The sequence below is a fragment of the Streptomyces macrolidinus genome (genome assembly GCF_023887685.1).
In the GTDB taxonomy this organism is placed as follows: Bacteria; Actinomycetota; Actinomycetes; order Streptomycetales; family Streptomycetaceae; genus Streptomyces; species Streptomyces macrolidinus.
Window position 1 is genome coordinate 1 of record NZ_JAMWMR010000039.1, and the last position, 47978, is coordinate 47978.

Below are 47978 nucleotides of genomic sequence, written 5' to 3' on the forward strand. Positions count from 1 at the left end.
GGGCACGGCGTCTCTCAGAAGCCGTGCCGGGCGCCGCCGTCCACCGGCAGCATGACGCCCGTCAGGAACGACGCCGCGGGCGAGAGCAGGAACGCGGCGCTGCGGCCGAACTCCTCCGGGCTGCCGTAGCGGCGCAGCGGGATCCGCGCCTCGTGGCCCGCGCGGGTGGCCTCGGGGTCGGCGGAGAGCGCGTCCAGTTCGCGGACCCGGTCCGTGTCGATACGGCCCGGGAGCAGCCCGACCACACGGATGCCGCGCGGGCCCAGCTCGTTCGCGAGGGACTTGGCGAAGCCCGCGAGCCCGGGGCGCAGGCCGTTGGAGATGGTCAGCCCCGTGATCGGTTCGTACACGGAGCCGGACAGCACGAACCCGATGACACCGCCCTCGGTCAGCTCCTCGGCGGCGGCGCGGGCCAGTCGCACCGCGCCGAGGAACACCGACTCGAACGCGCTCGTCCACTGCTCGTCCGTGCTGTCGGCGACATGGCCGGGCGGCGGGCCGCCGACGCTGATCAGGATGCCGTCGAAGCCTCCGAAGCGCTCGCGCGCGGTGGCGATCAGCCGGGCGGGCGCGCCGGGGTCGGCGTTGTCGACCGCCACGCCGACCGCGTGCGCACCCAGTTCGGCCGCGGCCTCGGCGGCCCGCTTCTCGTCGCGGCCCGTGACGACCACCTTCGCTCCGTCGGCCACGAGTGCGCGCGCGGTGGCGTTGCCCAGTCCGCGGGTGGCGCCGGTGACGAGGTAGACACGGTCCTTCAGCCCAAGATCCATGCGCCCTATCCTGCCTGGTCCTCCTCGAACAGGGCGAGGGCGGTCCCCACCAGGCCGAGATGGCTGAAGGCCTGCGGGAAGTTGCCGAGCTGGCGGCAGGTGGCCGGGTCGTACTCCTCGGCGAGCAGCCCGACGTCGTTGCTGACGCCCACCAGCCGTTCGAACAGCTCGCGGGCCTCGTCGCCGCGGCCGATGAGGCGCAGGGCGTCCGCGAGCCAGAACGAGCAGACCAGGAAGGTGCCCTCCCTGCCGGGCAGCGGGTCCACGTCATTGCTCTCGGTGTCGTAGCGGCGCATGAAGCCGTCCGGGGCGAGCCGGGCGCGGACCGCCTCGACGGTGCCGATCACCCGTGGGTCGTCCGGCGGCAGGAAGCCGACCTGGGGGATCAGCAGCAGCGAGGCGTCGAGCGCGCGCGAGCCGTAGGACTGCGTGAACGTGTTCTGTCCGGGGTCGTAGCCGCGCTCGCACACCTCCCGGTGCACCGCGTCGCGCATCTCCCGCCAGCCTTCGAGATCGCCTTCGAGCTCGGGGTTCTCCTCGAGGGCGAGGACGGCGCGGTCGGCGGCGACCCAGGCCATCACCTTGGAGTGCACGAAGTGGCGGCGCCCGCCGCGCACTTCCCACAGGCCCTCGTCCGGCTCCCGCCAGACCGTGCGCAGGAACTCCATCAGCGCGCACTGCACCCGCCACATGTGCGGGCGGATCGGCAGGCCTGCGCGCCGCGCCACCGTCAGCGAGTCGACGACCTCGCCGTACACGTCCAACTGCAACTGCCGCACCGCGCCGTTGCCGACCCGGACCGGCGCGGAGCCCTGGAAGCCGGGCAGCCAGGGCAGTTCGTACTCGGGCAGCCGCCTCTCGCCCGACAGGCCGTACATGACCTGCAGATCGGCCGGGTCGCCCGCGACCGCGCGCAGCAGCCAGTCGCGCCAGGCCTCGGCCTCCTCGTGGTAGCCGGCGGTCAGCAGGGCCTCCAGGGTGAGCGTGGAGTCGCGCAGCCAGCTGTAGCGGTAGTCCCAGTTGCGGACGCCGCCCATCACTTCGGGCAGGGAGGTGGTGGGGGCGGCGACGATGCCGCCGGTCGGCGCGTAGGTGAGGGCCTTGAGGGTGATCAGGGAGCGGACCACCGCGTCCCGGTGGGGCCCGCGGTAGCGGCACTCGGCCGCCCAGTCGCGCCAGGTCGCGACGCTGGACTCCAGTGCCTCGAAGGGGTCGACGAGGGTGGGGCGCGGCTTGTGCGAGGGATGCCAGGTGAGGACGAAGGCGACCTTCTCCCCCTCCTCGACCGTGAACTCGGAGTGCGTGGCGAAGTCCTTGCCCCAGGTGTGCACCGGGGGATGGCTGCGCAGCCACACCGAGTCGGGTCCCGCGACGGCCACGCGATGGCCGTCGGCCCGGCGCATCCACGGCACGATCGAGCCGTAGTCGAAGCGCAGCCGCAGCGTGCCGCGTACGGTCACCTTGCCGCGCAGGCCTTCGACGATGCGGACGAGGTCGGGGGCGTGGTCACGTTGCGGCATGAAGTCGGTGAGGCGGACCGAGCCGTCCGGGGTGTCCCACTCCGAGTCGAGGACGAGGGTGTCGGCGCGGTAGGCGCGGCGGGTGCAGGGGCCGCTGTGCCGCGGGGCGATGTGCCAGTGCCCGTGGTCCTCGCTGCCGAGCAGCGCGGCGAAGCAGGCCGCCGAGTCGAAGCGGGGAAGGCAGAGCCAGTCGACCGAGCCGGTCCGGCTGACCAGGGCGGCGGTCTGCTGGTCGCCGATGAGGGCGTAGTCCTCGATGGTCCGCTGGGATCGCTGCACGGGTTCCGGTTTCCCGGCGGACTCACGGGACAATCCGGGGTACGGCCGGGCGGGGGACGATCCGCGGGAGATCCGCTACGCCGGTGCCGGTTCCGTCTCCGGGCTGCTCTGCTCGGCGCTCGCCGCGGCCCGTGCCTGGTCGCGGGCCTCGCGGCGGGCCAGGACCACCCAGCCGATCGGGACACCCGCGGAGAACAGCCACCACTGGATCGCGTACGCCATGTGGGGGCCGATGTCACTGTGTTCCGGGGCCGCGATCAGTTGCGGCGAGTTGTTCGTGGGGGCGGGGGAGACCAGCTCGACATAGCCCGCGAGGACCTGCTTGCCCAGGCTCTTGGCCTGCTGCTCGCTGTTGATCAGCATGATCTGGCGGTCCGGCAGTCCCTTGACGTCCTTGATGCCGCTCTCGGCGGTCGTCTGGTCCGGCATGAGCCGTCCGGTGACCGTGATCTCGCCGCTCGCAGGCGCCGGGACCTTCGGGAAGGCGGTCTGCGCGAGGTCGGCCTCGATCCAGCCCCGGTTGACCAGGAGCACCTTCCCGTCGTCCAGGACGAACGGGGTCAGGACGTGGTAGCCGACATCGCCGTCGTTGTTCGTACGGCGGCGCACCACGACCTCGTGGGCCGTGTCGAAGCGGCCCTTCGCGGACACCCGCCGGTACAGGTCGTCGTTCTTGACGGTGCCGCCGGGCGAGGTGAGCGTCTCCGCGGGCACCGGCTTCGCGGTCAGCGACTCACCGATCACCTTGTTCAGCGCGACCCGGTGCTCGTGGCGGTGCAACTGCCAGAAACCCAGCTCGATCATCGTCGGGATGAGCGCCAGCATCACGAGGGTGAGAATCACCCACTGCCGGGTCAACAGGAAGCGGTACACCCACTGACCGTACCTCGCATGCGGCGGCCTTCCACGGGTGGGTCCCCGTAGGGTGCGACGACGGCCCGGCCTTCCGGTCGTCACTCGCCCGAGGCCGGTGCCACATCCCTGAGCAGTTGCCCGAAGGCCGCCTCGTCGATCACCGGCGTGCCGTACTGCCGTGCCTTGACCGTCTTCGACGTGCCCGAGTCGGGGTCGTTGGTGACCAGCAGGCTGGTGAGCCGGGACAGGCTCGTCGCCACGTGCAGCCCCGCCTCGACGGCACGGTCCTCCAGGAGCTCGCGCTCCGTCGACGTGTCCCCGGAGAACGCCACCCGCATGCCCTGTTTGAGAGGCTTGCCCTCTTCGTACCGCCCCGGGTTGGGGTACGGACAGGCGGGGCGCTTGCGGGACGGGCGCCAGCTCGCGGCGCCGTAGGACCCGGAGGACTGCCGTCCGATCGTCGGGGAGGAGATCCACTCGGTCAGCGGGCGGCACTCCAGCAGCGGCAGCCGTACGCCACCCCGCGCGGCGGCGTGCAGGCTCGGCCGGAACGCCTCCGCCAGCACGCGCGCGTCGTCCAGCGCGTGGTGCGCCCGCTGCTGGACCACGCCGAAGTGCGCGGCCAGCGTCTCCAGCTTGTGGTTGGGCAGCGGCAGGCCCAGTTCCTTGGAGAGCGCGATCGTGCACAGCCGCTGACGGACCGGCGCCTCGCGCTCCGCGCGCGCGTACTCCCGCGCGATCATCGACCAGTCGAAGACGGCGTTGTGCGCGACGAGCACCCGGCCGTCGAGCCGGGCGGCGAACTCCTCGGCGACGTCCTGGAAGAGCGGCGCCCCCTGCAGCATCGTGCTCGTCAGGCCGTGGATCCACACCGGGCCGGGGTCGCGTTGCGGGTTGACCAGCGTGTACCAGTGGTCCTCGACCTCGCCGCGCCCGTCCAGCCGGTAGACGGCGGCCGAGATGATCCGGTCGTCCCGGCTCAGACCGGTGGTCTCCACGTCGACGACCGCGTACCCCTCGGGATACGCGGCCGGCCAGGGAGCCGGGGGTGCTGCGGTCGTACGGTCTTCGAGCATGGTCACCGAGGATACGGGCCGCCACCGACAGCTCCGCCCGCGGGCGTACGGCCGAGGCCGGAACTGACGGGTCGTCAGAAGGGGTGGGGAGGCGCTCCACGTGGGGCGGAGGCGGGGCGAAGGGCCGGGTCGGTGTGGCGGCGACAGAAGCGGAGTGTCATCCTCCCCATGTGACGCAACCCATGCATGACGAAACCCATGGCGGCGCGCTCGGCACGCGGCTGAACTGGCTGCGGGCCGCGGTCCTCGGCGCGAACGACGGCATCGTCTCCACCGCGGGCCTCGTGGTCGGCGTCGCGGGCGCGACGAGCGACCGCGGGGCGCTGCTGACGGCGGGCCTGGCCGGGCTGTTGGCCGGGTCCATGTCGATGGCGGTGGGCGAGTACGTGTCGGTGTCGACCCAGCGGGACTCCGAGCGGGCCGCGCTGGCCGTGGAGAAGCGGGAGCTGAGGGAGCAACCACAGGAGGAATTGGAGGAGTTGACGGGGCTCCTCCAGGCGCGCGGCCTGTCGCGGGAGGTGGCCCGGGAGGCGGCGCTGCAACTGACCGAACGGGACGCGCTGCGCGCTCACGCGAGCGTGGAACTCGGCATCAACCCGGACGAGTTGGCGAACCCCTGGCACGCGGCGTGGGCGAGCTTCCTGGCGTTCACGGTGGGCGCGCTGCTGCCGCTCCTGGCGATCGTGCTGCCGCCCGACGGCCTGCGGCTCCCGGTGACGGTCGGCTCCGTCCTGGCCGCGCTCTCCCTCACCGGCTGGGCCAGCGCGCGCCTGGGCGCCGCGCGACCGGGGCGCGCCCTGACGCGGAACATGCTGGGCGGGGCGCTGGCCATGGGCATCACCTATGCGGCGGGAGCCCTCCTGGGCGCGACCGCGACCTGATCCCAGTCGGCGGAGCCGTCCCCTTCGTTTGGAGGACATCGCCAAGAGAGGCACCCGTACCGCCGGTAATACTTGTGCGTAACAACGTCTATCCCCCGGCGAGCGGTGGCTCTACGGTTCACCCATGCCGAACCTTCCCGACGTCGTCGTCTGGTCGATACCAGCGTTCTTACTGCTCACGGTCATCGAGATCGTCAGCGTCCGGCTCCACCCGGACGAGGACGACGCCGGGTACGAGACGAAGGACGCGGCGACCAGCGTCGGTATGGGGCTCGGGAGCCTCTTCTTCGACTTCCTGTGGAAGTTCCCCATCGTCGCGATCTACACGGCCGTCTACGCGCTCACCCCGCTGCGGGTGCCCGTCCTGTGGTGGACCGTGCCGCTCATGCTGCTCGCGCAGGACTTCTTCTACTACTGGTCCCACCGCGGCCACCATGTCATCCGGATCCTGTGGGCCTGCCATGTCGTCCACCACTCCAGCCGGAAGTTCAACCTCACCACCGCGCTGCGCCAGCCCTGGACGTCGGTCACCGGCTGGCCCTTCTACGTGCCCATGGTCGCCGTCGGTGTGCACCCGGCCGTGGTGGCGTTCACGTCGTCCGTGAACCTCGTCTACCAGTTCTGGATCCACACCGAGCGCATCGACCGGATGCCCCGGTGGTTCGAGTTCGTCTTCAACACGCCGTCGCACCACCGGGTGCACCACGCCTCTCAAGGCGGCTATCTGGACCGTAACTTCGGCGGCATCCTCATCGTCTGGGACCGGCTGTTCAAGAGCTTCGTCCCGGAGACCGAGCGGCCCGTGTACGGGCTGACCAAGAACATCCAGACCTACAACCTGCTGAAGGTGGCCACGCACGAGTACGCGGCCATCGCCCGGGACGTGAAGGCCGCGGCCACCTGGGGCGAGCGCCTCGGCCGTGTCTTCCGCGGGCCCGGCTGGCAGCCCAGGACCCGTGCGGCGTCCGCGTCCGCGTCCCCGTCCGCCGTCGTCGAAGGGCCCGCCACATGACACTCGGTGCAGAGCGGCTCGTCGAAGGACGTGCGCCGCAGCGGTCCGAACGCCTCGCGCGGGTGTTCCTCGTCCTCTTCTGGTGCGCCGTCGTCGCCGACCTCGGCTGCCTCGCCGCCGACCTGTCGCTCGGCCACACCCTGGCCAAGCCCCTGCTGATGCCGCTGCTCGCCCTGCACGTCATCGTGCGCGGCGGGCCCCGGCTCCAGGTGGCGGCGCTGCTCTTCGGCTGCGGCGGCGACGTCCTGCTGCTGCTCGACGCCGACCCCGCCTTCCTCGCCGGGATGGCCTCCTTCGCGGCCGGACACGTCTGCTACCTCCTGCTCTTCCGGCAGCAGCGCGCTCCCCGCGCGCGTGCGGCCTGGACCGCCGGGGTCTACGGCGTCGTCCTCGTCGCCCTGGTCTTCCTCCTGTGGCCCGGCCTCCCGGCCGACCTGCGCATCCCCGTCGCGGGCTACAGCCTGCTGCTCACCGCGATGGCGTGCGGCTCCACCCGGCTCGGGCCCGTCGCGGGCGTCGGCGGCGCGCTGTTCCTGCTGTCCGACACGCTGATCGCGACCGGTATCGCCGACTGGCCGCAGCTCCCGAGGCCCGATCTGTGGATCATGCTCACCTACGATCTGGCGCAGTTCCTGCTGACCCTGGGCCTGCTCGACGCGCTACGGACACGGGCGGCGGCGACGGAGCCTCGCGAGGCGTCCACCGTCACCTCCTGAGCGCGGGGGCCGCTCACGACCAGCGGATCGGCAGCGGCAGCGCCGTCAGCAGCCCCGACACCGCGACGACCAGGCTCAGCGCCACCAGCTCCGCACGCGCGGGAGCGCAGGCGCCGAGCGGGTCGGCCGCGCGGCGCAGCCGCAGGCGCGCGAGCAGGGCCAGTACGGCGACGACGGCCACGAGGAGCACCTTGGCGAGCAGGGCACGGCCGTACGCGGTCTCGGTGAGCTGGTCGAGGATCGTCTCGCGCGGCATCCGGCGCAGCGAACTCACCAGACCCGTCGCGGTGAGCGCGGCGAGCAGAACGGCCGCCACGCGCGCGTAGAGCCCGAGCAGGGCGGCGCCCGCGGCCGGGACGGTACGCCAGTGCCGCAGCGTCCGCAGGGCGTAGAGCAGCCCGCCGACCCACAGGGACGCGCAGGTGAGGTGGACGAGCGTCAGACAGGAGCCCAGCAGCGGACCGTGCTCCGTGGTGGGGTGGGCCCGCAGCGCCTCGGCGACGATCACCGCGGCCGGTGGCCACAGACAGAAGGACGTTCGGCGCGAGAGGGCGCACAGCCCGGCCGCGAGGAAGGCGTCGACCTCCAGGAGCGCGAGGACGCCGTCCCGGCTCCGGTACAGCCCGCCGAGGTCGATCTCGCCGAGCGTGTGCGGGACGAGGTTGCCGGTGGCCACCACCGAGGCGAGCCCCAGCGCGGCGACGAAGCCCGCGCAGGCCGCGTAGGGCGCCCAGGTGCGCGGCAGTTCAGCCGGGGGCGCGCCCGGCACCTGGCGGGCCAGTCGGGTGACGAGGAGTTCGCCCGCGGGTATGCAGAGCGCCGCGAACAGCACGGTGCGCAGGAGCCCGGTGCCGCCCACTCCGGGCGCGGCGGCCTCACCCGTGCCACGCAGCGCGGCCGACGGGCCGAGCAGGGGTATGAGGGCACCGGCCGTGACGAGGACGAGTACCAGGACGGCTCTGGACGCGGCGGGCCGGGATGCGGCGCCGGTCCCGGAAGGCGCCTGTGCGTCACGGTCGTCGGAATCCGCGGTCGATCGTGGGGAGCCCATTCCTGGATCCTCATGACTCGTGACGGACCGGGCAACCCCGGCCGGTCGGCCAGGCAGGGCCGGCACGGCCGAAGGGGCCGGGCGAGCGACTCTGTTGGTCAATGGCAACAGAGTCGAGCGCCCGGCCCCTCACACGTGGAAGGCCCCTACTCCGTGACGGCCTTCAGCGCGTTCACGATCCCGTTCCCGTAGAACCCGTTGTTGTTCTTCGACCCCTTGCACACGGCGTCGATCGTGCCGTCGGAGTCGATGTCGTACGGGGTCGTGCACGGGGTGGCGTCGGCCTCGGAGGCCAGCAGGGCCTTCACCCGGCCGGGGGTGGCGTGCGGGTGCGTCGACTTGATGAGCGCGGCCACGCCCGCGACGTGCGGGGTCGCCATCGACGTGCCCGCCATGTAGCCCCACTTGCCACCGGGCAGGGTGCCGAGGATCAGACCGCTGGTGGCGGGCGCCGCCGGGGGCTGGTAGGCGGTGGAGTCGCCGCCGGGTGCGGCGACGTCGATGACGCCGTGACCGTAGTTGGAGAACGACGACTTGATGCCCTTCGCGCCGGTCGAGGACACGGTCACCACACCGGGCAACTGGGTCGGTATGTCGAAGCACTTGTGCGGGTCGATCACCCGGTCACCGGGCGTGCCGTCGTTGGGGGAGACGGGGTCGGTGATGGCGTGGGAGTCCAGGTCGTAGTTCTCGTTGCCCGCCGCCGCGACGTTGACCGTGCCCTTGCGCTCCGCGTACTGCGTGGCCCGCGAGATGGCGTCGACGAGCGCCCGCTGGTCCACGTCGTCGAGGCAGTTGAAGTTCCACGGGTCGGTGTAATAGCTGTTGTTGGTGATGTCCACGTGGTGCTCGGCCGCCCACACGAAGCCGCAGACCACGGCCTCGGTGTAGAAGTAGCCCGCCGGGGTGGACACCTTGATGCCGGCGACCTTCACGCCGGGCGCGACACCGGTCATGCCGCTGCCGTTCTTGGCCGCCGCGATCTCGCCCGCGACATGCGTGCCGTGGGGGCTCTCCTCCGCGCTCGGCCGCCAGGCCCCGTCGGTGGTGTCCGGCTTGCCCGACACGCAGTTGACGGACGCCGCGCGGTCGAAGTTCGGGGCGAGGTCGGGGTGGGTGTCGTCGACGCCCGTGTCGATGACGGCGACCGTGACATCACGGCTGCCGAGCGTCTTCTCGTGCGCCTTGTCCGCCCCGATGGCGGGCAGGTCCCACTGCAAGGGCTCCAACGGGTCCTGTCCGTCGGCCGCTTGGACGTTCGCGACCTCCTCGGCGGTGAGCACCTTGGGCGTGCCGACCTCGGTGGTCGACTGCGGGGAGAGGGGCGCGGTGCGGGTGGCACCGGCCGACTGCACGCCCGGGACCTTGCGGATGGTGCGGGCGAAGTCGGGGTTCGAGGAGTGGACGACGACCACGCCGATCTGGTCGTACGCGACCGTGATCGTGCCGCCCGCGGCGGCGATGGCCTTCTTCACCGACGCGGACGGGCCCTTCCCCGTGGCGGTGTTGACGATGTAGCTCAGCTCGGCCCCGTCGGTCGCCGAGGCCTTCGGGGCCTGTGGAGCCGACTCCACCGCCGAAGCGGTGGCGCCCGGAAGGAAGGCGAAGGCGGTCGCCATGGCCATCCCCAGCGGAAGGGCGACGAGACGACGGGAACGTGTGCGTGGCGCTGTCATGCGGGTCTCCAACTCATGTGCGGTACAGGCGGTACGAGTCGCAAGGAAGCTCAAGGGGCGGGAGGAGGACGGCTACTTGACCGCGCGCAGGGCGTTCACGACGCCGAAGCCGTAGAAGCCGTTCACGCGCTTGCCGCCCTCGCAGGTCGCGCCGTCGTAGGGCTCGGTCGGGCAACCCGGGTTGTCCGCCTGGGTCTTCAGCAGTGACAGGAGCTGGGCCGGAGTCGCCTTCGGGTGGGCGGACTTCAGCAGGGCGGCCACGCCCGAGACGTGCGGCGCCGCCATCGACGTGCCCTGGAGGTAGGCGTACGCGTTGTTCGGCATCGTGGAGAGGATGCGGCCGTCCTTGGACGGGGTGTCCGGGATCTGGTACTTGTCGCCGCCCGGCCCCGCGACGTCCACGACGTTCTTGCCGTAACTGGAGTAGTACGACTTGGCGTTGGTGACGCCGACGGCGCTGACCGTGACGACTCCCGGCAGTTGGGTCGGGATGTCGAGGCACTGGTGCGGGTCCACCGTGCGGTCCGCCGGGGTCGTGTCATTGGGGCTGGAGGGGTCGAGGATCGCGTGGGAGGCGAGGTCGTCGTTCGAGTTCCCCGCCGAGGCGACGCTCAGCGTGCCCTTGCGTTGGGCGTACGCCTGGGCGCGGCCGACCGCGTCGACGATGGCCCGCTGGTCCGGGTCGTCCATGCAGTTGTAGCGCCACGGGTCCACGTAGTAGCTGTTGTTGGTGATCTCGACGCCGTGATCGGCGGCGAACACGAACGCGCAGACCACGCTCTCGGAGTAGAGGAGCTGGGAGGCCGGGTCGGCCACCCTGATGGCGGAGACCTTGACGTTCGGGGCGACACCGGCGACGCCGACGCCGTTGCGGGCCGCCGCGATCTCACCCGCGACGTGCGTGCCGTGGTAGTGACCGGAGTTCGCGGGCCGCCAGGCGCCGAAGGAGGTGTCGGCCTTGCCGTCCACACAGCTCGCGGACTGCGCGGGGGAGAAGTTCGGGGCGAGATCGGGGTGGGTGTCGTCGACGCCCGTGTCGATGACGGCGACCGTGACATCACGGCTGCCCGGGTTGATCCGCGCGGCCTTGTCGGCGCCTATCGCGCGCAGATCCCACTGGTCGGCCTCCAGCGGCTCCTGGCCCGACGCCGTGCTCCCGGCGGTGACCTTCGCCGCCTCCGCCTTCGTCAGATACCGCGCGGAGCCCTCGTCCGTCGTGCCCGCGGCCGTCAGCGGCGCGGTGCGGGTCGCGCCCGCGGAGTCCACCCCACGGACCGCCCGGAGGGTCTTGGCGAAGTCCGGGTTCGCGGAGCGGGCGACGAACACACCGATCTTGTCGTACGCCGCCACGACGCTGCCGTCGGCCGCGGAGATCGCCCCCCGCACCGCCGTGAGCGCGTGACGGTCCGTCTTGCTGTTGACCACGTAGGTCAGTTCCGGGCCCGAGGCGGTCTGTGCCGTCGTGGTGCGCGGTGCCGCCGACGCCGCGCCCGGCAGGAAGCCCAGGGACGCGGTGAGGGACAGGGCGACGGGCACGGCGAGGGCGAGTCGGCGTCTCGAAAGCGGACGGGCCATGGGGTCTCCACATCATCCGGGTACGTGAACTGGCCGGAACACGGGCGTGTCCGGCAGGTACATGACGGTGTGCAGGGCGAAGCTATCCGGCATTCGAACTGGTCAGCAATGGCTTGAGACGAGGATCTGCTGAGGATCTGCGAAAGAAGCCGGGGGAGTTGAACCGGTTCGCGCGCGGGGCCGTGACCTTGGGCAGGAAGCACCGGTTGGGTTGACGCCCCTGTCGAATCGCGCGGGGAAGCGCTACCGTCGCACCCCGGCATGTGATCCACATCACACAGGGGTCAACTTCCGCATGCCCGTACCCGATCCGTCCCGGCGGCGCACCGCCCCACGCCACCGACCGCCGTCGTCACCGCACCCGCAACGCGAGGAGACAACCGTGGCCACCGACGCACCACCGCCCTCCCGGGCCGAACACGGCCTGCCGGCCGCCGACGAGTTCGTCGCGGTCCAGGAGAGCGCGGAGTTCCGTGAACTGCGCCGCTCCCACCGCTCGTTCGCCTTCCCCCTGACCGTGGCGTTCATCGTCTGGTACCTCGTCTACGTCCTGCTGTCGAACTACGCGGGCGAATTCATGGGCACCAAGCTCTTCGGCAGCATCAACGTCGCCCTGGTGCTCGGCCTCGCCCAGTTCCTCAGCACGTTCCTGATCGCCTGGTGGTACTCGCGGCACGCCGCCGCCCAGCTCGACCCCAAGGCCGAGGCCATCAAGTCCCGTATGGAGAGTGGCGCATGAGCCCCGCAGTGATCCTGGCCGCCGGTGAGGCGAGCGAGCATCGGACACTGATCATCACCCTGTTCGCGGTGTTCGTCCTGGCGACGCTCGTCATCACCATCTGGGCGGGCCGCCAGACCAGGAGTGCCGCCGACTTCTACGCGGGCGGCCGTCAGTTCACCGCCTTCCAGAACGGCCTCGCCGTCTCCGGCGACTACATGTCCGCCGCGTCCTTCCTCGGCATCGCGGGCGCGATCGCGCTGTTCGGATACGACGGCTTCCTGTACTCCATCGGCTTCCTGGTCGCCTGGCTGGTCGCGCTGCTCCTGGTCGCCGAGCCGCTGCGCAACTCCGGCCGCTACACCATGGGCGACGTTCTGGCGTACCGCATGCGCCAGCGCCCGGTCCGCACCGCGGCGGGCACGTCCACCATCGTCGTGTCGATCTTCTATCTGCTCGCCCAGATGGCGGGCGCGGGCGTCCTGGTCTCGCTGCTGCTCGGCATCACCAGTGACGGCGGCAAGATCGGCATCGTCGCCCTCGTCGGCGTCCTGATGATCGTCTACGTCACCATCGGCGGGATGAAGGGCACCACCTGGGTGCAGATGGTCAAGGCGGTCCTGCTGGTCATCGGCGCCCTGCTGCTGACCTTCCTGGTCCTGCTGAAGTTCGACTTCAACATCTCCGACCTGCTCGGCAAGGCCGCCGACAACAGCGGCAAGGGCGCGGCCTTCCTGGAGCCCGGACTGAAGTACGGCGCCACCGGCACGACCAAGCTGGACTTCCTCTCGCTCGGTATCGCCCTCGTCCTCGGCACCGCGGGCCTGCCGCACATCCTGATCCGCTTCTACACGGTGCCCACCGCCAAGGCCGCCCGGAAGTCCGTGAACTGGGCGATCGGCCTGATCGGCGCCTTCTATCTGATGACCCTCGCGCTCGGCTTCGGCGCCGCCGCGCTCATCAAGCCGGACGAGATCATCGCCTCCAACAAGGCGGGCAACACGGCAGCCCCGCTGCTTGCCCTGCACCTGGGCGGCATCGACTCGACCTGGGGCGCGATCCTGCTGGCCAGCATCTCGGCGGTCGCCTTCGCCACGATCCTCGCGGTCGTCGCCGGACTCACCCTGGCCTCGTCCTCCTCGTTCGCGCACGACATCTACGCGAACGTCATCAAGAAGGGCCAGGCCGACGAGAAGCAGGAGATGCGCGCGGCCCGCTGGGCCACGGTCGGCATCGGCGCCGTGTCCATCGTCCTCGGCGCCCTCGCCCGTGACCTGAACGTCGCCGGTCTGGTCGCCCTCGCCTTCGCGGTCGCCGCGTCCGCCAACCTGCCGACGATCCTCTACAGCCTGTTCTGGAAGCGGTTCACCACCACGGGCGCGCTGTGGTCGATCTACGGCGGCCTGGTCACCGCAGTCGGCCTGGTGCTGTTCTCCCCGGTGGTCTCCGGCAAGCCGACGTCGATGTTCCCGGACGTCGACTTCCACTGGTTCCCGCTGGAGAACCCGGGCCTCATCTCGATCCCGGTCGGCTTCCTGCTCGGCTGGCTCGGCACGCTGCTGTCCAAGGAGGAGCCGGACGCCCGCAAGTACGCGGAGCTGGAGGTACGGTCCCTCACCGGCGCCGGAGCCCACTGACGGTCCGGCACCGAGCACGCACCGACGGCCGCGTCGCGGGACCCCGCGACGCGGCCGAGGCTGTCGATGTCGGCGGGGTCACGTAGTCTCGCTAGTGCCGCGTCAGGCAACGTTCGCCCGTTGGGAGCGGCGTCCGGTGCGTGCTCTCTGGGGGTCCCCCCTGCTCGAAGAGCTTGGGGGAGTGCCGGGCGGAAGCCCTCGTACTGGACGTACATGGGCTTTCGTCCGGTGCAGCGAGTGGGGGTCCCCCCTGCTCGCAGAGCTTGGGGGAGCGTGCCGGGCGTCGCGACGGGGCGAACGTTGCCTGACGCGGCACTAGGGACGCGGACAGGACCGAGTGATCCGCGACGACGACGAGGCGACGTGGGAGGGGGCCGGGTGCTTATCGACACCTACGGCCGGGTGGCCACCGACCTGAGGGTTTCGCTGACCGACCGCTGCAATCTGCGGTGTACGTACTGCATGCCCGAGGAAGGGCTGAGCTGGCTCGCCAAGCCCGATCTGCTGACGGACGACGAGATCGTGCGTCTGATCGGTACGGCGGTCGGCTCCCTCGGGGTCACGGAGGTGCGCTTCACGGGCGGAGAGCCCTTGCTCCGCCGCGGCCTCGTCGACATCGTCGAGCGCGTCGCCGCCCTGCGGCCACGCCCCCGGATGTCCCTCACCACCAACGGCATCGGCCTCGCGCGTACGGCCGCGGCCCTGAAGGCGGCGGGCCTGGACCGGGTGAACGTCTCCCTGGACACGCTCCGCCCGGACGTCTTCAAGACCCTCACCCGCCGGGACCGCCACAAGGACGTCATCGAGGGCCTCGAAGCCGCTCGCGAGGCGGGCCTGGCCCCCGTCAAGGTCAACTCCGTCCTGATGCCGGGCCTGAACGACGACGAGGCCCCGGACCTGCTCGCGTGGGCGGTCGAGCACGGCTATGAGCTGCGCTTCATCGAGCAGATGCCGCTGGACGCCCAGCACGGCTGGAAGCGCGAGGGCATGATCACCGCGGAGGACATCCTGGCCTCCCTGCGCACGCGCTTCGCGCTGACCCCCGAAGGCGCCGATACGCGCGGCGCTGCTCCGGCCGAGCGCTGGATCGTGGACGGCGGCCCGCATCGCGTCGGCGTGATCGGCTCGGTCACGCGCCCGTTCTGCGCGGCCTGTGACCGTACGCGGCTCACGGCCGACGGACAGATCCGTACGTGTCTGTTCGCCACCGAGGAGACCGATCTGCGCGGGGCCCTGCGCTCCGGCGCCTCCGACGAGGAGATCGCCGCGGTCTGGCGGCGCGCGATGTGGGGCAAGAAGGCGGGCTCGGGCCTGGACGACCCGGCGTTCCTCCAGCCGGAGCGACCGATGTCGTCGATCGGCGGCTGACAGCTTCGGGCGACCCGGCTTCCGGGGCCTCGGCCTTCGGGATCGGCTACCGGCGGCTCAGCCTTCGGGGGACTCCCAGTCCGCCAGTGCGACGACGTCCTTCAGGAAGCCGCGTACGCCCAGGAACTTCGACAGATGCTCGCGGTGCTCCTCGCAGGCGAGCCAGGTCTTGCGGCGCTCGGGAGTGTGGATCTTCGGGTTGTTCCACGCGAGCACCCACACCGCGGCGGCACGGCAGCCCTTGGCGGAGCAGATCGGCGCATCATGATCAGGCACGGTCACGCCCCCGACCCTATCGCCTTGCCGTGGACACAAGGCGACGCCGAGCAGCCACGGGGGGAGCTGCCCGGCGTCGGTCTGTCGCCCCGACGGGGGATGCGGAGCGCGTAGGAAGTATGGCACGGGTCACCCGCGCCCCGGCACCGGAATGGCATATTTCCTCGACCCGTCCGACCAGCGGGCTTCCACCCGGCAGGCAGGCACCCGGCCGTCCCGGCGTCGAGGCCGCCGATTCCCCCGCGGTCAGGTCCGCTCGCGCGGCTCGCTCCGCGGTCCCGGCGCCGCCTCGGCCGGGGCGTCCTCCGGGGCGGATTCCGTGTCCCCGGCTCTGCCCCGGTCCTCGCTCGCACCGGAACGTGCGCCGGATCGCGCATCGGGATGCGTACCGGAGCCCTCCCCCTCGCGCATCGGCGCGATCATGGGGTGTACGGGGGTGGTGACGAACGTGGACGGAAGGTTCGGCGCGTTCTCGCGCCCGGCGTTGGCGATGACGACGGCGATATAGGGGAGGAAGGTCCCGAGGACCAGCGCGACGATCGCCACGGGTCGCTCGACGTTCCACAGGGTGGCCGCGAGGATCACCGCGACCGTGCGCACGCCCATCGAGATGACGTAGCGGCGCTGCCGACCTCGTACATCCGCCGCGAGACCCTGACGGGCCCCGGTGATCCGGAACACCGGAGCGCCACCACCGTGGTTCAGCTTCCGCATCACATTCCACCGCCCGCCTGCTTCGGACACTCCCCGGCCCGTAACCGGTCCGTGGCCCAGCGGGGAACCGGGCTCACACACCGACAACGTTACGCCGCGCCCCAGCCCCCATCGAGACCGGGGCGCCTTCTGCCCGAGCGAGCGGTCTGCGCACCCGCACGGAGGGCCGCATCCGACATGCGCCGTAGGGTCACCGCGCCGAAACTGGGTGTACGGCCCGCGCGGAGCCGTACCACGTGAGCGGCCACGTGGAGCCGTAGGCCGTACGAGGAGGCAGCCATGGGCTGGTTGTGGGCGCTCATCGTCGGATTCGTGCTCGGCATCCTCGCCAAGCTGATCCTTCCGGGCAAGCAGCACAGCCCGATCTGGCTGACCACTCTCATGGGCATGCTCGGCGGCATCATCGGCAACGCGGTCGCCCGTGCCATGGGCATCGCCGAAACCCGCGGCATCGACTGGGGCCGCCACGGCCTGCAGATCGCCTTCGCGGTCCTCCTGGTCTTCATCGGCGAATCGGTGTACCTGGCGATGGGGGGCAGGCGCCGCGGACGACGGGAGAGAGCGTAGGGAGGGTGACGGCATACGAAGGGGGCGGGCTCGTCGTGAGCCCGCCCCCTCCCGCGCGATACGCGCGGAACGCCTCAGGCGCCCATGACCTCCACCGCGGCCAGGTTCTTCTTGCCGCGGCGCAGCACCAGCCAGCGCCCGTGCAGCAGATCCTCGGCGGCCGGGACGGCGTCCTCGGCGGACACCTTGACGTTGTTCACGTAGGCGCCGCCCTCCTTCACCGTGCGCCGCGCGGCCGACTTGCTGGCCACCAGGCCCACCTCGGCGAACAGGTCGACCACCGGGGCGGGCGCGGAGACCTGGATGTGCGGCACCTCGGAGAGGGCCGCCGCCAGCGTCTTCTCGTCCAGCGCGGCGAGGTCGCCCTGACCGAAGAGAGCCTTCGACGCGGCGATCACGGCGGCCGTCTGGTCGGCGCCGTGCACCAGCGTGGTCAGCTCCTCGGCCAGCGCGCGCTGCGCGGCACGGGCCTGCGGACGCTCCTCGGTCTGCCGCTCCAACTCCTCCAGCTCCTCGCGGGACTTGAAGGACAGGATGCGCGAGTACCGCGAGATGTCCCGGTCGTCCACGTTCAGCCAGAACTGGTAGAACGCGTACGGCGTCGTCATCTCCGCGTCGAGCCAGACGGCGCCGCCCTCGGTCTTGCCGAACTTGGTGCCGTCCGCCTTCGTCATCAGCGGCGTCGCCAGCGCGTGCACCGTCGCGTCCGGCTCCAGCTTGTGGATCAGGTCCAGGCCCGCCGTGAGGTTGCCCCACTGGTCGCTGCCGCCCTGCTGGAGCGTGCAGCCGTAGCGGCGGTAGAGCTGGAGGAAGTCCATGCCCTGCAGGAGCTGGTAGCTGAACTCCGTGTAGCTGATGCCCTCGGAGGACTCAAGGCGTCGGGAGACCGAGTCCTTGGTCAGCATCTTGTTGACCCGGAAGTGCTTGCCGATGTCCCGCAGGAACTCGATCGCGGACAGGCCCTCGGTCCAGTCGAGGTTGTTGACCATGACCGCCGCGTTCTCGCCCTCGAAGGAGAGGAACGGCGCGATCTGGCCGCGCAGCCTGTCGACCCAGCCGGACACGGTCTGCGGGTCGTTCAGCGTGCGCTCCGCCGTCGGGCGCGGGTCACCGATCAGCCCCGTCGCGCCGCCCACCAGCGCCAGCGGCCGGTGCCCGGCCTGCTGGAGCCGGCGCACGGTGAGCACCTGCACCAGATGCCCCACGTGCAGGGACGGCGCGGTCGGGTCGAAGCCGCAATAGAACGTGACGGGACCGTCCGCGAGCGCCTTGCGCAGGGCCTCCTCATCAGTGGACAGGGCGAACAGCCCGCGCCACTTCAGCTCGTCGACGATGTCCGTCACTGTTCTCATGTCTCCTCAGGCGATCTTGCAGGCAGTCGGGTGACAGCCGCCTACGAGGTTATACGCCCTGGCTGACAGAACTCATGTTGAAATCCGGCACCCGCAGCGCGGGCATCGCGGCGCGCGTGAAATAGTCGCTCCACTCCCGGGGCAGCGTCTTCTCCGTACGGCCCGCCTCGACGGCCCGGCGCAGCACGTCGACGGGCGACTCGTTGAAGCGGAAGTTGTTGACCTCGCCGGTGACCTCGCCGTTCTCGACCAGGTAGACCCCGTCCCGGGTCAGGCCGGTCATCAGCAGGGTCGCCGGGTCCACCTCGCGGATGTACCACAGGCAGGTCAGCAGCAGCCCGCGCTCGGTGGACGCGACCATCTCCTCCAGGGATCGGTCGGAGCCGCCCTCCAGGATCAGGTTGTCGACCGGGGGTGCGACCGGGAGGCCGGTCAGGGCCGCGGTGTGCCGGGTGCTCGACAGATGCTTCAGCTCGCCGCCGCCGATCCAGTCGGTGGCCGCCACGGGCAGCCCGTTGTCGAACACCGACGCGGCGTCGCCGGAGGAGTGCGCGATGACGAAGGGCGCCGTCTCCAGGCCGGGCGCGTGCGGGTCGCTGCGCAGGGTCAGCGGCAGCCCGCAGAGCCGCTCGCCGATACGGGTGCCGCCGCCGGGCCTGCTGAAGACCGTACGGCCCTCGGCCGCGTCCCGGGCCGCCGACGACCACATCTGGTAGATCAACAGGTCCGCGACCGCGGACGGCGGCAGCAGCGTCTCGTACCGGCCCGCGGGCAGCTCGATCCTGCGCCGCGCCCACTCCAGCCGCTGGGCCAGCTCCGTGTCCAGCGCCGCCGGGTCGACGTCCTTGAAGTCCCGGGTGGAGCGGCCCGCCCACGCGGAGCGCGTACGGTCCGGCGACTTGGCGTTGACGTCCAGCGTGCCGCTGGGCTGGTCGTGGCGCAGACGCAGCCCTGTCGATGTGCCGACATAGGTCGTGACCAGCTCGTGGTAGGCGAAGCCGTACAGCTCCCGGCCGCCCGCACGCGCGCGTGCGAACGACTCCCCGAGCGCCGGGGCGAACTCCGTGAAGACGGCGGAGGAGGTCTCGGCGGGCGCGTCCGTGAAGTCCGGTGACTCCGCCACACCGGTCACCAGCGGCTGCGCGTCCTCGGCGGGCCCCGCGCCGCGCGCGGCGGCCTCCGCGGCCCGTACGAGCGGCTCCAGCTCGTCGGCGGTGACGGCCGAGCGGGAGACGACACCGGACGCCGTGCCCTCCTTGCCGTCGACGGTCGCGATCACGGTGAGCGTGCGCCCGCGCGTGACCCCGTTCGTGGTCAGCGCGTTGCCCGCCCAGCGCAGGTTGGCGCTGGAGCGCTCGTCGGCGATGACGACGCATCCGTCCGCGCGGGACAGCTCGAGAGCACGCTCGACGATCTCGTGCGGCTTGTTCGTACGCGCGCTCATCGACCGGCCTCCTGCGTGGTGTTGAGACTGTGCCTTTCCGGGGGACAACCCCCGGACCCCCGGCCGATTCCACGGCTGATGCTCATCGACCGGCCTCCTGCGTGGTGTTGAGGATGTTGACGCCCTTGAAGAGGGCCGACGGGCAGCCGTGGGAGACGGCCGCGATCTGGCCCGGCTGGGCCTTGCCGCAGTTGAAGGCGCCGCCGAGGACGTACGTCTGCGGGCCGCCGACGGCCGCCATGGAGCCCCAGAAGTCGGTGGTCGTCGCCTGGTAGGCGACATCGCGCAACTGCCCGGTGAGCCGCCCGTTCTCGATCCTGAAGAACCGCTGCCCGGTGAACTGGAAGTTGTACCTCTGCATGTCGATCGACCAGGACCGGTCGCCGACGACGTAGATCCCGCGGTCCACGCCCCCGATCAGGTCCTCGGTGGACGGACCGGCCGGGTCGGGGCGCAGCGACACGTTGGCCATGCGCTGTACGGGCACATGCGCGGGCGAGTCGGCGTACGCGCAGCCGTTGGACCGTTCGGAGCCGGTCAACTTCGCGATGCGCCGGTCCAGTTGATAGCCGACCAGGGTCCCGTCCCGGACGAGGTCCCAGGACTGGCCCGCGACCCCCTCGTCGTCGTACCCGATGGTCGCGAGGCCGTGCTCGGCGGTGCGGTCACCGGTGACGTTCATCAGCTCGGAGCCGTACTTGAGCTTGCCGAGCTGGTCGAAGGTGGCGAAGGACGTCCCCGCGTACGCGGCCTCGTAGCCGAGCGCCCGGTCCAGCTCGGTGGCGTGCCCGATGGACTCGTGGATGGTCAGCCACAGGTTGGACGGGTCGACGACCAGGTCGTACGTCCCCGCCTCGACGCTCGGCGCGCGCATCTTCTCGGCGAGCAGCTCCGGGATCTGCGCCAGTTCGGAGTCCCAGTCCCAGCCGGTGCCGGTCAGATACTCCCAGCCGCGGCCGACCGGCGGCGCGAGGGTGCGCATCGAGTCGAACTCGCCCGTCGAGGCGTCGACCGAGACCGCGGTGAGCTGCGGATGCAGCCGCACCCGCTGCTGGGTGGTCACGGTGCCTGCGGTGTCGGCGTAGAACTTGTTCTCGTGAACGGTCAGCAGCGAGGCGTCCACATGACTGACGCCGTCCGCCGCGAGCAGCCGGGCGCTCCAGTCCGCCAGCAGCCCCGTCTTCTCCTCGTCGGGCACGGTGAAGGGGTCGATGTCGTACGAGGACACCCAGGTCTTCTCGGCGTGCACCGGCTCGTCGGCCAGCTCCACGACCTCGTCGGACCCCGCCGCCTTGATCACCTGTGCGGACAGCCGCGCCATCGCCACGGCCTGCGAGGCGACCTTGGCGGCGGCGTCCGGCGTCAGATCGACACCCGAGGCGAACCCCCAGGTCCCGCCGTGCACGACCCGTACGGCGTACCCCAGGTCGGTGGTGTCCGACGACCCGGAGGGCTTGCCGTCACGCAGCCGCAAGGAGGCACTGCGCACCCGCTCGAACCGGAAGTCCGCGTGCTGGGCCCCGAGCGACCGCGCGCGTGCCAACGCGGCGTCGGCGAGGGGGCGTAGGGGGAGTGCCAGGAACGACTGATCGACTTCGTGGGGCACGGGTGGGGTCCCTTCGGGGTTCACTGCCTGCGAGGTCATCGCAAGCAGTGAACCACGTCCCCCTGACGGGGTCTCCCACGCGTGGATTCAGCCGTCCAGCGAAACGTCCGCAGCGAGTGCGGTGAAGGCGGCCCAGGCGGTGGGGGTGACGGTGAGGGGGCGGATCGCCTTGTCCTTGGAGTCGCGGATACGGACGGCTTCGGGGTGTACGGCGACCTCGACGCAGTTGTCGTTCTCGCTGCCGCTGTAGCTGCTCTTGAACCAGCTCAGCCCATCAGTGGTGCTCATAGCGCTCCTCGCGTCTGTTCCAGCAGCTTCACGGTAGCCCGGCAATCCAGGGCCTGTGAACGGAGCTTGCCATAGCGCTGAAGGAGCACGCTGATGTCTTTGGGAGCGGAGATCAGAGTGCTCGACCGCTGCCCCTCGGTGTAACCGATCCATTGGTGAGCGGATGTCTCGGCCAGGTACATCAGTCCGTCGATGCCGCAGTGGTCCTCCTGGACGGTGGGCATGATCTGGATCTCGACGTTGCGTCGAGTGCCCATCTCAAGGAGGTGGTTGATGACTTGTCTGGTGACTTCGCGCCCTCCCATGCGCCGTTCCAGGACACTCTGTTCGATGATGAAGCTGAAGGCTGTGTTCTGGTTGGTGGAGATGAGATGTTGCCGGTCCAGCCGAGAAGTGACCTCACGTTCGATCTGTTCCTCCGAGGCGGGCGGAAGCCGTCTCTCGAAGATCGCCCTGATGTACGGCTCCGGTTGCAACAGCCCCGGAACTGCCCGGCATTCATACGCATAGAGCGAGATCGCCTCTTCCTCGATCCCCGCCCAGTGCCGGAACCACGACGCCAGCACCGCGCGCCTCGTCAGGCTTCTCGCCGCCGCACTGAGTACTTTGAATGCGACTGGCCCCAGCACCTCCTCCGCCCGCCTGGGTAGATCGGTCGGCGGGAACCGCTTGCCCTGTTCGATCTTCGCGATGTACGCGACCGAATAGCGCACCCGCTCCGCGAACTCCTCTTGCGTAAGGCCGGAGTCCTCCCTTAATGCCTTCAGTACAGCACCGAACGTCTTGAGGCTGTCGGAGAGTTCGGGCTCAGTGTTCGCGCTTCCGCCTCTGCCATGGTCCGCCGTCATCGGCGCGTACCTCCCGTGCTTACGTTCTGCCGTGCCCGCTCAACCGGCCCAACGCAACCAGCGTCACGGCGAGTTACCCACCCAGTCCAGAGTGTGTACTGATACAGGCGCGGCTGTATGGGTTTCGTTCCTGTTGGCAGGGCGAGCGCATCCGGAACGTTGCCTTCATGCCCGTACCGAAGGCCCAAGAGGCCGTTACCGTAAGTGTGTTCGTACAGAGGTTCTCCGCCACCCGGCGCGGAGCGCGGCTCGCGCGTAGGCTGGCCGCGCATCAACTCGACCTGTGGGGGCTGTCGTACGACAGCCAGGCTTCCGAAGCGGTCGTCCTCGTCGTCGCCGAACTCGGGGCCAACGCGGTCCTGCACGGTCGCGTGCCCGGACGGGACTTCGAACTGCGGCTGCGCTGCGACCGTGCCGCCGGTCTCGTACGCGTCGAGGTGTCCGACACCCACCCGGCACGCCCGAAGCCCCCGGAGCCGATCCCGGACCCCGCGGACACCGAGGGCGGCAGGGGCCTGCTCCTCGTGGAAGCCCTCGCCGTACGGTGGGGCGTCGCCGAGCGCACGGGACCGGGCAAGACCGTGTGGGCCGAGTGCCCGCTGAACACAACCTGAGCCCGGCCGCAATACGGTGGTGGCATGTCCACCAGCGAACGGCGTGCCGCCGAGGAGTGCGAGCGGCTGGCCGCCCACCGTCCGCAGGACCGCGAGGAGCTGCTTCTGGAGGCCGCCGACGCGTGGCAGGAGGCGGGGCGGCCCGAGCGGGCGCTCGCGCTGTACGAGCGGCTCCTGGGGCCCGGCGGCGGGGGCGTCCAGGAGCCCGACCTGGTGGACGCCTTCCGGATCGGTGCGCTGTGGGACGCGGGGCGGGAAGGGGACGCCCGCGCGGCGGCCGAGGCGTTCCGCAAGCGGCATCCCCGGGACCCGGCCGCGTGGAACGTCGTCGCCGAGGCCTTCGAGGACGCGGGTGAGACGGCGACGGCCGCCGAGTGGTACACGGCGGGCGTCACGCACGGACTGGGCGCGGGCACCCCGGTGACGGCGGACGCGGTGGAGGCGGCGCGGGACGGCTTCGACCTGGAGACCCTGGTCCTCGGCCGCCATCGGGTACGGCGCCTGCTGGGCTTCCCGCACGACGACTGGGACGACACCGCCGACGAACTGCACGCGCGGCGCGAGTTGGCCTGGCTGGGCCACGCGCGCCCGCTCGACGAGGTCCATGACCCCGTCCGCCTCAAGCGGGCGAAGGACGGCGGCGCGGAGGCGTTGGACGCCGAGATCGCCGCGCTGACGGACACGCGTGACGACGCGTCCGCACCCGGCGCCCCGCGCACGACCTGTGTCCCGTACTGGCCGCCGGAGGAGTTCGCACGGCTCGCGGCACGGTGGCCGCGGACCGCCGCCGCGTACGGCGAGAACCACGCCGACCACCGGCGGCAGGTCGAACGGACCCTGACGGAGCTGTCCGAGGAGGGCGTCCCGCATCTCGCGGTCGGCCACGCCACCTCGGCCGGACTGGAGGCGCACGCGCAGACCGTCGACGCGCCTCCCGACACCCCGGACACCCTCTCCTCGTACGCCACCGAACTCGCCCGCACGGGACGGACGATCGCCTGGCCGCCCCCGCGCAACGGCCCCTGCTGGTGCGGCTCGGGCCGCAAGTACAAGAAGTGCTGCGGCAACCCGGCCCTGACGTGACCGGGCAGCGCGCGGCGCGCTACAAGAGAGGTCCGCCATGAGTACGCCCTGGCGAAGATTCCGTGTCCCGGCCCTGGAAGAGTTCCTGGACGTCGCAGACGACGAGTTGGACGCGGCCGTGGAGCAGTACGTCCAGCGGTTACGGCACTTCTACGACGCGCGAGCCCGCTGGCAGCGGCGAGGCTACCGGGCCAGCGGCCTCGTCGTGATCGTCGTCGGTGCGCTGCTCCCGCTGCTCGCGACCTCGGAGTTCCCCGGCAAGGAACTGGTCCTGTCCCTCGTCGGCGTGACCGTCTCCGTGGTCACGGCCCTGCGCTCGTTCTACCGGTTCGACCAGTCCTGGATCCTGCTGCGCAACACCGAGATCGCCATCAGCGACGCGTACTTGAAGTGGAAGCTCGCGCGCCGCCGCGCCGCGGCGGATCCGCACTCCGTCGAGGCCGAGGGCACGGAGGGCGACACACGGGCCCTGATCGACCGGATCATGCGCATCCGCCGCGACGAGGCCGAGTCGTTCTTCAACGAACTGCCGACGCCGCAACCCGTCCCGGACGGCCAGAGCCCCGTATCCCTGCCGACTCCACGCAGCCGGGCCTAGTGCCTCGTGCAGCCTGACCAGGGCGGAGCGACTGTAGGAACCCGACAGTAGGCAGGTGGCGCCACTGTCGGTGCCGGAATCCCCGCCCGGCGACCCGGACCGATAGGTTTTCGATGAAGGCGCCCGTCTTGCAGGGGTTCCAGAGTGCTATCGAAAGGGTGATCCGTTGAGCCGCTCGGTTCTCGTCACTGGAGGCAACCGGGGCATCGGCCTCGCCATCGCCCGCGCGTTCGCCGACGCGGGCGACAAGGTCGCGATCACATACCGCTCGGGTGAGCCCCCAACCGTCCTCAAGGAAATGGGCTGCCTCGCGGTCAAGTGCGACATCACCGACCCCGAGCAGGTGGAGCAGGCCTACAAGGAGATCGAGACCCAGCACGGTCCGGTCGAGATCCTCGTGGCCAACGCCGGCATCACCAAGGACCAGCTCCTGATGCGGATGTCCGAGGAGGACTTCACCTCGGTCATCGACACCAACCTCACCGGCACCTTCCGCGTCGTCAAGCGCGCCAACCGGGGCATGCTGCGCGCCAAGAAGGGCCGCGTGGTGCTCATCTCCTCGGTCGTGGGCCTCCTCGGCTCGGCCGGACAGGCGAACTACGCCGCCTCCAAGGCCGCCCTGGTCGGCTTCGCGCGCTCCCTCGCCCGTGAGCTGGGCTCGCGCAACATCACCTTCAACGTCGTCGCCCCCGGCTTCGTCGACACCGACATGACCCGGGCGCTCACCGACGAGCAGCGCGCGGGCATCATGGCGCAGGTGCCGCTCGGCCGGTACGCGCAGCCGGAGGAGATCGCCGCCGCGGTGCGGTTCCTCGCCTCGGACGACGCCTCGTACATCACTGGAGCCGTCATCCCTGTTGACGGCGGACTGGGAATGGGTCACTGATCACCATGAGCGGAATTCTCGAGGGCAAGCGCGTCCTGATCACCGGTGTGCTGCTGGAGTCCTCCATCGCCTTCCACGCGGCCAAGCTGGCCCAGGAGCAGGGCGCCGAGATCATCCTGACCGCCTTCCCGCGGCCCACCCTGACCGAGCGCATCGCCAAGAAGCTCCCCAAGCCCACCAAGGTCATCGAGCTGGACGTCACCAACGACGAGCACCTCGGGCGCCTTGCCGACGTCGTCGGCGAGGAGCTGGGCGGCCTCGACGGCGTCGTGCACTCCATCGGCTTCGCGCCGCAGGACGCCCTGGGCGGCAACTTCCTCAACACGCCGTTCGAGTCCGTCGCCACCGCCATGCACGTCTCGGCGTTCTCCCTGAAGTCGCTGACCATGGCCTGCCTGCCGCTGATGCAGAACGGCGGCTCGGTCGTCGGCCTGACCTTCGACGCCCAGTACGCCTGGCCGCAGTACGACTGGATGGGCCCCGCCAAGGCCGCCCTGGAGGCCACCAGCCGCTACATGGCGCGCGACCTGGGCAAGCAGAACATCCGCTGCAACCTCATCTCCGCGGGCCCCCTCGGCTCCATGGCCGCCAAGTCCATCCCCGGCTTCGGTGAGCTGGCCTCCGTGTGGGACCACCGCTCCCCGCTGGAGTGGGACCTCAAGGACCCCGAGCCGGCGGGCCGCGGCATCGTCGCGCTGCTCAGCGACTGGTTCCCGAAGACCACCGGCGAGATCATCCACGTGGACGGCGGTCTGCACGCCATCGGCGCCTGATCCGTACGGGTCGTACGAGGTCGTACGAGGCCGACGCCCCGCTCCCCTGCACCACGGGAGCGGGGCGTCGCCCGTTCGGCGTACCTGACCGGGCGTACGGAGAGCGGTGGCACGCACGCTGTGAGTACGCACGCTTGTGAGTACGCGCTTGTGAACGCACCGCCCCGCAGCCGTACGGCCGAGGAGGTCTGGTTGTGCGCCTGTTCCGCCGTATCGCCCCTTGGCTCGTCGCGGTGCCGCTGGTCATGTCCCTGCCCTACGAGGCTCTGCCGCAGGCACGCGTGCGGCCCGCGAGCACCCCGGCTCCTGAGCCCTTCGGCGCCGACTGCCGCGTGCGCGTGAGCGGCTCGGCAGTCGTCGCGTACTGCTTCAACCCGTATCCGCTGAGCGACCACGTCAGCCTGCACATCGACTGCGCCCGCTGGTGGGACATCGACACCGACACCGCCCCCGTCGAGGCGGCGCCCGCGACGACCGTACGGATGACCGGCCGCTGCTGGGACACGGTCCGCTCGGCCTGGGCGAACCATCAGCGATGAACCGCGGTCAGCGGCGGGGGCTCCTGGGGCGTCCCGAACGGCACAGGAACGGATAGCCCGCCGCCTCCGTGGCGGCCATCGCCGCGTCGCCCGCGCGGATCGCCTCCATGAGCCGGGTGTGGTCCATGTACGTCTCCGGCGTCAGCTCCTCGCCGACGTCGCCGCGCAGCCAGTCCCGCAGCACCTCGCCGAGGTCCGCGTACATCGCCGTCATCGCGTCGTTGTGGGAGGCGGCCACCACGGCCAGGTGGAACGTCGCGTCCGCGGTCACGAACGCCTCGGTGTCCCCGGACGTCCAGGCCTCCTCCCGGCGCGCGAGGAGCGCGTCGAGCTGCTTGAGGTCGCGCTCGGTACGGCGCTCGGCGGCCAGCTTCGCGGCGGCCGACTCCAGGGTGGAGCGCAGCTCGGCGATGTCGTTCGGATCCGCGTCCGCGAAGCGGCGGTGCATCACGCCCGCCAACTCGCTCGTCGCCACCACGTACGTCCCCGAGCCCTGGCGGATGTCCAGCAGACCGTTGTGCGCGAGCGCGCGGACGGCCTCCCGCACCGTGTTGCGGGCCACCCCGAGCTGCTCGACCAGCTCCGGCTCGGTGGGGATACGGGAGCCCACGGGCCACTCGCCCGAGGTGATCTGGGTCCGCAACGCCGCGATGACCTGCTCGGACAGCGCGGATCGACGAGGGTGGCTCAGCGACATGACGGTCCTTCGCGACGACGACACGGGTGACAAGGGTGACATGGACAGCCAATCATCCCATCATTCTATGATGGCACCATGACACGCGAGGAGACCGGGGCGACGACGTCCGCACCGATACGCAGTTCCGCACCGATACGCAGCTCCGCGGCGACGGCCGGAAGCGGCAGTGAGGGCACGGCGGCGATCGGCGTCGAGAGCACGGCGGCGACCGCGCGTACGTGGACGACACGGCTGATGGTCATCGGGATCGTCCTCGCCGCGCTCAATCTGCGCCCCGCCGTGACCAGCCTCGGCGCCCTCCTGGAGGAGGTACGCGACGGGCTCGGGATGAGCGGCAGCGTCGCGGGCCTGCTCACCTCCGTACCGTCGCTGTGCTTCGCCGTCTTCGGCGTCATGGCGCCGCGGCTCGCGCGTCGCTTCGGGCCGGGCGCGGTGGTCTGCGTGGGCATGGTCGCCATCACCGCCGGTCTGCTGATCCGCCCGTACGCCGGGAACACCGCCGGGTTCCTGGCCGCCACCGCGCTCGCCCTGATGGGCATCGCCGTCAGCAACGTACTGATGCCGGTGATCGTCAAGCGCTGGTTCCCGGACCGGGTGGGCTCGATGACGGGCCTGTACTCGATGGCGCTCGCCGTCGGCACCTCCTCCGCCGCGGCGGTCACCGTGCCCATGACCAACGCCCTGGGCGGGAACTGGCAGCCGGGGCTCGCCGTCTGGGCGGCGCTGGCGGCGGTGGCCGTGCTGCCGTGGCTTCCGTTCGTCCGCGCGCGGGGCGCGGACCCCGAAGGGAGCCCGGCCGCAGCGGCCGTCCCCGCCGAGCCCGACGGGCTGCGGATGGTGCGCAGCCGTACCGCGTGGGCGCTGGCCGCCTTCTTCGGGCTCCAGTCCACGGCCGCGTACATCACGATGGGCTGGATGGCCCAGATCTTCCGCGACGCCGGGGTCCCCGCCGGTACCGCCGGTCTGCTCCTGGCCGTCACGATGGTGATGGGCGTGCCCCTGGCCTTCGTCATCCCGCGGCTGGCGTCGCGGCTGCCGCGTCAGGGCCCGATCGTGGTCGTGCTCGGCGTGTGCGGCCTGGCCGGGTACGCGGGCCTGTACCTGGCCCCGGCGGGCGGCGCCTGGGCGTGGGCACTGCTGCTCGGCGTCTCCAACTGCGCGTTCCCGCTGGCGCTGACCATGGTGGGCATGCGGGCCCGTACGAGCGCGGGTGTGGCCAAGCTGTCCGCGTTCGCGCAGAGCACGGGGTACCTGCTGTCGATTCCGGGGCCGCTGCTGGTCGGCGTTCTCTATCAGCACAGCGGCGGCTGGGGCCTGCCGATCGCCCTCATGGCCGGGCTGATGGCCCCGCAGATCGTGGCGGGCGTGCTGGCGGGCCGCAACAGGACCGTGGAGGACGAGGCGGCGCGCTGAGCGGCACGGCGGCGGCTCCCCACCCCGCCGGAGCCGGGGTGGGGGAGGGGTGCGAAACTGGCGGCATGCCGGTCCTCGACCCGAACCCCCAGAACGGCCAGAAGAAGATGCTGCTCGTCTTCGGTGCCTTCATCGCCATCTTCGTGCTCATCGCGATCGTCGCGACGATCGCGGCACCCTGACCCAGCCACGCTTCTGAGCCTCTGAGACGCCTGCCGCGTCCTGGCGAGGGGTGCGCGCCCGCACCCCTGAGGGGACGGCCCGGGGTAGGGCTGTCCCCCCATCCCCTAGGGGGCGAGTGTCAGGGTCAAGTGGGTGGATCACCGGATGGGTCGAGGGCGTCGGAGTCCGTACCTTCGAGACAGGGCAGCAAAGCGCGGCCCAGGTACCACGTCGATGACGTACGGAGGCAGCCATGTCGGCCCGCACCCCTACCCGGCCTCACCCGGCGACCACGGGCGGCGTCGAGATCCGGCTCCCCTGGTGGGCCCTCGCCCTGCCCACGCTGGCCTTCGTCACCCTGCTGGCGCTGATACTCGACCCGGCGGACGCGAGCGCCGGGGGCACCCCCGCCGTCAGCCAGCTGCTGAACCACATCCAGCAGGCCCTGACGCAGTACGCGCCGTGAGGTACGCACCATGAGGTACGCGCCATGAGGCGACCTCCGCCAACTCCCCGCGTCCGGCGGCCCGTCTCGTGCGAAGCTGGGACGCATGAGCTCCGCAGAACCCCGCAGGATTGTCCTCTTCCGGCATGCGAAGGCCGACTGGCCGCAGGTGTCCGATCATGAGCGTCCCCTCGCCGACCGGGGCCGCATGGACGCCCCCGTCGCCGGACGCAAGCTGGCCGACACCGGTATCCCCTTCGACCTGGCCCTCTGCTCCACCGCGACCCGCACCCGTGAGACCTGGAAGCTGGCGGTCCAGGAGCTTCCGCAGCGGCCGAAGACCGTGTACGAGGAGCGGGTCTACGAGGCCTCGCCCGGCGAACTGATCGCCGTGCTCAACGAAACCCCCGACGACATCCGCGATGTGCTCCTCATCGGCCACAACCCCGGTGTCCAGGGCCTTGCCGAGGTCCTGTCCGGTGCGGCCGAGGGCGATGCCCGGGAGCGGATGAGCCGCCGCGGCTTCCCGGCCGCCGCCTTCGCCGTGCTCTCCTTCGACGGCTCCTGGAAGGGGCTGGAGCCGGGCGTGGCCACGCTGCTCGACTACTGGGCGCCGAGCGAGTAGCCCGCGGAGAAGGGACGGGGTCCGGCGCCACCAGGCATCGGACCCCGACCGCTGTTCAGCGGGCTTGCCGTTCCCTCAGTGGGCGTCGTCGTGGGTGTCCGCGGCCTCGACCTCTTCGCGGGTTATGCCGAGGAGATACAGGACGGTGTCCAGGAAGGGGACGTTCACGGCGGTGTGCGCGGCCTCGCGGACGACCGGCTTGGCGTTGAAGGCGACGCCGAGACCGGCCGCGTTCAGCATGTCCAGGTCGTTGGCGCCGTCCCCGATCGCGACGGTCTGCGCCAGCGGTACGCCCGCCTCGGCGGCGAACCGGCGCAGCAGCCGTGCCTTGCCCGCGCGGTCCACGATCTCGCCGATGACCTTGCCGGTCAGCTTCCCGTCGACTATCTCCAGGGTGTTGGCCTGGGCGAAGTCGAGCCCGAGCCGTTCCTTGAGATCGTCCGTGACCTGGGTGAACCCACCGGAGACGACCCCGACCTGGAAGCCGAGCCGCTTCAGCGTACGGATCAGGGTGCGCGCGCCCGGAGTGAGCCGGACCTCGGCGCGGACCTTGTCCACCACCGAGGCGTCGAGCCCCTTGAGCAGCGCCACGCGCGCGTGCAGCGACTGCTCGAAGTCCAGCTCACCGCGCATGGCCGCCGCCGTCACTTCGGCGACCTCGGCCTCGCAGCCCGCGTGCGCGGCGAAGAGTTCGATGACCTCGTCCTGGATGAGCGTCGAGTCCACGTCCATGACGACGAGGCGCTGGGCCCGCCGCTGCAGCCCGGCCGCGACGACCGCGACGTCGACACCGAGTGCCGCGGCGTCGGTGACCAGGGCGGTGCGCAGCGCGGAGGTCTCCACGCCGGACACCGCGAACTCCACTGCGGTGACGGGGTACTTGGCGAGCCGGAAGATACGGTCGATGTTGCCGCCCGCCGCTGTTATGCGCGAGGCGATCTCGGCGGTCGACTGAGCGGTGAGCGGGTGGCCGAGCACGGTGACATGGGAACGGCCCAGGCCGCGCGGACGGTTGTCGCCGAGGCCGGAGATGATCTCGGCCTGCATCTTCATGGACTCCGCCCAGCCGTGGACGGTGGCGCGCAGATCGCCTTCCTGCCCGGGCAGGGGCATGGTCACGAGTACGCAGAGGACCATACGGCCCCGGGTGACGACCTGCTCGATGTCGACCACGTCGACGTCGTAGCCGGCCAGAGTCTCGAACAGGCCGGCGGTCAGGCCGGGCCGGTCCTTGCCGAAGATCTTGACGAGGAGAGTGGGGGCGTCGGTGGTCTGCGAAGCGCTCATGGTGTTCCCACCGTATCCGGCACGGAGTGCCTCCCGCGCCTCCGGTCCGCCCAGCGGACAGACTCACCCACCTCCCCGAGCCGGGGGCGGCGGAGGAGGCGGAGGCGGCCCCTCGCCCCAGGAGGCCGACGCCCCGCGCCGCCGCCGCACGGGCGGCTCGATCGGCCCGACCATCGTGGGTGCACCGTGCACATCAGTGACCTCCGGCGGCCCACCACTCCCTGGCGGCGCACCCGCCCCTGGAGACCTATCGGGCCGTGGCGGCGTACCGGTTCCTGGTGGCCCACCGGCCTGTGGCGGCGCACCGGCTCCCGGCGACCCACCGGCCGCCCCCGAGGTCTCGCGCAACTCCTCCGGCAGCCGCAGATACGGGTTCGTGTCCGGGTTCGGCGGACGATGCGGGCGGCCCGGCCCGTAGGGGCCGGCCCCTGCTTGTCCGGGTGCCGACTGCCCTGGCCCCGACCACCCTGACGTCGCCTGCCCCCCGCCACCCCCGGCGAGCGGTGCCGCGCGGCTGCCCGCTGCCCCCATGGCGTATGCCAGCAGCGCCCCGGCAGCCCCCGCCGCCGCCCCCCACGCTGCTCCCAGCAGTACCGCCGTGCCGAGGTGGCCGTGCAGGTCGATTCCCGCGCCGAACGCGTCGAAGCCGAGCACCGACAGTGAGGCGTTCACCGAGACCTCGGTCAGCCAGGCCAGCAGCGGCAGCGCCGCCGCCGTCACGATCCCGAGTCGCAGCGCGCAGTGCCCCACGAAGCCTCGTACGACCGGCGTACGGGCCGCCGTCAGGACCCCCGCGCAGAGCATCGCCAGCACCGCGGCGAGCGCCAGCAGCCATACCCTGCCGTCCAGGTCCGCCAGGCGCCCCACCGTGAGCGGCTGGTCGGTGCCTGTGCGGAGCAGCCGGTCCAGGGGGTCCGGGAGCAGCTTCGCCAGTTCGCCCGTGGCGCGGCCGTCCCAGGGCACGAACAGGCCGAGCGGCACGCCCAGCCACACCCCGTTGGGCGCGCCGAGCAGTGCCGCTCCCGCGATCCGTGCCGGGTGGTCGTCGCGGAGCGCCGCGTACGCCGCCGCCGCGAGCCCGGCGGCCACCGCCACCAGCAACACCGCCACCAGCGCGGACACGGCCGGACGTACCACCCGGTGCAGCGCGTCCCAGCCGCTCGGAAGCGGTGTGCGCCGGGACGCGAGCAGCGCGATCACCAGGACACCGGCCGCCCACACGGCACCGCCCAGCAGCGTGGGCCCGGTGTCGACGGTGAAGCCGACCGCGGCCTCGGCGTGGACGAGGTCGCCGACATGGCCCGGCAGCAGCCCGCCGATGTCGCCGAGCCCGGGGAGATCGATGCCGCCACCCCCCTTGCCCGGCAGCCGGTCCAGCCCCAGCGACCCCCCGTCGAGCGTCACGGTGTCGTGTCCGGCCCAGGCGAGGAAGCCCAGGAGCGCGACGAACAGGGTGACCAACAGGCCCGCGCGCGCGAGGAGTTCACCGGGCGTGACCCCGACTCCCGCGGCACGAAGGGACCGTAGGAAGAACCAGCTCATCAGGAGCGCTCCCACCAGGCTCACGCCCAGTGGCGTGATCTGGAGGGCGGTCGTCGCCTCGGCCCCCTTCAGACCGAACGCCGAGACATCCCCGGACGGGGTGACCGACCCGCCCGCCCCCAGCGCCACCACCGCCGCGGTCATCGGTCCGAGCGAACCCGCCGTATCCGCCTGAAGCAGATGAAGACCGAGCGCGGCCGTGCCCGCCATGCCGATCAACGCCCAGCTCACAGAGGCGATCGCGGACAGCAGCACATCCGCCCAGGGCAGCCTCCTGCCCTGCTCCGCGGTTCCGATGCCCGTCATCGTCAGCCCCCGATCCGCGCGCGGCGTTCCCCCGGGGATGTCCTCCTCCGGGGGAATTCCCACTCTCCGGGCTGGTTTCACCGCAGTCAACGGCGCGTGCTCCGGTGCGCGTGAGCACCTCGTGACAGAGTCCGGACAAGGTCCGGACAAGGCCCGACTTTCGGTCAGCGGGCTGAGCCTGGAATAGTTCCCCACGATGTTCGACATCCCTAGACTCCCTGTGACGGGGGTAACTCGGGGGACAACTCAGTGGGGCATGGAGTGCCGGAACTCGTACTGGAATTGAACGGACGGACCTGGACGCTCGATGCGTCCAGGCCATACACCCTCGGACGTGATCCGCAGGGGGACATTGTGCTCGACGACGCCAGGGTGTCCTGGCGTCACGCCACGATCGCCTGGAACGGCCGCAGTTGGGCGATCGAGGACCACGGCAGTACCAACGGCACGTTCGTACAGGGCCGGCGGATCCAGCAGGAGGAGATCGGGCCGGGCTCGGCCGTGAACCTGGGCAACCCGACCGACGGACCGCGCGTGACCGTGTCCGGTGCCGCGGGTGCCGCGCCCCAGGCGCAGCCCCAACAGCCGTACGCGGCCCAGGGCGTGAACGGAGGATGGGCCCAGCAGCAAGCGGCTCCGCAGCAAGCGGCTCCGCAGCAGACGCCGCAACAGCAGGCGCCGCAGCAGAGTTGGCAGCAGCCGCAGCAACAGGCCGCTCCGCAGCAGCAGTCGCAGCAGCCCGCTCCGCAGCAGCAGCCCGCCGCGCAGATCCCGCAGCAGCAGGGCCCCGGTGGCGGCGCGGGGGCACCGCCGGTCTACGGCGACCGCAGCCCGACCACGTTCCACCAGTTCTCGCTCGGCCGGGTGATGCGCATCGGACGTGCGCTGGAGAACGAACTGGTCGTCTCCGACCTCCAGGTCTCCCGCCACCACGCCGAGTTCCACGCCACGCCCGACGGCCGGTTCGAGATCCGTGATCTCGGCTCGCACAACGGCACGTTCGTCAACGGTATGCCGATCGGCAAGAGCGGCTCGGCGCTGCTCGGCCCGCACGACATCGTCGGCGTCGGTCACTCGACGTTCCGTCTGGTCGGCGACCGCCTCGAGGAGTTCGTCGACACCGGTGAGGTCTCCTTCTCCGCCCGCCACCTCACGGTCACGGTCGACGGCGGCAAGCAGATCCTCAAGGACGTCTCCTTCGGCGTCCCCGAGAAGTCGCTGATAGCCGTCATCGGCCCCTCCGGCTCGGGCAAGTCGACCCTGCTGAAGGCGCTCACCGGCTACCGCCCCGCCAACCAGGGCGATGTCCTCTACGACAACCGGAACCTCTACAAGCAGTTCGCCGAACTGCGCCAGCGCATCGGCCTGGTCCCGCAGGACGACATCCTGCACAAGGAACTGACGGTCAAGAAGGCCCTCAAGTACGCGGCCAAGCTGCGCTTCCCCGCCGACACCACGGCCGCCGAGCGCGAGGCCCGGATCGACGAGGTGCTGCGCGAACTGAAGCTGGACGTCCACAAGGAGAAGAAGGTCACCTCCCTCTCCGGCGGCCAGCGCAAGCGTGTCTCGGTGGCCCTGGAGCTGCTCACCAAGCCGTCGCTGATCTTCCTGGACGAGCCGACCTCCGGTCTCGACCCGGGCATGGACCGCGATGTCATGCAGTTGCTGCGCGGTCTCGCCGACGACGGCCGTACGGTACTGGTCGTCACCCACTCCGTGGCGGAGCTGGCGCTGTGCGACAAGCTGCTGGTGATGGCGCCCGGCGGATCGGTCGCCTACTTCGGCCCGCCGGAGGAGGCGCTGAACTTCTTCGGCTACGACACCTGGGCCGACGTCTTCTCCGCCTTCGAGAACTACCGCGACTACGACTGGGCCGGTCGCTGGAAGGGCTCGCAGCACTACCAGATGTACGCCGCGGACATCGACGCGGTCGCCCCGCAGTCGATCGACGTGTCGCCGCCGCAGGCGATCAAGCCGCCCAAGCCCCAGGGCTGGTTCTCCCAGCTCGGCACGCTGATGCGGCGCTACCTCTCGGTCATCGCCTCCGACAAGGGCTTCCTGGCGCTGACGGTGATCCTTCCGGCGGTGCTCGGCGCGGTCAGCCTGCTGATCGACCCCGACAAGGGCCTGCTGGTCAACCCGGTCAATTCGAAGACCGGCCTGCCCATACCGAACGGCACGGCGACCACGGTCCTGCTGATCCTCGCGGTCGGCGCCTGCTTCGCGGGCGCCGCCAACTCCGTCCGCGAGCTGATCAAGGAACGGGTCATCTACGAGCGGGAGCGCGCCACCGGCCTGTCCCGTTCCGCCTATCTGATGTCGAAGGTGATCGTCCTCGGGGCCATCACCGTGCTCCAGGGCCTCATGGTCGGCCTGATCGGCTTCTCCAGCCGTGAGATCCCCGAGAAGGGCCTGATCCTCGGCAACGCCACCCTCTTCGAGCTGTGCCTGCCGATCATGGCGCTCGGCTTCACCTCGATGATGTTCGGCCTGGTCATCTCCGCCCTGGTGAAGACCTCCGAGAAGACCATGCCGCTGCTGGTGATGTTCGCGATCATCGAGGTCGTCTTCACCGGCTGTCTGTTCACCCTGCACGGCACGGTCGGTGTCAACGAGTTCTCGTATCTGATGCCGTCCCGCTGGGCGGTGGCCGCCGCCGGTACGACGCTGGACTTCAACAACATCGCCCCGAACACGGACGACCCGACCAGCACGGACCCGCTGTGGGACCACACGGTGTCGGCCTGGGGCATGGACATGATCGCCCTGCTCGCCCTCGGCGCGATCTGCGGCTTCCTGGTGGCCCGCTTCCTGCGCCGCCACGAGCCCGAGGTCATGCGGAAGTAACGGCCGACGGCTTCACGGCATGCGCGAAGGGCGGCACCCGCAGAGGGTGCCGCCCTTTAGGCGTGTACGACCAGAGGCCCGCGCCTGCCTCAGTACGCGCTGTTGACGTTGTCGATCGAACCGTACCGGTCGGCCGCGTAGTTGGCGGCGGCGGTGATGTTCGCGACCGGGTCGTAGATGTTCTTCGAGGTACCGCTCACGTGGTACGCGTCGAAGGTGGGCTGGATCACCTGCAGCAGACCCTTGGAGGGGATGCCGTTCTTGGCGTTGATGTCCCAGTTGTTGATGGCCATCGGGTTACCCGAGGACTCTCGCATGATGTTCTTGTGCAGGCCGTGGTAGGAGCCGGGGATGCCCTTCTCCTTCATGATGTCCAGCGACTGGCGGATCCAGCCGTCGACGTTGTTGCCGTAGGTCTTGGCGGAGACCGGCTTCAGGTCGACGCGCTCACCGGCGCGGCTCACCTTGAGGCTGTCGGCGGCCTTCTGGTCGGTGACAGCGGCCTTGACGTCCTTGATCTGCTTGTTGCTCAGCTTCGCGGGCGCCTCAGCGGCAGCCTGCGTGGTCTGCGCCGGGGTGGCCTGGCTCGGCACGGCGGTGAAGGCGATACCGGCGACGCTCAGGGCGGCGACACCAGAGACGGTCAGCTTCTGGGCCTTGTTCATCTTGCGAACACGGTCACGGACGTTGATCTTCTTCAGCATTACGGGATGGACCTCTCGGTTGCGCGGAGGCCGCTCTCGTACCGGCGGGGACATTTGATGTTCCAGCACAAGCGCCGCGGATGTTCACCACTGCGCCGAGCGACATGAGCCATTCTTAGCGACCGCAAAATGCCGATGCAAAGGTGTGACCTACGACCCTGGGTAGTGGAGACAGGAAGGGCGAAACGGGACAGATCGGAGCATCTGTCCCGTTCGTAAGGCCTCTTGTGTCTCCTATGCGACTTCGTACGTGACCTACGCCCTATGCGCGCCCTCACATCCGCGAGGCCCTGGTCTCACGTGGAGTTGCTGTAGCAACTCTCTGTGTGAGCAGCTTTCAGAGGGTGAAGCCAAGGAGTGGATCCCACGCGTCTCCGGGGGAGGCGGGAGACCTCCAGGCCTCTCACGGCAGCAGAAGGTGAAGGTCCCCGAACTCGTGCCACAGATAGCGCCGGGCCAGCGCCTCCTCGTACCCGCGCGCGACCGCCGCCCGTCCCGCGACCGCCTCCAGCATCAGCAGATGCGAGGCCTCCGGCTCGTGCAGCCCGGTCAGCAGCCCGTCGACCACCCGCACCCCGCGCTCGGGCGTCAGCACCAGATCGGTCCAGCCCTCCCGGGGCCGCACCGCGCCCTCCGCGTCCGCGGCCGACTCGACGGCCCGCACCGCCGTCGTACCCACCGCGATCACCCGCCCCGCACCGCGCCCCGCGCGACGATCGGCCCCGACCGCGTTGATCAGCCGCGCCGACGCCTCGGGCACGGCGAAGCGCTCCGGGTACGGCGGCTCGTGCGCCTCCGCCGACGCCACCCCCGTGTGCAGCGTGACCGGCGCGAACAGCACGCCCCGGCTCACCAGCTCCGCGACCAGGCGCGCGGTGAAGGGCCGCGCCGCGCTCGGCATCTCCGCACTGCCCATGCCCTCGGGCGACGGCAGGGCGAACACCGTCTGATACACCCCGAGCGGCTGGTCCCTCTCTGTATAGGAGTAGCGAATGGGCCGCCCGTACCGCCTCAGCAGCCCCACCACGTCCGGCTCCGAGGGGCGGGCCCACCACAGTCGGTCACTCCGCGCCGACAGAGGGTCCTCCAGGACGAGCCGTACGCCACCGGGGAGTCCCACCGCCGCCCCCGCGAGCGTGCCGCGCGCCACACGCGCGCGCGTGGTCCCCTTCCCGTCCGGCTCCCGCACCTCCACGGCCCACCGCCCGTCGTCCCCGCGCGTCGAGAAGTGCACCACCACGCGCGCGTGCCCGAGCCGCCCGTCCACCGCGGCCGGCAGCGTCGCCGACGTGTTGACGACGAGCAGATCCCCGGCCCGCAACAGCCGCGGCAACTCGACGAACGCATGAGAGGACACCTCGGCCCCACGCGAGACCAGCAGCCGCACCGCGTCCCGCCCCAGCCCCGCCCCGCGCTGCTCGACCGGAACGCGCGCGGACAGAGAGGACGGAACCTGCTCGATGACGGACCTCATCGCGGCTCCAGCAGCGAGGGGGCGGCGTAGCGGCCGGTCACCGGGCGCTCGTCGAGCAGTCTCAGGAACGCGGGCACCACGCTCTCCGGGGCCGGACGCTTGCCGTCGTCCACGGGTACCGCCGCCGCGTACAGGTCCGTGTCCATGTCCCCCGGGTCGACAGCCCACACCCGCAGACCGGGCTCCTCCGCGCCGAGCACCGCCGCGAGGTGATCGAGAGCCGCCTTCGACGCCCCGTACCCGCCCCATGTCACGTACGCCTCGGCCGCCGCGTCCGAGCTGAGCATGATCACCGTGCCCGCGGTCGAGGAGCGCAGCAGCGGCAGCGCCTCCTGGGTGAGGCCCAGCGCGGCCACCACGTTCACCTCCAGCGCCCTGCGCAGTCCCTCCAGCGTCTGGCCCTCCAGCCGCACCAGCGGCTCGGCGCCCAGCACGCTCGCGTTGTTCACCAGCAGATCGAGCCCGCCCAGCCGCCGGGCCGCCGCCACCAGCGCGGCCCGGTGCGCGGCGTCCGTCACGTCCCCGGGCAGGGCCTCCACCCGCGTCCCGTACGCGGACAGGGCCCCCGCGGTCTCGGCCAGGACCGGCGCGGTCCTCGCGTCCAGCACCAGATCCCAGCCCCGCTCCGCCAGGGCGGCCCCCAACGCCCGTCCCAGCCCCTTCGAAGCCCCCGTGATGATCGCAACCGGCATGACACCGCTCCCTCGTCCTCGTCCGCACCGTCCGTGACCGACGGCGATCTCACCGTAGGAACGCGCCCCCGTCACCCGCCTCGGGCGCGGGTCCCGGGCCGCCGGGGCTCTTCGGCCTAGGACGAAGGGCGCAGGCAGGGCCACCACCGGTCGGATACGCGCTGTCACACCTCGCCGGTACGGTGAGGTCATGAGTCATCGACCCCCGTCGGGCCTGTCCGCGGTGAGTTCCGCGCTGCTGGCCATGAGCAGGCATCTGGAGGTGCGCGACGTCCTCAAGACGATCGTCGCCTCGGCCCGCGAGCTGCTCGACGCGGAGTACGCGGCGCTGGGTGTCCCGGACGACCACGGAGGCTTCGCCCAGTTCGTCGTGGACGGCGTCAGCGACGCACAGTGGAAGGCCATCGGCCCGCTCCCGCGCCAGCACGGCATCCTCGCCGCGATGCTGCACGAGGCGAAGCCCGAGCGGCTCGCCGACGTTCGCGAGGACCCCCGCTTCGGAGGCTGGCCGGACGCCCACCCCGACATGTCCGACTTCCTCGGCGTGCCCGTCCGCGACGGCGACGAGATCATCGGCGCGCTCTACCTGGCGAACAAGCGCTGCCCGAAGCCCGACGGCGGCTGCGGCTTCACCGAGGAGGACGAGGACCTCCTCTCGATCCTCGCCCAGCACGCCGCGATAGCCCTCACCAACGCCCGCCTGTACGAGCGCAGTCGCGAGCTGACCATCTCCGAGGAGCGCTCCCGGCTCGCCCATGAACTGCACGACGCGGTCAGCCAGAAGCTCTTCTCCCTGCGCCTGACCGCGCAGGCGGCAGCAGCCCTGGTGGACCGTGACCCGGTGCGCGCCAAGGGCGAGTTGCAGCAGGTGGCCGCGCTCGCCGCGGAGGCCGCCGACGAACTGCGCACGGCCGTCGTGGAGTTGCGCCCCACCGCGCTCGACGAGGACGGACTGGTCGCCACGCTGCGCACCCAGGTCAAGGTCCTCGACCGCGCCCACAGCGCCGCGGTGACCTTCACCAGCCAGGGCGTACGCGCGCTGCCCGCCGCCCAGGAGGAGGCCCTGCTGCGCGTCGCCCAGGAGGCCCTGCACAACGCCCTGCGCCACTCCGGAGCGCGGCGGGTCGACGTGACCCTGGCCAAGCGCGGACCGGGCGCCGTCCTGCGGGTCACGGACGACGGCAGCGGCTTCGAACCCACGGCGGTCCGCCGCGCCGGACGCCATCTGGGGCTCGTCTCCATGCACGACCGCGCGAGCGGGGTCGGCGGCACCCTGGCCGTCATATCGGCGCCCGGGAAGGGCGCCACGATCGAGATGGAGGTCCCCGGTGGCTGACCCGATCAAGGTGCTGCTCGTCGACGACCATCAGGTGGTCCGCCGCGGTCTGCGTACGTTCCTGGAGGTACAGGACGACATCGAGGTCGTCGGCGAGGCCTCCGACGGCGCCGAAGGGGTCGCCCGCGCCGAGGAGTTGGCGCCCGACGTCGTCCTCATGGACGTCAAGATGCCGGGCATGGACGGGATCGACGCGCTGCGCAGACTCCGCGCACTCGACCACCCCGCGCGCGTACTGATCGTCACCAGCTTCACCGAGCAGCGCACGGTGGTCCCCGCCCTGCGCGCGGGCGCCGCCGGTTACCTCTACAAGGACGTGGACCCCGACGCGCTCGCCGGAGCCATCCGCTCGGTGCACGCGGGGCACGTCCTGCTGCAACCGGAGGTCGCCCAGGCCCTGTTGTCCCAGGAGGAGAGCAACACCAGCCAGGGGAGGGGGAGTTCGCTCACCGAGCGGGAGCGCGAGGTGCTGGGCCTGATCGCGGACGGCCGGTCGAACCGGGAGATCGCCCGGGCGCTGGTGCTGTCGGAGAAGACGGTCAAGACCCATGTGTCGAACATCCTGATGAAGCTCGACCTCGCGGACCGCACCCAGGCCGCGCTCTGGGCCGTACGCCACGGGATCGACGGCTGACCGCCGCGCGGAAGGTTCCCCTCCGGGATGAGATTCATACCGTCGTGTGTATGTCACCCGAATGGCGCATCCTCGGGGTGAGCCCCGCCGTTCTCCAGGGCGTGCTGCGGCGCCCGCCGCAGTGATCGCGAGGAGAGGCTCCGTAGTGAAGAACCTGAAGAAGGCCGCAGCCATCACGATGGTGGCCGGCGGGCTGGTCGCCGCCGGTGCCGGCCTTGCCTCCGCCACCGAGGGGTCGCACGCGGGCGGCCTGGCCGCGGGCTCCCCGGGCGTCGTCTCGGGCAACGCCGTCCAGGCCCCGGTCCACGTCCCCGTGAACGCCGTGGGCAACAGCGTGAACGTGATCGGGCTCCTGAACCCGGCCTTCGGCAACACCGGCCTCAACCACTGAGACCCCGGCGGCCACCGCCGACCGCCGACCACCGGCCTCCCGGACAACGACCCGGGAGGCCGAGCCGCGAGTCACCGCATCTCCCGCGCCTCCACGACGGAGTTGTACGCCGCGACCTGCGCCCGTCGCGCCGTCCGCTCCACGGGTCGCAGCGCATGCGCCCGCGCCGCCATCTCCGAGGCGCTGACCGCGCCCCCGTGCCCGTCCTTCGCCACCGACATCAGCAGCCCCACCCGCCGCGCCAGTTCCAACACCCGTACCGCCCGCGGCGGATACCCCGGCGCCAGCACCTCCTGGCCTGCCTCGGCCCGCGCCCGGTACGCGTCGATCGCGGCCTCCGCCACCGGCCCCGACGCCGCGACATCCAGCCGGGACAGCACCTCCGTCGCCTCGCGCAGCGCCTCCGCCAGCTCCCGCTCGGCCTCCCCGAGCGAGGGCACATCGGCGGGCGGCGCCTCCCGTACCGGCAGACAGCGCCAGACGACCTCGACATGCGCGTCACCGGCCGGCCCCGCCGAGCTGACCTCCGGCACCAGCCCGAACGCGGCTCCGTGACAGACCACCGCCTCCTCGGCCTCCAGCGCCCGCGCGTTGAACTCCGCCGGTCCGCTCAGCCCCAGCGGATGCCCCGGCGCGGGCAGCGCGAGGCGCAGACCGGTCACCCCCAGCCGCCGCAGCCGCCCGAGCGCCAGCGTGAGACCGACGGGCGCCGGCTCCTGTGGCAGTCCCTCGACCCGGTGCACCGCATCGTCACCGACGATGGACGATGCGGCGTCGTCGGGCGGGACAAGTCCGGCCAAAAGGGCATTTCCCCATGCGGTCAGTCGCCCTGAGCGTGGTTCCGTGAGCATGCCTCCACCCTAAGGACCTGACCTATGGATGGGAGGGGGCGACCGGTGGCGTAGATTTCATGGGGGCTGCGCTCACCGGCGTGGCGGACCGCGCCCACCGGCGTACGCGAGAGCCGACACTGGCCACACTGCAAGGGGAGACAACGCGCTCATGAGCGATGTTCTGGAACTGGAGGACGTAACCGTGGTCCGCGAGGGCCGCGCTCTGGTGGACCAGGTCTCCTGGTCGGTCAAGGAGGGCGAGCGCTGGGTCATCGTCGGACCCAACGGCGCCGGGAAGACCACGCTCCTGAACGTCGCGTCGAGCTACCTCTACCCCACCAAGGGCAAGGTCACCATCCTCGGCGAGACCCTGGGCAAGCCCGGCACCGACGTCTTCGAGCTGCGCCCGCGCATCGGCATGGCCGGCATCGCCATGACCGAGAAGCTCCCCAAGCGCCAGACCGTCCTGCAGACCGTGCTGACCGCCGCGTACGGCATGACCGCCGGATGGCACGAGGAGTACGAGGACATCGACGAGCAGCGTGCTCGCGCCTTCCTCGACCGCCTCGGCATGAACGAGTACCTCGACCGGAAGTTCGGCACCCTCTCCGAGGGCGAGCGCAAGCGCACCCTCATCGCCCGCGCCCTGATGGCCGACCCCGAGCTGCTGCTCCTCGACGAGCCCGCCGCCGGTCTCGACCTCGGCGGCCGTGAGGATCTCGTACGCCGCCTCGGCCGCCTCGCCCGCGACCCGATCGCCCCCTCCATGATCATGGTCACCCACCATGTCGAGGAGATCGCCCCCGGCTTCACCCACGTCCTGATGATCCGCCAGGGCAAGGTGCTCGCCGCGGGCCCGCTGGAGCTCGAACTCACCTCGCGCAACCTCTCCCTCTGCTTCGGCCTCCCGCTCGTCGTGGAACAGGCCGGCGACCGCTGGACCGCCCGAGGCCTGCCGCTGTCCTGACCCGCGCGGTCCCGAGCCGCGAAGTCCCCTGGAACGGCCGCCGGTGCCCTGTCCGTGAGCGCACCGGCGGCCCTACCATGACCATGTGAACATCGACGCGTGGGTGTGGTGGCTGATCGGGGCGGCGGGGCTCGGCATCGGGCTCGTGATCACCGCGCTGCCGGAACTGGGCATGCTCGCGGTGGGTGCCCTCGCGGCTGCCGCGGTCGACGGCCTCGGAGGAGGCGCCGTCCTGCAGGTGGTCGTCTTCGCCGTGGTCTCGGTCGCGCTCATCGCGGTCGTCCGGCCGATCGCGGCCCGGCACCGCAGCCAGCCCCAACTGTCCACGGGAATCGACGCGTTGAAGGGCAAGCAGGCCGTCGTCCTGGAACGCGTCGACGGCGCGGGCGGCCGGATCAAGCTCGCCGGGGAGATCTGGTCGGCTCGGTCGCTGGACACCGGGCGCGCCTACGAAGTCGGCGAAGAGGTGGACGTCGTGGACATCGAGGGGGCCACCGCTCTCGTGATGTGACCTCGCGGGACTCACTCGTCATGTGACCTCGCGGGACTCAACTGAACCGAACAGGCCACGGGCCCCCCGACGGTCTGTCAGACTCGAGCAGCAAGATCTTCAACAAGCATAAGATCGGCCACAGGCGTCAAGTCGGAGAAGGGGTACGGGGAAACGATGGCACCGATCATCATCGTCCTGGTCATTCTGGTGGTGTTGGTCTTCATCGCCCTGATCAAGACCATCCAGGTCATCCCACAGGCGAGCGCAGCCATCGTCGAACGGTTCGGCCGCTACACACGGACGCTGAACGCGGGCCTGAACATCGTGGTCCCGTTCATAGACTCGATCCGCAACCGCATCGACCTGCGTGAGCAGGTCGTGCCGTTCCCGCCGCAGCCGGTGATCACCCAGGACAACCTGGTCGTCAACATCGACACCGTCATCTACTACCAGGTGACCGACGCGCGTGCCGCGACCTACGAGGTCGCCAGCTACATCCAGGCCATCGAGCAGCTCACCGTCACCACGCTCCGCAACATCATCGGCGGCATGGACCTGGAGCGCACCCTCACCTCCCGCGAGGAGATCAACGCGGCCCTGCGCGGCGTCCTCGACGAGGCCACGGGCAAATGGGGCATCCGCGTCAACCGCGTCGAGCTGAAGGCCATCGAGCCGCCGACCTCCATCCAGGACTCGATGGAGAAGCAGATGCGCGCCGACCGTGACAAGCGCGCCGCGATCCTCACCGCCGAAGGTACGCGTCAGGCGGCCATCCTCACCGCCGAGGGTGAGAAGCAGTCCCAGATCCTGCGCGCCGAGGGTGAGGCCAAGGCCGCCGCCCTGCGCGCCGAGGGTGAGGCGCAGGCCGTCCGTACGGTCTTCGAGGCCATCCACGCCGGAGACCCCGACCAGAAGCTGCTCTCCTACCAGTACCTCCAGATGCTCCCGAAGATCGCCGAGGGTGACGCCAACAAGCTCTGGATCGTGCCCAGCGAGATCGGCGACGCCCTCAAGGGCCTGTCCGGCGCCATGGGCAACTTCAACCCGCTGGGCGGCGGTTCGGGCGCGGGCGGCGGTGGCTCCGCCGCCGCCAAGGCAGCCGCGGAGCGCCGCGAGCGCCCGTCGATCGACTGACGCACACCTCGTCGTACGACACTGGGGCCCCCTCCCGAAGGAGACGGGCCCCAGTGCTGTCACGCGTACGTGCTCATACATCTCGTACGTGCTCGTACATCCCGTACGTCTCAGGCGGCGGACTGCGCCAGCCACTCCGGCAGCGCTCCGAGGCCGTCGTCCCCGAGCGCCAGCAGCATCGCGTCCGCGGGCGTCGGCTCGAACGGCTGCCGCAGCAGCGGCATGCCCGCCTGCTCCGGCGTACGGTCCGCCTTGCGGTGGTTGTCCTCGGCGCAGGAGGCCACCGTGTTCAACCAGGTGTCGCCGCCGCCCCGCGACCGCGGCACCACGTGGTCCACGGTCGTCGCCCGCCGCCCGCAGTAGGCGCACCTGTGCCGGTCCCGTACCAGGACACCCCGCCTGGACCAGGGCGCCCTTCTTCGGAACGGCACCCGTACATACCTGCAGAGCCTGATCACCCGCGGCGCCGGCAGGTCCACATCGGAGCCTCGCATACGGAGTTCGGGATGCGACTGCTCGACAACGGCCTTGTCCTGCAGCACCAGAACGACAGCTCGGTTCAAGGACACCGTCGACAGCGGCTCGAAGCTCGCGTTCAGAACAAGCGTGTCACGCATCCAGCCCACCTCCCGTATGCACCCGCCCGCTCCCCGGCGGGCCTGGACCACACTCTGGACGGGCATGCCGAGATGGACAACGCAATAAATCTGCCCGCCTCCGGTCACTTCCATGACCAGAGGCGGGCAAACGTTCTGTGAACGTCGGGCTTCCGAGAGCGTTCGTCAGCCCGCGGCGGGGTTCTCGTACTCGCCGATGAGCTGGGCACGCGCCAGCGTGTGGAACCGCAGGTTGAAGCCGACCACCGCGGGAGAGGCGTCGGCGTCCGGACCGAGCTTGTCCTGGTCCACGGCGTACACCGTGAACACATACCGGTGCGGCCCGTCCCCGGGCGGCGGCGCGGCACCGCCGAAGTCCTTCGTCCCGTAGTCGTTGCGCGCGTGCACGGCGCCTGCGGGCAGCCCTTCGAACGCCCCGCCGCCGGCACCCGCGGGCAGCTCGGTGACCGAGGCCGGGATGTCGAACAGGACCCAGTGCCAGAACCCGCTGCCCGTCGGGGCGTCCGGGTCGTAGCAGGTCACGGCGAAGCTCTTGGTCCCGGGCGGGAAGCCCTCCCAGCGCAACTGCGGCGAGAGGTTCCCGCCCGCGTGCACCTGAGCGTCCTTGAGCGGGGCACCCGGCTCGACGTCCTCGCTCGTCACCGTGAACGACGGCACGGGCGGATGGAAGTCATGGGGCAGTGGCCGCCTCTTGAGCTCGGTCACCTCGGCACCTCCAAGTCAGTGGATCAGCGGGTCGAATCGTTGCAGAGCCTAGAACCAGCTTCGCTTGCTGCCGACTTCCGACAGCCACTGGTGGAGATAGGCGGCCCAGTCCGTGCCGTGGAAGTCGTGCAGACCCACCTGGAAGCAGCGGTAGGAGTCGCTGCCCTCGGTGAACAGACCGGACTTCTTGTCCATCTCCAGGACGACGTCCATCGCGCTCTCGTCCGCGACGAAGCTCAACTCGACCTCGTTCAGGCCGCGGTACTGCGACGGCGGGTAGAACTCGATCTCCTGGTAGAACGGCAGCCGCTGCCGCGTCCCCCGGATGTGACCGCGCTCCATGTCCGCGCCCTTGAAGCGGAAGCCGAGCTGGATGAACGCGTCCAGGATCGCCTTCTGCGCGGGCAGCGGGTGCACATTGATCGGGTCCAGGTCACCGGAGTCCACGGCCCGCGCGATCGCCAGCTCCGTCGTGACGCCGATGTGCATCCCCCGCAGCGACTGGCCGTCGATCATGGTGACCGGAGTCTCCCACGGGATCTCGAGCCCGAAGGGGACGACGTGCAGCGCGCCCGCCTGGAGCTCGAAGGCGCCGCCGAGGCTCACCTTCGTGAACTCGATGTTCTGGTGGTACTCCGAGTCGTCGTGCCCCTCGACCTCGACCCTGGCCTGGAGGCCGACGTTCAGCCCCTCGATCGACTGGCTCACGGAACCGCCCTGGATCCGCACCTCGCCCTGGACGACACCGCCCGGCACGACGTTCTCCTCGCCCAGCACCGTCTCGACCGAAGCCCCGCCGGCCCCCAGGCTCGCGAGCAGCCGCTTGAACCCCATGAATCTTCCCTCCCGGACGACGTCCGTGCCGTCGCCTTGCCGCTTGCGCGCGCTGTCGTACGTGGATCCTTGATCACTACAAACGCGTTCCGGCTCGGCCCGGTTCCGCCTGGACTACGCTCGTACGCCGTGATCGCGATCCCCGACCGTACCCCTCTGCCCAGGACGTTCTTCGACCGCCCGGTACTGGAGGTCGCCCCGGATCTCCTGGGGCGCCTGCTCGTCCGCACCACCCCGGACGGTCCGATCGCCCTGCGCCTCACAGAGGTCGAGGCCTACGACGGCGCGAACGACCCCGGCTCGCACGCGTACCGCGGGCGCACGGCCCGCAACGAGGTGATGTTCGGTCCACCGGGCCATGTATACGTCTACTTCACCTACGGCATGTGGCACTGCATGAACCTCGTGTGCGGCCCGGAGGGCAGGGCGAGCGGCGTACTGCTCCGCGCAGGCGAGATCGTCGAGGGCACCGAACTGGCCCGCAAGCGCCGGATCTCCGCCCGGAACGACAGGGAACTGGCCAAGGGCCCGGCCCGCCTGGCCACGGCGCTGGGCGTGGACCGCGCCTTCGACGGCACGGACGCGTGCGCCGCGGGCGAGACGCCGTTGCGGATCGCGACCGGTGCGCCGGTCTCCGCCGACCAGGTACGCAACGGCCCGCGCACCGGCGTCGCCGGGGACGGGGGCGTGCACCCCTGGCGCTACTGGATCGCGGACGACCCGACCGTGAGCCCCTACCGGGCTCATGCACCCAGGCGGCGGCGCCGAAGTTGACGGGCCCCCGGGGAGTGCGTAATGTACTCCGAGCCGCTTGAACCGGGTACGGCGTCACGCCAGCAGCCGGAAGCGGCCAACCCACTACTCACGACCTCCCTCACAGAGGGCGAATTCGTCATGCCCGCATGCGCGAATTCAAACTCTCGGAACCCGATTAGGGACTCCATCGAGAATCGGTTAAAGTAGTGAATGTCGAAAGGCCGCGAGGTAATTGCATCTCAGGCTCAAGACAAACCCCACTGACGGGGAATCAGGGCCGAAAGGATCTGATAGAGTCAGAACCGCCGGAAAGGGAAACGCGAGAGCGGGAACCTGGAAAGCACCGAGGAAATCGGATC

At 70.8% G+C, this 47978-nt stretch carries 49 protein-coding genes; 25 read left to right on the forward strand and 24 right to left on the reverse strand.

Features of this window, described 5'->3' with window-relative positions; translation table 11 throughout:
- Nucleotides 1–14: 14 nt before the first annotated feature.
- The 4 genes from NGF19_RS27915 to NGF19_RS27930 all read right to left on the reverse strand — a co-directional run bounded on the left by NGF19_RS27915 (nt 15) and on the right by NGF19_RS27930 (nt 4500).
- Complete coding sequence (locus NGF19_RS27915) at nt 15–770, reverse strand: SDR family oxidoreductase (RefSeq protein WP_252428348.1); 756 nt, start codon at nt 768–770, stop codon at nt 15–17.
- 5 nt (nt 771–775) lie between these two features.
- Complete coding sequence (locus tag NGF19_RS27920; RefSeq protein ID WP_252428349.1) at nt 776–2569, reverse strand: glycoside hydrolase family 15 protein; 1794 nt, start codon at nt 2567–2569, stop codon at nt 776–778.
- Nucleotides 2570–2644: 75 nt separating this feature from the next.
- A complete protein-coding gene (locus NGF19_RS27925) occupies nt 2645–3442 on the reverse strand; it encodes an SURF1 family cytochrome oxidase biogenesis protein (protein WP_252428350.1) in 798 nt (265 codons plus the stop codon).
- Between the two features lie 80 nt (nt 3443–3522).
- Entirely contained in the window at nt 3523–4500 is a 978-nt protein-coding gene (locus tag NGF19_RS27930) for a DEDDh family exonuclease (RefSeq protein ID WP_252428351.1), read from the reverse strand.
- A gap of 170 nt (nt 4501–4670) precedes the next feature.
- On the opposite strand from NGF19_RS27930, the gene NGF19_RS27935 reads away from it, so the two are divergent.
- From NGF19_RS27935 to NGF19_RS27945, 3 genes are all read left to right on the forward strand, one after another.
- Nucleotides 4671–5381: a VIT1/CCC1 transporter family protein gene (locus tag NGF19_RS27935; protein ID WP_252428352.1), complete on the forward strand. Its 711-nt coding sequence runs from the start codon at nt 4671–4673 to the stop codon at nt 5379–5381.
- Nucleotides 5382–5505: 124 nt separating this feature from the next.
- Nucleotides 5506–6393 carry a sterol desaturase family protein gene (locus NGF19_RS27940; protein ID WP_252428353.1) on the forward strand — a complete coding sequence of 296 codons (888 nt, stop codon included), beginning with the start codon at nt 5506–5508 and terminating at the stop codon, nt 6391–6393.
- A complete protein-coding gene (locus NGF19_RS27945; protein ID WP_252428354.1) occupies nt 6390–7109 on the forward strand; it encodes a lysoplasmalogenase in 720 nt (239 codons plus the stop codon). The genes NGF19_RS27940 and NGF19_RS27945 overlap by 4 nt, the downstream gene beginning before the upstream one ends.
- A gap of 13 nt (nt 7110–7122) precedes the next feature.
- Here NGF19_RS27945 and NGF19_RS27950 read toward each other — a convergent pair whose 3' ends face one another.
- The 3 genes from NGF19_RS27950 to NGF19_RS27960 all read right to left on the reverse strand — a co-directional run bounded on the left by NGF19_RS27950 (nt 7123) and on the right by NGF19_RS27960 (nt 11411).
- Entirely contained in the window at nt 7123–8160 is a 1038-nt protein-coding gene (locus NGF19_RS27950) for a CopD family protein (RefSeq protein ID WP_252428355.1), read from the reverse strand.
- 146 nt (nt 8161–8306) lie between these two features.
- Nucleotides 8307–9836 carry a S8 family peptidase gene (locus NGF19_RS27955; RefSeq protein WP_252428356.1) on the reverse strand — a complete coding sequence of 510 codons (1530 nt, stop codon included), beginning with the start codon at nt 9834–9836 and terminating at the stop codon, nt 8307–8309.
- A gap of 72 nt (nt 9837–9908) precedes the next feature.
- A complete protein-coding gene (locus NGF19_RS27960; RefSeq protein WP_252428357.1) occupies nt 9909–11411 on the reverse strand; it encodes a S8 family serine peptidase in 1503 nt (500 codons plus the stop codon).
- Between the two features lie 382 nt (nt 11412–11793).
- Between NGF19_RS27960 and NGF19_RS27965 the strand changes: the two genes are divergently transcribed.
- The 3 genes from NGF19_RS27965 (at nt 11794) to moaA (ending at nt 15134) form a co-directional block, all read left to right on the forward strand.
- Nucleotides 11794–12150 (forward strand): DUF485 domain-containing protein, encoded by a 357-nt coding sequence (locus NGF19_RS27965; RefSeq protein ID WP_252428358.1) that lies wholly within the window; start codon nt 11794–11796, stop codon nt 12148–12150.
- Entirely contained in the window at nt 12147–13766 is a 1620-nt protein-coding gene (locus tag NGF19_RS27970) for a monocarboxylic acid transporter (protein WP_252428359.1), read from the forward strand. The genes NGF19_RS27965 and NGF19_RS27970 overlap by 4 nt, the downstream gene beginning before the upstream one ends.
- 378 nt (nt 13767–14144) lie before the next feature.
- Nucleotides 14145–15134: a GTP 3',8-cyclase MoaA gene (gene moaA, locus NGF19_RS27975; RefSeq protein WP_252428360.1), complete on the forward strand. Its 990-nt coding sequence runs from the start codon at nt 14145–14147 to the stop codon at nt 15132–15134.
- Between the two features lie 57 nt (nt 15135–15191).
- Here moaA and NGF19_RS27980 read toward each other — a convergent pair whose 3' ends face one another.
- Both NGF19_RS27980 and NGF19_RS27985 read right to left on the reverse strand, forming a co-directional pair.
- A complete protein-coding gene (locus NGF19_RS27980) occupies nt 15192–15410 on the reverse strand; it encodes a hypothetical protein (RefSeq protein ID WP_372505965.1) in 219 nt (72 codons plus the stop codon).
- 246 nt (nt 15411–15656) lie between these two features.
- Nucleotides 15657–16124, reverse strand: coding sequence for a DUF3099 domain-containing protein (locus NGF19_RS27985; RefSeq protein WP_252428362.1), 468 nt, complete (start codon nt 16122–16124; stop codon nt 15657–15659).
- A 279-nt stretch (nt 16125–16403) separates the two neighbouring features.
- Here NGF19_RS27985 and NGF19_RS27990 point away from each other — a divergent pair, with 279 nt between their 5' ends.
- Nucleotides 16404–16691 (forward strand): GlsB/YeaQ/YmgE family stress response membrane protein, encoded by a 288-nt coding sequence (locus tag NGF19_RS27990; protein WP_252428363.1) that lies wholly within the window; start codon nt 16404–16406, stop codon nt 16689–16691.
- Nucleotides 16692–16765: 74 nt separating this feature from the next.
- On the opposite strand, the gene tyrS is transcribed toward NGF19_RS27990, so the two are convergent.
- The 5 genes from tyrS to NGF19_RS28015 all read right to left on the reverse strand — a co-directional run bounded on the left by tyrS (nt 16766) and on the right by NGF19_RS28015 (nt 22229).
- The gene (gene tyrS / locus NGF19_RS27995) at nt 16766–18034 is read right to left on the reverse strand and encodes a tyrosine--tRNA ligase (RefSeq protein ID WP_252428396.1); all 1269 of its coding nucleotides are present in this window, start codon (nt 18032–18034) and stop codon (nt 16766–16768) included.
- Between the two features lie 58 nt (nt 18035–18092).
- Nucleotides 18093–19487: a TldD/PmbA family protein gene (locus NGF19_RS28000; RefSeq protein ID WP_252428364.1), complete on the reverse strand. Its 1395-nt coding sequence runs from the start codon at nt 19485–19487 to the stop codon at nt 18093–18095.
- 82 nt (nt 19488–19569) lie between these two features.
- The gene (locus NGF19_RS28005) at nt 19570–21093 is read right to left on the reverse strand and encodes a TldD/PmbA family protein (RefSeq protein WP_252428365.1); all 1524 of its coding nucleotides are present in this window, start codon (nt 21091–21093) and stop codon (nt 19570–19572) included.
- Between the two features lie 87 nt (nt 21094–21180).
- Nucleotides 21181–21381 (reverse strand): DUF397 domain-containing protein, encoded by a 201-nt coding sequence (locus NGF19_RS28010; protein WP_252428366.1) that lies wholly within the window; start codon nt 21379–21381, stop codon nt 21181–21183.
- Nucleotides 21378–22229: a helix-turn-helix domain-containing protein gene (locus NGF19_RS28015; protein ID WP_252428367.1), complete on the reverse strand. Its 852-nt coding sequence runs from the start codon at nt 22227–22229 to the stop codon at nt 21378–21380. Before NGF19_RS28015 ends, NGF19_RS28010 begins: the two co-directional genes overlap by 4 nt.
- A gap of 206 nt (nt 22230–22435) precedes the next feature.
- Here NGF19_RS28015 and NGF19_RS28020 point away from each other — a divergent pair, with 206 nt between their 5' ends.
- From NGF19_RS28020 to NGF19_RS28045, 6 genes are all read left to right on the forward strand, one after another.
- Nucleotides 22436–22843, forward strand: a complete 408-nt coding sequence (locus NGF19_RS28020; protein WP_252428368.1) for an ATP-binding protein — start codon at nt 22436–22438, stop codon at nt 22841–22843.
- A gap of 24 nt (nt 22844–22867) precedes the next feature.
- Nucleotides 22868–23926 (forward strand): SEC-C metal-binding domain-containing protein, encoded by a 1059-nt coding sequence (locus NGF19_RS28025; RefSeq protein WP_252428369.1) that lies wholly within the window; start codon nt 22868–22870, stop codon nt 23924–23926.
- A 37-nt stretch (nt 23927–23963) separates the two neighbouring features.
- Nucleotides 23964–24524 (forward strand): DUF4231 domain-containing protein, encoded by a 561-nt coding sequence (locus NGF19_RS28030; RefSeq protein WP_252428370.1) that lies wholly within the window; start codon nt 23964–23966, stop codon nt 24522–24524.
- Nucleotides 24525–24690: 166 nt separating this feature from the next.
- Nucleotides 24691–25410: a 3-oxoacyl-[acyl-carrier-protein] reductase gene (gene fabG, locus NGF19_RS28035; RefSeq protein WP_252428371.1), complete on the forward strand. Its 720-nt coding sequence runs from the start codon at nt 24691–24693 to the stop codon at nt 25408–25410.
- Nucleotides 25411–25415: 5 nt separating this feature from the next.
- Nucleotides 25416–26183 (forward strand): enoyl-ACP reductase FabI, encoded by a 768-nt coding sequence (gene fabI, locus NGF19_RS28040; RefSeq protein WP_252428372.1) that lies wholly within the window; start codon nt 25416–25418, stop codon nt 26181–26183.
- A 194-nt stretch (nt 26184–26377) separates the two neighbouring features.
- Nucleotides 26378–26722, forward strand: a complete 345-nt coding sequence (locus NGF19_RS28045; RefSeq protein WP_252428373.1) for a hypothetical protein — start codon at nt 26378–26380, stop codon at nt 26720–26722.
- 7 nt (nt 26723–26729) lie between these two features.
- Here the strand turns inward: NGF19_RS28045 and NGF19_RS28050 are convergent, their stop codons facing one another.
- The gene (locus tag NGF19_RS28050) at nt 26730–27419 is read right to left on the reverse strand and encodes a FadR/GntR family transcriptional regulator (protein WP_252428374.1); all 690 of its coding nucleotides are present in this window, start codon (nt 27417–27419) and stop codon (nt 26730–26732) included.
- Between the two features lie 78 nt (nt 27420–27497).
- Between NGF19_RS28050 and NGF19_RS28055 the strand changes: the two genes are divergently transcribed.
- From NGF19_RS28055 to NGF19_RS28070, 4 genes are all read left to right on the forward strand, one after another.
- On the forward strand, nt 27498–28835 hold the full coding sequence (locus tag NGF19_RS28055; protein ID WP_252428375.1) for a CynX/NimT family MFS transporter: 1338 nt from the start codon (nt 27498–27500) through the stop codon (nt 28833–28835).
- 65 nt (nt 28836–28900) lie between these two features.
- Nucleotides 28901–29017, forward strand: a complete 117-nt coding sequence (locus NGF19_RS28060) for an SGM_5486 family transporter-associated protein (RefSeq protein ID WP_252428376.1) — start codon at nt 28901–28903, stop codon at nt 29015–29017.
- Between the two features lie 233 nt (nt 29018–29250).
- Nucleotides 29251–29463 carry a hypothetical protein gene (locus tag NGF19_RS28065; RefSeq protein ID WP_252428377.1) on the forward strand — a complete coding sequence of 71 codons (213 nt, stop codon included), beginning with the start codon at nt 29251–29253 and terminating at the stop codon, nt 29461–29463.
- Between the two features lie 85 nt (nt 29464–29548).
- On the forward strand, nt 29549–30067 hold the full coding sequence (locus NGF19_RS28070; RefSeq protein WP_252428378.1) for a SixA phosphatase family protein: 519 nt from the start codon (nt 29549–29551) through the stop codon (nt 30065–30067).
- 75 nt (nt 30068–30142) lie between these two features.
- On the opposite strand, the gene serB is transcribed toward NGF19_RS28070, so the two are convergent.
- Together serB and NGF19_RS28080 are read right to left on the reverse strand one after the other, a co-directional pair.
- The gene (serB, locus tag NGF19_RS28075; RefSeq protein ID WP_252428379.1) at nt 30143–31354 is read right to left on the reverse strand and encodes a phosphoserine phosphatase SerB; all 1212 of its coding nucleotides are present in this window, start codon (nt 31352–31354) and stop codon (nt 30143–30145) included.
- 63 nt (nt 31355–31417) lie between these two features.
- Entirely contained in the window at nt 31418–33202 is a 1785-nt protein-coding gene (locus NGF19_RS28080) for a streptophobe family protein (protein ID WP_252428380.1), read from the reverse strand.
- Nucleotides 33203–33463: 261 nt separating this feature from the next.
- Here NGF19_RS28080 and NGF19_RS28085 point away from each other — a divergent pair, with 261 nt between their 5' ends.
- The gene (locus tag NGF19_RS28085) at nt 33464–36049 is read left to right on the forward strand and encodes an ABC transporter ATP-binding protein/permease (RefSeq protein WP_252428381.1); all 2586 of its coding nucleotides are present in this window, start codon (nt 33464–33466) and stop codon (nt 36047–36049) included.
- 89 nt (nt 36050–36138) lie between these two features.
- Here the strand turns inward: NGF19_RS28085 and NGF19_RS28090 are convergent, their stop codons facing one another.
- From NGF19_RS28090 to NGF19_RS28100, 3 genes are all read right to left on the reverse strand, one after another.
- Nucleotides 36139–36753: a transglycosylase SLT domain-containing protein gene (locus NGF19_RS28090; protein WP_252428382.1), complete on the reverse strand. Its 615-nt coding sequence runs from the start codon at nt 36751–36753 to the stop codon at nt 36139–36141.
- Between the two features lie 403 nt (nt 36754–37156).
- Complete coding sequence (locus NGF19_RS28095; RefSeq protein WP_252428383.1) at nt 37157–38227, reverse strand: S-adenosylmethionine:tRNA ribosyltransferase-isomerase; 1071 nt, start codon at nt 38225–38227, stop codon at nt 37157–37159.
- Complete coding sequence (locus tag NGF19_RS28100; protein ID WP_252428384.1) at nt 38224–38919, reverse strand: SDR family NAD(P)-dependent oxidoreductase; 696 nt, start codon at nt 38917–38919, stop codon at nt 38224–38226. Before NGF19_RS28100 ends, NGF19_RS28095 begins: the two co-directional genes overlap by 4 nt.
- Before the next feature lie 190 nt (nt 38920–39109).
- Between NGF19_RS28100 and NGF19_RS28105 the strand changes: the two genes are divergently transcribed.
- The 3 genes from NGF19_RS28105 to NGF19_RS28115 all read left to right on the forward strand — a co-directional run bounded on the left by NGF19_RS28105 (nt 39110) and on the right by NGF19_RS28115 (nt 41280).
- Complete coding sequence (locus NGF19_RS28105) at nt 39110–40255, forward strand: GAF domain-containing sensor histidine kinase (protein WP_252428385.1); 1146 nt, start codon at nt 39110–39112, stop codon at nt 40253–40255.
- A complete protein-coding gene (locus NGF19_RS28110; protein WP_252428386.1) occupies nt 40248–40889 on the forward strand; it encodes a response regulator in 642 nt (213 codons plus the stop codon). The genes NGF19_RS28105 and NGF19_RS28110 overlap by 8 nt, the downstream gene beginning before the upstream one ends.
- Nucleotides 40890–41034: 145 nt before the next feature.
- The gene (locus tag NGF19_RS28115) at nt 41035–41280 is read left to right on the forward strand and encodes a chaplin (protein ID WP_252428387.1); all 246 of its coding nucleotides are present in this window, start codon (nt 41035–41037) and stop codon (nt 41278–41280) included.
- Nucleotides 41281–41351: 71 nt separating this feature from the next.
- Here NGF19_RS28115 and NGF19_RS28120 read toward each other — a convergent pair whose 3' ends face one another.
- On the reverse strand, nt 41352–42131 hold the full coding sequence (locus NGF19_RS28120) for an Rv1486c family protein (RefSeq protein ID WP_252428388.1): 780 nt from the start codon (nt 42129–42131) through the stop codon (nt 41352–41354).
- A gap of 151 nt (nt 42132–42282) precedes the next feature.
- Here NGF19_RS28120 and NGF19_RS28125 point away from each other — a divergent pair, with 151 nt between their 5' ends.
- From NGF19_RS28125 to NGF19_RS28135, 3 genes are all read left to right on the forward strand, one after another.
- Nucleotides 42283–43080 carry an ABC transporter ATP-binding protein gene (locus tag NGF19_RS28125; protein WP_252428389.1) on the forward strand — a complete coding sequence of 266 codons (798 nt, stop codon included), beginning with the start codon at nt 42283–42285 and terminating at the stop codon, nt 43078–43080.
- An 85-nt stretch (nt 43081–43165) separates the two neighbouring features.
- Nucleotides 43166–43591: an NfeD family protein gene (locus tag NGF19_RS28130; protein WP_252428390.1), complete on the forward strand. Its 426-nt coding sequence runs from the start codon at nt 43166–43168 to the stop codon at nt 43589–43591.
- 156 nt (nt 43592–43747) lie between these two features.
- Nucleotides 43748–44707, forward strand: coding sequence for an SPFH domain-containing protein (locus NGF19_RS28135; protein ID WP_252428391.1), 960 nt, complete (start codon nt 43748–43750; stop codon nt 44705–44707).
- Nucleotides 44708–44817: 110 nt separating this feature from the next.
- Here the strand turns inward: NGF19_RS28135 and NGF19_RS28140 are convergent, their stop codons facing one another.
- The 3 genes from NGF19_RS28140 to NGF19_RS28150 all read right to left on the reverse strand — a co-directional run bounded on the left by NGF19_RS28140 (nt 44818) and on the right by NGF19_RS28150 (nt 46863).
- Nucleotides 44818–45324, reverse strand: coding sequence for an HNH endonuclease (locus tag NGF19_RS28140; protein WP_252428392.1), 507 nt, complete (start codon nt 45322–45324; stop codon nt 44818–44820).
- Between the two features lie 165 nt (nt 45325–45489).
- A complete protein-coding gene (locus NGF19_RS28145) occupies nt 45490–46029 on the reverse strand; it encodes a YbhB/YbcL family Raf kinase inhibitor-like protein (RefSeq protein ID WP_252428393.1) in 540 nt (179 codons plus the stop codon).
- A 48-nt stretch (nt 46030–46077) separates the two neighbouring features.
- Nucleotides 46078–46863 (reverse strand): sporulation protein, encoded by a 786-nt coding sequence (locus NGF19_RS28150; RefSeq protein ID WP_252428394.1) that lies wholly within the window; start codon nt 46861–46863, stop codon nt 46078–46080.
- Between the two features lie 129 nt (nt 46864–46992).
- Between NGF19_RS28150 and NGF19_RS28155 the strand changes: the two genes are divergently transcribed.
- The gene (locus NGF19_RS28155; RefSeq protein ID WP_252428395.1) at nt 46993–47637 is read left to right on the forward strand and encodes a DNA-3-methyladenine glycosylase; all 645 of its coding nucleotides are present in this window, start codon (nt 46993–46995) and stop codon (nt 47635–47637) included.
- Nucleotides 47638–47978 lie beyond the last annotated feature (341 nt).

Coding starts and splice junctions, on each gene's coding strand:
- NGF19_RS27915 (WP_252428348.1), bottom strand. CDS start 770: ATGGATCTTGGGCTGAAGGACCGTGTCTACCTCGTCACCGGCGCCACC.
- NGF19_RS27930 (WP_252428351.1), bottom strand. CDS start 4,500: ATGCTCGAAGACCGTACGACCGCAGCACCCCCGGCTCCCTGGCCGGCC.
- NGF19_RS27940 (WP_252428353.1), top strand. CDS start 5,506: ATGCCGAACCTTCCCGACGTCGTCGTCTGGTCGATACCAGCGTTCTTA.
- NGF19_RS27945 (WP_252428354.1), top strand. CDS start 6,390: ATGACACTCGGTGCAGAGCGGCTCGTCGAAGGACGTGCGCCGCAGCGG.
- NGF19_RS27950 (WP_252428355.1), bottom strand. CDS start 8,160: ATGGGCTCCCCACGATCGACCGCGGATTCCGACGACCGTGACGCACAG.
- NGF19_RS27955 (WP_252428356.1), bottom strand. CDS start 9,836: ATGACAGCGCCACGCACACGTTCCCGTCGTCTCGTCGCCCTTCCGCTG.
- NGF19_RS27960 (WP_252428357.1), bottom strand. CDS start 11,411: ATGGCCCGTCCGCTTTCGAGACGCCGACTCGCCCTCGCCGTGCCCGTC.
- NGF19_RS27970 (WP_252428359.1), top strand. CDS start 12,147: ATGAGCCCCGCAGTGATCCTGGCCGCCGGTGAGGCGAGCGAGCATCGG.
- NGF19_RS27985 (WP_252428362.1), bottom strand. CDS start 16,124: ATGCGGAAGCTGAACCACGGTGGTGGCGCTCCGGTGTTCCGGATCACC.
- NGF19_RS27990 (WP_252428363.1), top strand. CDS start 16,404: ATGGGCTGGTTGTGGGCGCTCATCGTCGGATTCGTGCTCGGCATCCTC.
- NGF19_RS28000 (WP_252428364.1), bottom strand. CDS start 19,487: ATGAGCGCGCGTACGAACAAGCCGCACGAGATCGTCGAGCGTGCTCTC.
- NGF19_RS28010 (WP_252428366.1), bottom strand. CDS start 21,381: ATGAGCACCACTGATGGGCTGAGCTGGTTCAAGAGCAGCTACAGCGGC.
- NGF19_RS28015 (WP_252428367.1), bottom strand. CDS start 22,229: ATGACGGCGGACCATGGCAGAGGCGGAAGCGCGAACACTGAGCCCGAA.
- NGF19_RS28025 (WP_252428369.1), top strand. CDS start 22,868: ATGTCCACCAGCGAACGGCGTGCCGCCGAGGAGTGCGAGCGGCTGGCC.
- NGF19_RS28030 (WP_252428370.1), top strand. CDS start 23,964: ATGAGTACGCCCTGGCGAAGATTCCGTGTCCCGGCCCTGGAAGAGTTC.
- fabI (WP_252428372.1), top strand. CDS start 25,416: ATGAGCGGAATTCTCGAGGGCAAGCGCGTCCTGATCACCGGTGTGCTG.
- NGF19_RS28050 (WP_252428374.1), bottom strand. CDS start 27,419: ATGTCGCTGAGCCACCCTCGTCGATCCGCGCTGTCCGAGCAGGTCATC.
- NGF19_RS28055 (WP_252428375.1), top strand. CDS start 27,498: ATGACACGCGAGGAGACCGGGGCGACGACGTCCGCACCGATACGCAGT.
- NGF19_RS28060 (WP_252428376.1), top strand. CDS start 28,901: ATGCCGGTCCTCGACCCGAACCCCCAGAACGGCCAGAAGAAGATGCTG.
- NGF19_RS28065 (WP_252428377.1), top strand. CDS start 29,251: ATGTCGGCCCGCACCCCTACCCGGCCTCACCCGGCGACCACGGGCGGC.
- NGF19_RS28070 (WP_252428378.1), top strand. CDS start 29,549: ATGAGCTCCGCAGAACCCCGCAGGATTGTCCTCTTCCGGCATGCGAAG.
- serB (WP_252428379.1), bottom strand. CDS start 31,354: ATGAGCGCTTCGCAGACCACCGACGCCCCCACTCTCCTCGTCAAGATC.
- NGF19_RS28080 (WP_252428380.1), bottom strand. CDS start 33,202: ATGACGGGCATCGGAACCGCGGAGCAGGGCAGGAGGCTGCCCTGGGCG.
- NGF19_RS28090 (WP_252428382.1), bottom strand. CDS start 36,753: ATGCTGAAGAAGATCAACGTCCGTGACCGTGTTCGCAAGATGAACAAG.
- NGF19_RS28095 (WP_252428383.1), bottom strand. CDS start 38,227: ATGAGGTCCGTCATCGAGCAGGTTCCGTCCTCTCTGTCCGCGCGCGTT.
- NGF19_RS28100 (WP_252428384.1), bottom strand. CDS start 38,919: ATGCCGGTTGCGATCATCACGGGGGCTTCGAAGGGGCTGGGACGGGCG.
- NGF19_RS28105 (WP_252428385.1), top strand. CDS start 39,110: ATGAGTCATCGACCCCCGTCGGGCCTGTCCGCGGTGAGTTCCGCGCTG.
- NGF19_RS28120 (WP_252428388.1), bottom strand. CDS start 42,131: ATGCTCACGGAACCACGCTCAGGGCGACTGACCGCATGGGGAAATGCC.
- NGF19_RS28125 (WP_252428389.1), top strand. CDS start 42,283: ATGAGCGATGTTCTGGAACTGGAGGACGTAACCGTGGTCCGCGAGGGC.
- NGF19_RS28135 (WP_252428391.1), top strand. CDS start 43,748: ATGGCACCGATCATCATCGTCCTGGTCATTCTGGTGGTGTTGGTCTTC.
- NGF19_RS28140 (WP_252428392.1), bottom strand. CDS start 45,324: ATGCGTGACACGCTTGTTCTGAACGCGAGCTTCGAGCCGCTGTCGACG.
- NGF19_RS28150 (WP_252428394.1), bottom strand. CDS start 46,863: ATGGGGTTCAAGCGGCTGCTCGCGAGCCTGGGGGCCGGCGGGGCTTCG.